We start from the raw sequence: 43,613 nt of genomic DNA on the forward strand, positions 1-43,613 counted from the left end.
ACTTTAGTGTAATGGATATCACGCAAGATTCCGGTTCTTGAAATGGGGGTTCGATTCCCTCAAGTTGGATGGGATAGAAAAAAGGCACTGTTGTGCCCTTTTTTATTTGTCTTTCTTTTCTTTTTCGTCTTCTTTATCTTCTTTTAATCCAGATTGCTCTTTTGAAACTAGACCATCTTGATTAAAAAACATTTCAACAGTAGCTACACCATCTGATTTTAATCCGCTTATCCAAATGGCTTGAATATCACGACCATCTGAAGAAGAAACTTCTGATAAGACATCTGGTTCTCCAAAAACTTGTTTAACTTCAAGATAAGACGTACCCTCAGCAATCTCATTGTATGTTTCTTTTGAAATGCTTGCTTTACGGATAAAACTAAAATTTGAGATTGATCTGACAACCGTACTGTTTTCATATAATTTTACTGTGACTTCAACATTATCAAACTGCCACTTATAAACATCAAGACTAACTTCACCAGCTGGTTCTTGTTCTACAGCAGTTGGCTCACCAAAAAGAGTTTTTAATTCTTCAATTGTTGTGCCACCTTTAAATTCATCTTGTAAGAGAGCAATATGAACATCGTTAAATTTTAAACGAATATCTTGGTGTTCAGCAATTTCTGATGGTTTTTGATTTAAGGCTGATTCTTCTTCTGTTGTTATTTCAGTTTCTTTTTTTTCACTGTTACTTGAGCAGGAAATTAAAAAAAAGGCTGATAGCATAACAGCTAAAAATAAGAGGATTTTTTTCATTTTTTCTCACATTCTTTTATATCGTAAATATTTTAAAAATAAATGGAGCCGGTGGGAGTCGAACCCACGTCCAAACACCTGCTAACATATTTGTCTACAACCATAGGCTATGTCTTTTTTTAACTGATTAATGACACATAGCTCAAGCCACTAATCAGCGAGTCTATCAGTCTCTTTGTAATTAGCTAGACAATAATTACACGTAGCTTACTATTTTAAGACTTTTAATGAAACGTAAGCAATTTCATAAAAGTCACGAGAGCTGGTTTTTAGGCAGCTACTGCGTAAGTTGTGTTATTTTTTGCAGTTATATTTAACTGGCATTTTACATCTGCCGATGGGTTGCAAAATATGCCTCATAATGCCTGTCGAATCCGTAACGACCCCTAAAAAGTTATAACACCCTATTAGTATATCAAAAAAAACAATCTTTAGCAAAGTTGAAAAATAATAAAAACTCACTAAAAATCAGTGAGTTTTTCGTTATCATTATAATTCAATGTCACCGAATAAATCAGCCATTGAGAATCCAGTTTGAGTTTCTGGTAAATCATAGTCACGTTTTTCTTGACGTTTTGGACGACGAGGTTTAGATTGACGTTTTTCTTCAGAATTCTCTTCTTGAGCTGGACGTTCTTCTAATGATTTAATTGAAAGAGAAACACGTTCGTCTGCTGCATTAACTTCAAGAACCTTAACAGTCACATCTTGACCAACTGATAAAACATCTTTAGGATTTTCAACACGTTTGTGAGAAATTTGTGAGATGTGAACTAATCCGTCAATACCTGGAAGGACTTCAACGAAAGCACCAAAATCAGTAAGACGTTTTACTTTTCCTTCAATCACATCACCAGCAGCAAGTTTTTGTTCAACACCATCCCATGGTCCAGGTGTTGTAGCTTTAAGTGATAATGAAACACGACCTGCTTCTTCATCAATTGAAAGTACTTTAACCTCAACTTCTTCACCAACAGAAACAACTGATTTAGGTGAAACATTTCTCTCATGAGATAACTCAGTGACATGGATAAGACCATCAACACCACCAAGATCAACAAAAGCACCAAAGCTAGTTAAACGAGCAACTTTTCCAGTAACAACTGAACCTTCAGTCAATGTTGAGAAAATTTCTTTACGTGCTTCTGCGGCTGCTTCTTCAACAACTTCACGACGTGAAAGGATGAAACGATTTTCTGAAGCATCAACTTCTTTAATACGAGCATCAACTTCTTGACCAACAAATTTTTCAGTGTTGCGAACAAAGCGTGTGTCAATCATTGAAGCAGGAATGAAACCACGTAGGCCTTCAAATTCAATAGCCAATCCACCTTTTACAGCGCGAGTTACTTTAACAGTGATAACATCACCTTCGCGACCAATCAATTTATCCCAAGCTTTGCGAGCTTCTAAGCGTTTTTTAGACACTAGGAAAGTCACTGTGTCAGTATCTTTTCCGACTACTTGACGAAGAACAAGTACTTCAAGTGTTTCCCCTGGTTTTACTAAATCATTAATGTCAGCATTACGATCATTAGTTAACTCACGAAGTGTTAATACACCTTCAACACCAGTACCACTGATAACAACGTTAGCTTGATCGTTATCAACTGTCAATACTTCTGCGGTAACAACGTCACCAGCATTCACTTCGCTAACACTATTTAGCAAATCTTCAAATTCATTCATTCTAAACAATCCTCCAACAGAAAATCAGTTTTCTAATTTTCTGATAACAATATATTTTCTCAAGGTAACCCGCAAATGACAACAAAATTTATCTTTGACGGTCTTAGGTAAAACCTAATACCATGACTGGGGTAGCTGGATTCGAACCAACGCATGAGGGAGTCAAAGTCCCTTGCCTTACCGCTTGGCTATACCCCATGAAATGGAAAGAGAGGGATTCGAACCCCCGAACCCGAAGGAGCGGATTTACAGTCCGCCGCGTTTAGCCTCTTCGCTATCTTTCCACAACAAGAACAATTTTAACATAAATTCTTATTGTAATCAAGCCTTTTTAAGGATTTTTAGTGATTTAAATTATAATTTTCTATGATATTGGTTACTGCCAAATCCATTGTTTTGTGAAAGCTTGATACATCATTATTTTGGACGACAGCAAACTTGTCATCGATTTCCGTAATAGACCCAATAATTTTTCGACCAATCTTCAACTGAAAACCATCTACTTCACTGTTTGATAGATTGACTTTTCCTTCTACAATTTCGACCGTAATTTTTTTATCTTTTTTACTCATAGTTCACCTCTTGCTATAAATTTTACACAAAAAAGCAGGAGCTTGCAAGAGCAAACTCTGCTACTTTTTATTTTCTCACTAATCTGACACTCAATACTTCCTGCTCAGAAATAGTATCCGATATAAAACTACCGTTACTTGTTCTTTCAGACTGAGGAAGAGTGGCTAAATTAACACTAAGTTTTTCTTGCGTTTGCGATGTCACTTCTAATAATTCTTTTTCTTCTGAGGTTTCAGTTGAAAATAAATCAATTAAATCGTCTTTTGCAGTGATAATTCCCGAAGCAAAAACACGATGTGGCTTAGCTTTTAGTTCACGAATGACTTGAAGACCTCGATTGGCTCTACTTGTTTTTGGAATAAGATTAACTGCCATTTTCTTTAGGCTTCCACGTTGTGTTAAAATAAACATATTCTCACTAGTGACTTTAAAAGCACTCACCACAAAATCATCTTTTTTAAGATTAATGGCCTTAACACCAGCTGCTTTATTACCTACAACGGGAACATCTTCAACACCAAATCTCAAAGCATAACCTTTATGAGTAACTAACATAAGATCTTCTAACATAATTGGAGAGACAGTTATTATTTGATCAGCATCTCCTTTTATTTTGGCATATTTAATTGCTTTTGTTTTATAGGTTCGCCATGGTGTTAAATCTTTTCGTTCAAAACGTTTAATTTGTCCTTTTTGAGTCACTGAGAAATAAGTCATTGGTTGTTTGTCAAAATCATCAATGATTTCAGCATAAATGATATTTTCTTGCGTTGAAAACGTTGTGATGGACTGACTGAGGTGTTCTCCAACATCTTTCCACTTAATATCAGACAATTCATAAATAGGACGGTAAATAACATTACCAAAATTGGTAAACAGTAATAAATGTTGTGTTGTTTTTGCTTGTTCTAAGAAAATCAATTCATCGTCTTCACGTTTACCAACTTCTTCAACTTCAGATGCAGAAAAAGAACGTGGACTAGTACGTTTTAGATAACCTGCTTTTGTGACGCTGACGTAGGTATCTTCTTCGACAATTAAACTAGCTGTATCAATTTCAATACTTTGTGTTTTAGCTTGTAGTTCAGTGCGACGAGGATTAGCAAATGTCTTTTTGACCTCTCGTAATTCTTTTTTCATCACATTGAATAAGGTTTTTTCATCACCAATAATGGCTGAAAGAGTTGCAATTTTCTCGCGTAAACTAGCTTCTTCTTCTTCAAGTGTGACGATATCGGTATTGGTCAAACGATAAAGTTGCAAGGTCACAATCGCTTCAGCTTGTTCTTCTGAAAAGTCATAACTTATTTTTAAGTTTTCTTTAGCATCAGACTTGTTATCGCTTGATCTAATCAAAGCAATAATCTCATCTAAAATAGAGATAACTTTGATTAAACCTTCAACAATATGAAGGCGTTTTTCAGCCTTGTTTTTATCGAATTGAGAACGTGCTAAGATTACTTCTTGGCGATGTGTAACATAACTCTTTAAGATTTTTTTCAGACCGACTTGACGAGGCGTAAAGTTATCGATTGCCACCATATTAAAATTATAATTAATTTGTAAATCGGTGTATTTAAAAAGATAATTTAAGACAGTTTCTTCGTCTGCTTCTTTTTTCAATTCTATGGCAATGCGTAACCCAGTTCTATCAGACTCATCACGGACTTCAGCAATCCCAGGCACCTTATTATTGACTCTGACATCATCAATTTTTTTAACAAGAGTAGCCTTATTGATTTCATAAGGGATTTCCTTAACAATAATCTGTTTCTTACCACCTTTTAGCGTTTCTATGCTGGTTAAACTACGAACAACTATTCTTCCTTTACCAGTCTCATAGGCTTTTTTAATCTCATCAGCACCTTGAATAATAGCTCCTGTTGGAAAATCTGGTCCAGGTAAGAAGGTCATCAGTTTTTCAAGCGTTGCTGTTGGATGGTCAATCATATAAATGACTGCATCAATCACCTCTGAAAGATTATGAGGCGGGATATCTGTGGCATAACCTGCTGAGATACCAGAAGAGCCATTCACCAATAAATTAGGAAAAGCTGATGGTAAAACGGTTGGTTCTTTTTCTGTATCATCAAAATTCCAGGCAAAAGGAACTGTTTGTTTTTCAATATCCGTTAAAAGATAGGAAGCCATTTCTGATAAACGCGCTTCTGTGTAACGCATAGCTGCCGGTGGGTCACCATCCATGGAACCATTGTTCCCGTGCATTTCTACCAAAATCTCGCGATTTTTCCAATCCTGACTCATACGTACCATGGCATCATAAATAGATGAATCACCGTGAGGATGGAAATTCCCCATAATATTTCCGACTGATTTAGCTGATTTACGGTAGCTTTTATCAAAAGTATTACCGTCTTTGTTCATAGAGTATAAAATACGACGCTGAACAGGCTTTAAACCATCCCGGATATCAGGCAAAGCACGCTCTTGGATGATATATTTCGAATAGCGACCAAAACGCTCACCCATGATGTCTTCTAAAGACATGTTTTGAACATTAGACATGATTGCCTCCTTTCTTATAACAGTATGTTGTTTGTTTCTTCAAGTGTAAATTTGACATTGTCTTCAATCCACTGACGACGTGGTTCAACCTTGTCTCCCATTAAGACAGACACGCGTCTTTCTGCTCGAGCCAAATCATCAATCGTTACACGAATCAAGGTTCTTGTTTCTGGATCCATGGTTGTTTCCCAAAGCTGAGTGGCATTCATTTCACCCAGTCCTTTGTAACGTTGAAGTGTTGCATTTTTACCGTATTCTTGACGCAATTCTTCTAATTCACCATCTGTCCAGGCATAGTCAATTTTTTCATTCTTACCTTTGCCTTTAGACATTTTGTAAAGAGGTGGTAAGGCAATATAAACATGACCAGCTTCTATAAGTGGTCGCATATAACGATAGAAAAATGTTAGAAGAAGGGTTTGGATGTGAGCACCATCTGTATCGGCATCGGTCATGATGATGATTTTATCATAGTTGATATCTTCTAAATTAAAGTCTGCTCCAACACCAGCACCAATAGTATAAATCATGGTGTTAATTTCTTCATTTTTCAGAATATCTGCCATTTTAGCTTTGGCAGTGTTGATGACCTTTCCTCTTAGAGGAAGAATGGCTTGGAATTTACGGTCACGCCCTTGTTTAGCAGATCCACCGGCAGAATCACCCTCAACAAGATAGAGTTCATTTTTCTTTGGATTTTTAGATTGTGCTGGCGTTAATTTCCCCGATAAAAGACCCTTATCTTTTTTATTTTTCTTGCCATTTCGTGATTCATCACGCGCTTTTCTAGCAGCTTCACGGGCTGCCCTAGCCTTAATCGCTTTTCTGACTAAGCTTGAAGCGATTTCACCATTTTCCATGAGGAAATAACTTAACTTTTCAGAAACAACACCATCAACAAAAGGACGAGCAAGTGGACTACCTAATTTGTCCTTGGTTTGACCTTCAAACTGAAGATGTTCTTCTGGCACTAAAATGGATAAGACAGCAGAGAGGCCTTCACGGTAATCAGAACCATCAAGATTTTTTTCTTTTTCTTTTAAAAGAGTTGTTTTTCTGGCGTAATCATTCAAAGCTTTAGTGATAGCTGATTTTAAACCAGTCTCATGAGTACCACCATCTTTTGTTCTGACATTGTTAACAAAAGAAAGGATATTATCTGAAAAGCCATCATTATACTGCATGGCAACTTCTACTTGAAAACCGTCTTCTTCACCATCAAAATAAATAACAGGTGTTAGAGTGTCTTTATCCTCATTTAAGTACGAGACAAAGTCTTGAACCCCATTTTCATAGTGAAAATCTTTCTTGTCATCTGTTCTTTTATCGATTAAAGAAAGTGTTACATTTTTTAATAAAAAGGCTGACTCATTTAAACGTTCAGCAATGGTATTAAACTTGAAATCAGTTGTTGAAAAAATACTACTATCAGGCATAAAGGTAACGGTTGTTCCTGATTTTGATTTTGGAGCTGTTCCTACTTTTTTAAGTGTTGTGACAGGTTTTCCACCATTTTCAAACCGTTGACGATAGATATGCCCATCACGAACAATCTCAACTTCTAACCATTGTGACAGAGCATTAACAACTGATGACCCAACACCATGTAAGCCACCTGATGTTTTATAGCCACCTTGACCAAACTTACCACCTGCATGTAATACGGTAAAAATAACTTCAACAGTTGGAATCCCTTTAGCATGCATTCCTGTAGGCATACCTCGCCCTCTATCTGAAACGCTTAAAGAACCATCTTTATAGATGGTGACTTCAATTTTATCACCAAAACCTGAGAGTGCTTCATCAACAGCATTGTCTACTAATTCCCAAACCAAATGATGTAGACCAGTCCCATCAGTTGAACCAATATACATTCCAGGTCTTTTTCGAACAGCATCAAGCCCTTCTAATACCTGAATGGCATCATCATTATAATTACTTAAATTAATTTCCTTTTTAGGCATCTATAACCTCCACCTTTTCTCATCCTTTTAATATTACAAGTTTTTTTGCTATTTTGCAAAAAAAATCTTAATTTTAACTTTTTTTGCCAAATATTGTGATTTTTCCAGTCATTTTAACTATTTTTTTATCAATCACTTATGATATAATGACAGTATGAAACCATTATTATTTATTTTGATTGCTTATCTTCTTGGCTCAATTCAAACAGGTCTGTGGATCGGACAATTTATCTATCATAAAAACATTCGCCTTCTTGGCAGTGGTAACACTGGTACCACTAATACTTTTAGGATTTTAGGCGTTAAAGCAGGTATTGTTACTTTATTAGTAGATTTACTAAAAGGAACGCTTGCAACTCTTCTTCCTATTTGGTTTGGAGTAACTGGTGTGTCTGCTTTGTTTATTGGTTTTTTTGCTATAGTTGGTCATACTTTTCCAATTTATGCAAAATTTAAAGGTGGTAAAGCTGTTGCTACTAGTGCTGGTGTTCTTCTTGCTTATTCACTACCTTTTTTCACCTATCTTTTAGTTATTTTTCTAATCTGTTTATATTTGTCAAGCATGATTTCTTTTTCAAGTATGACAGTTGCACTTATAGCTTGTTTAAGTGTGATAATTTTGCCTGCCTTTCAGTTTTTACTACCACAGTATGATGTTTGGCTTATATTAATGATTTTTGCTATGGCAACTATTGTTATTGTTAGACATAAAGACAATATAAAACGGATTAAAAATAAAACAGAAAGTACTTTACCAATTGGTTTAAATATAACCAAACAAAAAAGACCAACCAAATAGGGTTGATCTAGACTCTAAGTTCATCTTAGGGTCTTTTTTATATGTTAAATCGATGGTGTTTGATAGACGATTTCACCATTTGCAATAGTGTACTTGATGTCGCCAATTAAGTCTTTTCCGACAAAAGGTGAATTAGCAGACTTAGAAGCAAAGGAAGTTTCAATGGTTTTAGTGATTTTATCATCAAAAATAACAATATCAGCTGGTCCATTTTCAGCCAAGTAACCCGCATCAAAATTGTATAGGGCAGCAGGATTGACAGTCATTTTTTCCAGTAACGTCATCAAGGAAAGATAGCCTGGTTCAACTAGATAAGTCAACCCTAGTGACAATGATGTTTCAAGTCCAATCATTCCTGAAGGTGCTTTTGTGATATCATCAACATTTTTTTCATCACGGTGATGTGGGGCGTGGTCAGTTGCAATCACTGAGATAGTGTTGTTTTGTAAGCCCTCAATCACCGCTAAGCGATCTGATTCTAAACGTAGAGGCGGATTCATTTTAGCGGCACTGCCTTTTTCTAACAATAAGTTTTCAGTCCCTGAAAAATGTTGTGGCGAGGCTTCTGCAGTTACTTTTGCACCTAAAGACTGTGCAAAAGCGACAATTTTAACACTTTCAGCTTTTGAAAGATGTTGAATGTGAAGACGTGCATTTGTATCATAGGCAATCATCACATCTCTAGCAATCATGCTATACTCTGCAACACCAGTAGCACCACAAAAACCAAAATGTTTACTTGCAATATTCTCATTAAAGCCCAAAATACCATTGAGATTAGGATCTTCCTCATGAAGACTGATGAGAGCATTATTCTCTTTTGCTTTAAGAAGTGCTTCTTTGACAACACCAGCATCTGTTAGAGGAATACCATCATCAGAAAAACCAACCGCTCCAGCTTCTAACAAATCTTTAAAGGGTGTTAACTGTTTCCCATCAAAATTGTTAGTCACAGTTGCAACAGATTTAACGGTAATGGCTTCTTTTTGTGCTGAGGTTAGCACTTCTTTTAATGTGGTCACATCAGAAATGGTTGGTGAAGTATTTGCCATCATAACAACTGTGGTAAAACCACCTTTAGCTGCAGCTAAAGCGCCCGTGTGGATGTCTTCTTTGTGCGTCTGACCTGGTTCACGAAAATGGACATGAATATCAATTAGACCAGGTGCAACAATGAAACCATTGGCATCAATTATCTTTGCGTCGGGGGAGATAATATTTTTAGACATTTTAATGATTTTTCCTTTGTCGACTAAAACATCACAAATAGCATCAAATTGTGTTTTGGGATCAATCACACGACCACCTTTGATTAATAACATGATAATACCTCCTTTAGTTTAACCAATCTATCATTGGTAAGTGATGGGCGTTTAAAAAAGCATTTGTTTTTGAAAATGGTCGACTACCAAAAAAGCCACGGTAAGCTGATAAGGGGCTTGGATGTGCACTTTCAATAATCAGGTGAATAGGATTAGTGATAAGAGACTTCTTCTTACGAGCAAAACCACCCCACAAAAGAAAAACGACTGGTGTTTCCTTTTGGTTGACTAGTTTAATAATGGCATCAGTAAAAGGCTCCCAAATGCCATTAGCGTGTGCGTTAGGGGCGTGTTCAGGAACTGTCAAAGACGCATTTAGTAAGAGAACGCCTTGCTTAGCCCAACTTGATAAGTCATGAGTGGGGCGTTGTCCCACGTCTTCTTTTAGTTCTTTTAAAATATTTTGTAAAGAAGGAGGTGCACTAATCTCATCAGGAACTGAAAAAGAAAGCCCTTGCGCTTGTTTGGGCCCATGATAGGGATCTTGTCCTAAAATAACCACTTTAACATCTTTTAAGCTGGTTTCTTGAATCGCTTTAAAAACTTTTTCGCGTGGGGGATAAATGACTCCCTTACTATAAACATCATTTAAAAAATGATTGATTTTACTGTAGTAACCTTCTGGTAATTCATTTTTAATAAGATTATGCCAATCAGAGTGTTCCATTTTTTCTCCAATCATCAAATAACTTGTAATCCTTTGGTATCAACATCCAGTATGACAGTCTCACCGTTTAACCCTAAATCATCAATAGCTTGTTTCATTCTTTTTGCATTTTTGTCATCAAGAACTGTCATAATTGTTGGACCCGCACCAGAAAGGTAGGTAGTGTAAACACTATAGTGTTTAGCAACTTCTTTTATCTTTTCAAATTCTGGTACAAGTTTTTGGCGATAAGGCTCATGAAAAAGGTCAGACGACATAGCTTTTCCTGCTGTGACTAAATCACCTTTCATAAGAGCAGATACAGCAACATTTGCAATCGCGCTGGCTGCTACTGCTTGAGAATACTTGAATGTTTCAGGAAGACTATTTCGACTATCACTTGTCTTTAGCTCATAGTTTGGAATAAAGGCCAGTAAACGACAAGGTGGAAAAGACGATACAGTGTATCCCGAAAAATAATCGTTGGCACTGGCAACAACAAGATTCCCAAAAATGGCAGGAGCAACATTATCAGGATGACCTTCAAAAAGAGTGGCTAGTCTTAATTTTTCTTCTGAAGAAAGTGACATAGCACCCAGTTGGTTGGCCAACTCGATTCCAGCAACAATCACAGAACTAGAAGAACCAAGACCTCTAGCTAGTGGAATATCAGTCACCATTTTAATACGGTGAGGTTTTAGTTTCTCATTGACTTTTAGTGCAATTTGAATGAGTAGATTAGTCTCATCAGTTGGAATATCAGTCAAATCATGTAACACTTCCCAATTTTCAGACGGTTCAATAACTGTAATGTTAAGATATTTAGTGACAGCAAGACCAATCGAATCAAATCCTGGACCAAGATTGGCACTCGTTGCAGGAACAATAATTTTCATATCAATCTCCTATAATTCTAAAAGCATTACGCAGTTGAAATGCAGTTGACGTCTGAAGTTTTTGTTCAACTTGTTCCAATTTATTTTTAGTTATCACATTTGTTTTAATCATTGCTAGGTTTTTGCCACTAGATGATTTTTCAAGATCAAATGCTTTAGGTGTTATGCCTTCATTTTTAAGAAACTCAGCTAATTCAGCTTTACTGCCATTTGATAAAGCAATTGAGAAATAGTAAGCTGATTGATTATCTTCTAAGTCGGCTATTTTTGAAGGTCTATTAAAGTTGTTGAATAATTTAGCCTTGTCATTTGATGCCACTTCATTACTGAGTGTCATTAAATCTGCTACAACCGAAGTGGCTGTTGGTTTTTGTCCCGCACCAGGTCCATAATACATTGACTCTCCAACACCAATCGATTCAATATAAACAGCATTCATCACATCATTAACTCTTGCTAGGGGATGTTTTTCTGGTAATAATGATGGAGACACTTCAACAGCTAAACCACTTTTTGTTTCTTCGATAGAACCGACCAATTTAATCACATAGCCATGATTTTGGGCAAAGTTAACATCTTCTGGTGTAATCGTTGTAATGCCTTTGTGTGTGACATCTCTATAATCAATAGTCATCCCAAAAGCAAATTGAGAGAGGATAACTAGTTTATAAGCAGCATCAATACCTTCAACATCATTGGTTGGATCACTTTCTGCATAACCCAACTCTTGTGCTGTTTGTAAGGCTTTATCATAAGTCCAGCCTTCTTCAACCATCTTGGTAAGCATGAAATTAGAAGTCCCATTTAAAACACCCAACAATTTGGTTATTTTATCAGCAACTAAGGATGTGGCAAGTGTTCTTAGAATGGGAATACCACCTGCAACCGCCGCTTCATAATAAAAGGAAACATTATTTCTAGTAGCAATTTCAAGCAATTCTTTTCCATGTAGGGCAATTAAGTCTTTATTAGCAGAAACAACATGTTTTTTGCTTTCTAGCGCTTTTGTTATAAAAGTTTTAGCTGGTTCGATTCGTCCCATCAACTCAACCACAACTGAAATATCATCATCAGATAAAATCTCATCAATATCAGTAACAAAATGATAATCATGTCCTTGCTCTTTTAAGCGTTTTTTTTCAGAGGCGTCTCTCACTAATATTTTTGAGATGGTCATCGGTTTTTGCACTAATTGGCTTATTTTTTCACTATTTTGTTCAAGAATAATTGGAACACCACTAGCCACTGTTCCAAAACCTAGTAAAGCAATCTTTATTGTCATATTTTTCTCCTAGCAAATGATTTGTCTTATTATATCAAAAAAACCATTAGAATTCATTGTAAATCCTTCTTATTTTTATGTTATAATTCTAATAATAATGTTTTAAGGAGAATAAAATGCAATCAAGACGTGCTAGAAAAAGAATTAAAAGAAAAAAACCATTTTTACCTATTGTCTTACTAATGCTGACAGTAAGCCTTCTAGCTGGTCTCTTCTTTTTATTTCAACAAAGTCGAAAAGATGAGAAAGCTTTTCAAAAACAAGAAGAGACACAACTTGTTTCTAAAGAAAATACTTCACAAAACAAAGAGACAACAACGCCTCAATCAAATACAGAAAAAAACAATGAAGAACCAACTTGGAAAAAACAAGAAACACCTGTCACTTTTCCAATTTTGATGTATCATGCCGTTCATGTGATGGATCCATCTGAAGCAGCTAGTGCCAATTTGATTGTCGATCCAGAAGTTTTTGAAAGTCATATTAAACGCTTAGTTGATGAAGGTTATTACTTTTTAACACCTGAGGAAGCTTACCGTGCTCTTAGTGATAATGAATTACCAAATGAGAAGGTTATCTGGCTAACTTTTGATGATAGCATGGTTGATTTTTATAACATCGCTTATCCTATTTTAAAAAAATACAATGCCAAGGCAACCAATAATGTCATCACTGGTTTTACAGAGGAAGGTCGTGTGTCTAACCTGTCAGTGGAACAAATGCTTGAGATGAAAAAAGATGGTATGTCTTTTGAGGGACACACGGTTACTCATCCTGATTTAGAAATGAGTGATCAAGCCACACAATCTTATCAAATGACAGAAAGTAAGAAATTCTTAGATGAACAACTCCATCAAGAAACAATGACCATTGCTTATCCTGCTGGTCGCTATAGCGATATAACCATAGAATTAGCAAAAGAATCTTACCAACTAGGCCTAACTACAAATGAAGGTTTGGCAAGTGCTAGTAACGGTCTTTTAACACTTAACCGTGTTAGAATTTTACCATCAACATCAGCTGATATTTTGATAGCAACTATTAACCCATAAAAAAAGGAATCCTAGGATTCCTTTTTTTATGTTATTTAACTTCTGTTCCAGCCTTATCACCTGAATGTAAGTTGAAAATACGCTCAATATGAATCACACCTACTGCTTTAGGCTCACCCATGCGACCTTTCGCCCACTCTTTTGCAGCTTCATATAATTCACCAGAGTCTTGGATTTCAGCTTTACCAACAAAACGATAACCCATAAGTCTTTCACGATCAACAAAAGCAACAGCTACCTTACCATTATTTTTAATGTTTTCTTGAGTTTGACCACCAGTATTTTCATTATAGATTAATGTTTTATCATCATATAAACGCATTGAACGTTTAGGACCAATATCTGGATTTCCTTCAGCATCTACTGTTGCAACCATTGCTAGTTGTGCGTTAATAATTTCTTTCATTTCTTCTGTTATGTTCATTTTTTCTCCTTTTTTCTTCTTTATACTATTATGGGTTTAATACCCTATTACTATGACACTATCAAATGTTAGACAAAAATTGCTACAATTGCCACTTCCTTTCATCCATCTCAAGGACGCCTATTTTTGTGAACACAAAAAGCCATTTCCTCTATTCATTTTTAGGTGAGGAAAACTCTTTATCTTCATTTTATTTTAGATGATAACATCTACTGTTTTGTAAAGTAATGTCTTACTTTTTTAACCTGATTTTACGCATCTTATAAAAGAATAAGATTGGTATCTTTAAAAGTATATTATCAAATTAAGTAGAATTTTTCAAGTTATTAAACCATAAATTGAACGTTATTTTATAAAAACACTAATAAATATAAAAACAGCAAGCCAATCACCTGCTGTTTTTAAAGAATTTTTAAAAGAATGCAATTTTAGTTTTAGATTATAACTAATTAAAAAATCCTAAGCACCTAATTTTAGACATTTTCTAGAGCATTATAATTATCTTCATCAACTCCTGTTAATCTAACCAACCAATTGTCTTCATTTCTTTCAGAATTTAACAATTCTGGAGTTGCTATTGCAGCTTCATTTCGATCAACGATTTTTCCTGCAAGTGGTGAAGAAATACCCATAACAGTTTTTGAGGCTTCCAAATTTAAAATGATATCATCAATTTCTAAACTGTCATCTTCAGTAAAATCAATAAAGCCAATTGTTCCAATATCATCTTGTAATTGGGGCGTCATTCTAATAGTATAAATGTTGTTATCTTTTTCAATAAAAAGATTATTTGCTATTTTTTTCATTCTCTACTCCTTATGTTTTACATTATAAAATTTTCTTATCAAAAATGCTACGATTTTTTAGAAAAAACATTCTTGGTAAAATATTATCTATTCTAAGATTTACAGAATCCACAATATAATTATTATATTTAAGATAATTTAGTTTTGATTGTTTTTCGTTAATTTCTCATAATGAAGATGAAATTGCTCTCTTTGTCTCTCATTAGGTTGCCAATCTTTAATGGAAAAACCAATTTGCCTTAATGTCAATTTTAATCTCTCGATAACTTCATCAACTGTAAAAGAAACATCAAACAAATCAGAAAGATTAGCCATAGATGAGGGATCAACATTTGGATAAGTTACCTTAGTTGTTTGATCTGCCAATCCTTTTTGATAGAAGTCAGCAATCATCTGTCCTCTTTGTTCTTGATTACCAGAGACGCTTAGATAAATAGAAACAACAATCCCTTTTTTTATGCGTCTTTGAGCAATACCAGCAAACTTTTTGCCATCAATACTAAGATCATAAGTCCCCGGACAATAAGATTGTTCAATCTCAAAATAATCAATTCTTTTGTGAAGGTCAGAAAACACCATTTTGATAAAATCAACCATGACAAAATAACCGTCAGTAATAGAAATAGCTTCTCTAAAGGTATCTGGAATGATAAAAGAAAAGTTTAATATCCCCTCATCAGCGACAACTGCTAAGCCACCTATATTTCTAACGACTGGTTTATAGCCATAACTTTCAATCACTTCTTTGGCATCTTCTAAATTAGGAAGTAATTTGTCTAGCATCCCTAAAATGACCGTTTTTTCCATAGGCCAAATATGAAGTAATAAAGCATCTGGTTCTTGATTAATGAGTTTTAAAAACGTTTCTGTCCAAGCAAACGGGGCAATGGCATGCTGATTATCAGCAATAGCTTCTTCAAAAATATTAACGGGCAAAATCGTCAAATCTCTTATTTCAATCACAATACCGCCCCACTTTCAATAATAATTATACACTACTATTGTAGTCCAATTTATGGCATTTGTCTATTAAATGAAATCTTATCAGAAAGTGACATTAAGCCTTTATAAATCAGTCCTTTACTCAATTTTAGCTACCTCATTAATAGCATTAAAACAGCAAAAAGAGCTGCCTTAATTCTTGATAAAGAACAAAAGCAGCCTTTTTTTACCAATTGATCCTAAAAATCTCATGGTAAGAAGGTCATATAAAAATTTTAGGAGCTCATTTAGATATTATAAATGTCGTTAAATCGATAACAATTAGTGATGCTGATGACGAAAATGATAGTAAGCACCAAGCATACCTGCATTATTTTCATGATGTGCAAAAACAAGTTTTGTTTTTTCTAGGAGGCTTTCTACAAGATAGGTAGCTAAAGCTTTTTCAATTTTTTCTTTTAAAAAATTTTTTTGAGCCATAATACCTCCACCTAGAACAACTGTTTGAGGATTTGCAACATAACAGATATTAGCAATCCCCTGTGCCAGATAATTAACCATCCTATCGATTGCTATAATGCAATTGGGATGTCCTTTTTTTGCTTCTTCAAAAATACGGTAGCCAGACCAATCACTTTCAGAATCATTTTCTAGAGTAGCCACATATTTCACTAGGGCACTTGTTGATGCTAAATCTTGAAAAGCACCATCTGGCAGATGAATATAGCCGACTTCACAGGCTGAATTACTATACCCGTGAAAAACATTATTATCGATGACTAAACAGCCACCAATTCCTGTGCCAATGGTTAAGCAAAGACTAATCTCACTATCTCTAGCATTACCAGAAATACTTTCAGCTAAACCAGCACAGTTAACGTCATTTTCAACAGAACAAGAAATACCAAACTCACTTTCAATAGTATGTTTGAAATTGGTTCCAGCATAGTTAGGAATTTGAGGTCCGGCATAAAAAACTTCTCCTTTATCAGGATCAACCATACCAGCAGTAGAAATGCAAACACCTGATAGATCATATTTTTCGCTATACCATTTCACTAAATCTTTGACTACTTGAAGAATATGGGGCCCACCTTGATGAGCATTAGTTGCCATTTTTTCTTGTTCAATTAAATTTTCATTTTCTCCAAGAATACCATATTTTATAAAAGTTCCACCAATATCTATGACTAGATAATATGTCATTAGCATCTCCTTAAATTTGTCTAATCATGGCCACTTAACTTAAGAAAAGATTTTAATTGTTTCTTTTATTAAAGAAGCGACTTCTTTTGCAATCTCTTTATCAGCATCTATTAGACCCGTTAAAGGTGGGCGAACAGAACCCAAATCAATACCTTCATTAAGTCTAATCACTTCTTTTATCATGGCGTACATGTGACCATGTCCTGACACTAATTTGCCAATAATGTCATTAATAGCATATTGAAGTTTTTTTGCCTTGTCTAAGTCTTTTTCTTCAATCAACTGATTGAGACGTAAAAAGAGTTCAGACATGGCACCATAAGTGCCTCCAATACCCCCTTTTGCACCCATTAAACGACCAGCTAAAAACTGTTCATCTGGTCCATTAAAGACAAGATAATCTTCTCCTGATATAGACATAAAGGTTTGAATGTCTTGAACAGGCATAGACGAGTTTTTAACACCAATCACACGTGGATTTTTAATCATTTCCTGATACAGACTTGGTGTTAGAGAAACACCAGCTAATTGTGGAATATTATAGATGATAAAATCGGTGTTAGGTGCTGAAGCACTAATGGTATTCCAATAATCAGAAATAGCATATTCTGGTAGTCGGAAATAAATTGGTGGAATGGCTGCAATAGCGTCCACACCTAAACTTTCTGCATGTTTTGCAAGAACTTCACTGTCTTTAGTGTTATTACAAGCTACATGAGCAATTATTGTTAATTTGCCTTTTGCGACTGACATGACATTTTCTAATATTAGTTTGCGGTCTTCTACACTTTGATAAATACATTCCCCTGACGAGCCATTGACATACAATCCCTTAACACCTTTATCAATAAAATAGTGTGTTAATTCTTTAACTCTTTGAGGACTAACATTTCCTTTTTCATCATAACAAGCATAAAAAGCAGGTATAATGCCGTGATATTTTTTTAAATCCTTCATTCGTTCACCTTTTTAAATAGTTTTCTATTATTTCATCACTTCAGATAATTTTACTTTACGGTCTTCATTGATAGAAAGTGTGCAAGCATCTGCTGTAGCAATAGCCTCTAAGGCTGCTTCACCAGTCAATAATTTATCAAATTCTGCACTGGCTGTCTTGCCCTCCATAATTTCATGAAGAAATCTCATTTCTTTATCAATAACAGAAGATAACCATAGAGGTGTCCGTTTACCAGGTTTACCATAGGCAATGGCACCATCCATTTCTGTACTATGGTAGATACGTGTTCTGTCATCGTCTTCTTCTTGAGTTTCATGCACTAAAAAGTGAGTTTCTTTACCATTCACTTTTAAAGTGCCACCACAATCGTACATATCAATCTTAATGGCACCTTTAGTTCCTTGAATTAAAACATAGTGTTCTCCCCATCGATAAGCAGAACCCCATTCACAAATCGCAAAACGATTATTTGAGAATTCCATGTTGACAAAAATCATGTCATCCTCATCACCAAATCCTTCACCTTGATGAGCAACATTTCCACCAGTCATAGTAACTGTTTCTGGTGTTCCACCCATGATGAATTGAACACAATCCAATTCATGAATATGGTGATAGAGGTGGCCACCTGATTTTTCACGAATTTTTTTCCAAGAAACTGATGGTTGAACTTCTTCCCAGCCATTACGAGCTGTGTGACAATATAAGACATCACCAATAACACCGTTATTAATTAATTCTTTGGCGTGATGAACACCATTAAAGAAATTCATAATATGTCCCGCCATAAAGGTGACATTGTTTTCCTTACAAGCATCAACCATTTCTCTACAATCTTCATAAGAAAGTGCTATTGGTTTTTCACAAAAAACATGTTTTTTATGTTGAGCTGCTTTAATAACTGGTTCTTTATGAAGATAATTTGGTGTGGCAACAATAACACAATCAACTTCAGGACTTGAAACCAAGTCATCTAATGAATCAGCTACTCTTGCACCAAGTTCTTTTGCTACTTCAACAGCATTTTCGGGATCATAAACAGTAGTGATTTCAGCACCATCATTTTTCTTTAAATAACGAGCCAACTCTGCACCAAAATACCCTGTTCCAACGACACCATATTTAATCATTCTGTTCTCCTTTTTGTATTAATCTTTCTTTATTTAAAATTATTTTTATTGTTTTGATTGAGATTACAAACAAACAACAATAATCCTTTATTTATTTATGAGAAAGCACCTAAAAAGGTGCTTTTCTTTTATCACATAATGTGTATTCATCTTATTTCACAGAACCTTCAGACAAGCCACTTGCTATCTTGTTTTGAATGATTGAGAAAAAGATAATTGATGGTAACACAACAATAACCGAAGCCGCCATCATGTCTCCCCAATCTAAGATTTCAGAGCCATTTAAAGAACGAAGTGCTACAGCTACTGTCATTTTGCTTGTGTCATTGATTAGAATAAGAGCATATAAGAACTCATTCCAAGCATTGATAAAGGTATAGATGGCAGTTGCTACAATACCTGGCGCAACAATTGGTAACACGACTTTGTAAAAAGTAGTAAATTTATTAGCACCATCAATACGTGCAGCTTCTTCAATTCCAATTGGTACGGTTTGGAAAAAGCCGACCAATATCCATACAGCATAAGGTACACTAAATGAAAGATAAATGACCATCAAGCCAAACAAGCTATTTGCCAAACCAACCTTAGCCATAGCTAATGAATAAGGAATAGCTAATAAAATTGGTGGAAAAATGTAGGTGGTTACCAGCATTTTAGACATAATCGCTCCCAATTTAGGGAAGAATCGAACAATACCATAAGCTGCCATAGCAGAGATAATAGTGGCAATGACAGTGGCAGAAAATGCGACCAACAAACTATTTTTTATATTTGTGATAAAGTTTAAATCATTAATGACATGATTAAAATAATCAAAAGTAAATGTTTCAGGCCAAAATCTAGTTGGAAATTGTGTCAACTCACCTTTTCCTTTAATGGAGGAGATAATAATCCAAACCAATGGGAAAATAGCAATGATGGTTGCTACTATTAAGACAAGATGAGACACAAAATCAAGATACCATTGTGATTTCTTTTTCATCATCTACCCTCCTTTTCCCATTTATTGATAATTTTGAAATAGATGAAACAAATGGTCATTAAGAAGAGAAATAGTAGGACTGTAACTGCTGAAGCTCTACCAATTAATTTTGTTCCCCAACCTAGATTATAGGCAAAAATTGGAACCGTCATGGTGGCATTTGAAGGACCACCACCTGTGATGAGATAGATAATATCAAAGTTGTTAAATATCCATACTGTACGTAAGACAACTAATAATCCTACCACTACTCTAATGTGTGGCAAAGTGATGTATCTAAAGACTTGCCAACTTGAGGCACCATCAATCTTTGCGGCCTCAAATTGTTCTTGAGACACCGTTTGTAAGGCTGATAGAATATTAACCATTATCATAGGAGCACCAAACCAAACATTGATAAATACCAAGCAAATAAAGGCCCAAGTGCTATCGGTTAAAAATGCTGGTGCTACATCCATCAATCCTAATTTCACAATCATATTGGGTAAATAGCCATAAACACCATTTAAAATCCACTGCCAAGAAAAGGCTATAACAATTGTTGGAAAAGCCCAAGGAACTATCAGTAAGGTTCTATATAATTTTTTAAAATGTCGTACACGATGTAAGGCTAAAGCAAGAACAAAACCGACTAATACTTGACCAACTAATGAGAATATTGTCCACTTCAAAGAATTGAAGAAGGCAGTGAAGAAATTAGGGTCTGACAAAACGTTGATATAATTATCAAAGCCAACAAACCGATAATTTGGCATGATTAAATGTTTGTTTGTAAAACTATAAAATATACTTGAGAAAAATGGATAAACAAAGAGTAGTCCTACGATGATCATAGCTGGTAAAACAAATATCCAGCGCGTTAAGTTACGATTTCTGATCATTTTTACTCCCTTCTTAGAAATCTTTCTGTTATTTTTTTTCTGTTATTCAACTGACACAGAAACTGTTTCAAACAAATCATTTAATTGTTTTTCAGCTTCTTTAGCAGCTTCCATTGGATCTTTTCCATTACTAATAATATCTTGGAACATTTGTTCGATAATATGTTGATTAACCATTAAACCAGCTTGAACACTAGGCTCGTTTTCAAAACCAATGGCTGTACCATTTTTAACAGCTTCTAAAATAACACCTTCAGCATGAGCAAATTTTTGGCGTGTTTCATTTTCTTGGTAAGCAGGTAAATCTGTAATACCACTGATAGCTGGCAACATTCCAACAGGGGTAGCATCTAAAAATTCAAGATAGTTATCTTCTTCATAAAGATATTCTAAGAAAGCTTTAGCGACTTCAGGATTTTTTGAATTTTTCCACACAACCATTGGGATATTTGATGTTTCAATACCGTAATCCTTGTCATCTGCGTTAATTTTTGGCATTGGATAAGCATCAATTGAATCTAACAATTGAGGACTGTTGGCTTCTACCCCACCAATATGGAAACCTGAGTTAAAGTCAAAAGCAGTTTTTCCTTGATAGAAAAGAGTCGCTTGTTGAAGGACATTAAAGTTTAGTGAATCTTTTGGCGAGATTTCTTTATACATTTTAACCCAGTATTTAATACCATCTTGAGCTAAATCACTTGTTAAATCAGCTTTCAAGTCTTTAGTGAGTAAGCTACCACCACCACTACGAACATAGAAGTTTAAGAAACGAGTCGCCATAAAGTCATTAGTTCCAAGTGGTACTGACAATCCATAAACACCATCAGCAGTTAATTTTTTACTAGCTTCATATAATTCATCCCAAGTTTTTGGCACTTCAATATTATTTTGTTCTAGAAGGTCTGTACGTACCCACATAACCTGCGCATGTGAATATAGAGGAACAGAATAATAATCATCACCTACTTTTGCTTCATCTAAAGCAGCTTCATTAAATCGATCACTACCAATTGTGTCAATAGTGTCATTTAAAGGAATAATGGCATCAGAGTTAATCATTTCCATCACTTGGTTAGGTAGAGCAGTACTTATATCTGGCACATTACCATTTGCTAGACCAGTTGTCCATTTAGTATAAAAGTCATTCCATGAGAAAGTTTCAATTTTGATATTAACACCAGGGTGTTGTTCCATAAATTCATCAGCAGATTTTTGAATACTTTCAAGACGTGGCCCTTGAGTAAAAGAATGCCACATGACAATATCACCTGATAATTCCCCAGAAGAATCCTTTGATGAATTATCTTGTCCAGATGAACAGCCCACCACAATGAAGGCAAGTAACACGGCACTAATAAAACCTAATACTCTATAAAATGTTTTCATGTTCTTTTCTCCTTATTAATTAATTGAAATTTTAAAAACAACTTTTTTAACAGGTAAATCATTAACCCTAACCTTGGGTTGATGTAAATCTTCTGGTAAGGTAATTAAGCAAATTCCTGGTGTTAGACGAACAATTTGTTCATAATCACCAGCATAAAAAGCAATATCTTTTTCTTCATCGTAGGCTTTTGTGAGTTGAGTACTTTTTGTTGTTGAAACAGCCATATTTTCAGTATTTTCAAGAACCATATGAACATCTAAATATTTACAATGTGTTTCAAAAAAATCACCAGCAGTCCCATCAGCAAGATAAGTGAAACAATTACCAAAAACCTTATCATCAAAGATCGCAATGCTTCCTTCTTCAATATCTTTTAATGAAACGGTATTAAAATAGTCAATCAGATACTTTAAATTTGGAATAGCTCCAACATAAGATGATAAGTGATCGACATGGCTAATAATCATTTCTCTCCTCCTTTTATCTTGATTCGCTTACCTGTATCAGCATCAAAGAAATGTCCTTTTGTTACTTTAAAGGCAAGTTTTATTTTTTCACCTGCAGCAAGATAGTTATGTGCAGCTACTCTGGCTGAAAATTCTTGTTCCCCAACTCTACAATAAAGAATAGAGTCGCTTCCCAATAATTCAGACACAACTACCTCTGCTTCAACTATTGCATTAGGAAAGGTATCTTGGACAATTGGATCTGCTGAAATGTCTTCTGGTCGAATACCAAATATAACTTTTTTATTGGTGTAACCTTCTGTTTCTAATACTTTTTTAAATCCTAATGGCAATTCCAGATGAAGATTATTTTGGTCTTTGATACTATCTTGACCAACAGTAACTGTAAAGAAATTCATTGCAGGACTACCAATGAAACCAGCAACAAACATATTTTCTGGTTCATTGTAGAGTTCTTGAGGAGTTCCAACCTGCTCAATTCTTCCGATCGTCCCAGTACCAGCTTCATTTTTAGTAGCACTCATAATAACAATTCTATCAGCTAGAGTCATGGCTTCTGTTTGGTCATGAGTGACATAAATGGTTGTTGCTCCAATACGTCTATGGATTTTTGCAATTTCAGCACGCATGGAAACGCGAAGTTTCGCATCTAAGTTTGAAAGTGGTTCATCCATTAAAAAGACTTTGGCATCACGAACAATGGCACGTCCCATAGCAACACGTTGTCTTTGACCACCTGATAAATCTGCAGGTTTTCTTTTTAGAAATTCTGTCAATCCTAAAATAGTTGCCGCTTCATTGACTCTCTTATCAATATCATCTTTAGGATATTTTCGAAGTTTTAAGCCAAAAGCCATGTTTTCATAGACAGTCATATGAGGATAAAGTGCATAGTTTTGAAAAACCATGGCAATATCACGATCTTTTGGTGCGACATTATTAACTAATTTATCACCAATATAAAGCTCACCCTCAGTGATATCTTCAAGTCCTGCAATCATTCTTAGAGTGGTAGACTTTCCACAACCAGATGGACCAACAAAGACAATGAATTCTCGATCTTTAATCTCTAAATTAAAATTTTCAACGGAATAAAAATCGCTATTGGAATATTTTTTATAAAGGTTTTTCAAATTTAATTCCGTCATCATTAAGCTCCTTTTAATCTTTTATTCTTTTTAATGGCGTTAATAAATCGCTCAGCAATTTCTTTTGGACGCGTGATGGCACCACCAATAACAATTCCAGTTGGGTCTAACTCTTTTACAGCAATTAAATCCTCTACACTATGAATTTTACCCTCAGCAATAACATCAATACCTTCTTGACATAATTTTTTAATTAAGGCTAAGTCAGGTCCTTTTGTTTGTCGACTATAAGAAGTATAACCCGAAAGAGTTGTGCCAACAAAATCAACTCCAGCCCTGTAAGCTTCAAGACCTTCTTCAAAAGTACTGATATCTCCCATCAATAATTGGTTGGGATATTTCTCTTTTACCTTTTTAATAAATTCAGAAATGCTTAACCCATCATGGCGCTTTCGTTTGGTACAATCAAAAGCAACAACATCCACACCTATTGCTACTAAATCATCTATTTCAGACATTGTAGCGGTGATATAAGGCTCTTCTGGAGGATAATCCTTTTTAATAATCCCTATAATTGGTAAATGGGTGATTTCCTTGATTTCTGTAATATCTCGAACAGAATTGGCTCTAATGCCTACAGCACCAGCTTGTTCTGCAGCCAAAGCTAACCTTGGAATGATACCTCCCTCTTCAACGTAGAGAGGTTCACCTGGTAAGGCCTGACAAGAAACAATAATGCCATCTTTAATCAGGTTTTTAAAAGCTTCTTTTGTTAATCTTCCTGTCATTTATTTTCTACCTCCGAATTGGTAACGCTTACAAATTGATTATAAAACTTTTTGTATGCGCTTTCAATATATTGGTCGTAATTAAATTTTACTTGCAAAAAAAGACATCATTCTTTTCTACTTTGAAAGTACATTCACTCAAAACAAAAAGCAATAACTTTGTTGTTATTGCTTGTCTTTTATCATTTAAATTCATTTTTTATCATCAGGTGGAACAATAGTCTGATTGAAAAGTGTTAACTTTTCTTCTTTATTAATGGATAGGAAATAAGCATAAATAAAATCAATCATAAATAGTAAAGGCAATTGAGGTGAAATTCTTGTTCCTTGTTCCAAATTTCTAATAGAAGCCACTTCAACCACTTCATCAACATGGTCATTTCCTTGAGTTTGGGTTGTTAATAAAATACTTTTTGCACCTATTTTAGCAGCATTACGAAGAGCATTAACAACAATTTTAGTTTTTCCAGAAAGAGAAAAACCAATTACCAAACAAGAGTCATCAATAATACCACTCGTCCAAAGTAAATTATCTAAATCATGGATAGCTTCTGTTACTAATCCTAATCTGACAAATCTTATTTTGACTTCTTTAGCGACTAAACCTGAAAAACCTGTCCCATAAAGGTAGATACGTGAGGCTTCACTAAGCATTTTTGATATTCTTTCAAGTTGATCTTCATCAATGAGTGATTTTGTTTTTTCAATAATATCTTCGTAATCAAAGTAAATATTTGGTGTTAGATTATTTTTAAAATCTTTTAAATGTTCATTAAGGTATTTTTGACTATTACGATATTCAAAAATAAACTCACGGTACCCTTGATAACCCAATTTTTTTGAAAAACGTGTTAGCGCAGATTGAGTCGCATGAATTTTTCGAGAAATGTTTGTGGCTGACAAATCTTCTTCCTTTAATCCTTCATTCATAAAGAACAAGCCAACTGTTTTTTCAATATCAGTCATTGTTGAAAGTTTAGATTCGATGTAGCTAAGAATATTTTGATTATGATTCATACCAACCTCCCACTTGCTTGGCATCTTCTGCTACTATTATACCATAGGAAAAACTTTTTTATTTCTATAAGTTGAGAATGGTTAAGCAAACTCAAAACTATAATTCTTAGTATTGGTTCTTATAAATTCTATTGTTTTAAGATTAATCGAAAATTTGATAAAACAAAAAAGGTGATAGAAAACACTATCACCTTTTACTAACTTATTAAAACATTAAATTTTTGTTTTTGCATCATCCTTAGAAAGTAATTTTCCTTCTAAACCACCAAATGGATGTAAATCCCCAAATACTTCAATACGTCCAGTGTCTTTGACGCCACCAACTAAAACAACATCCCAGCCAGCTTTTTCAATGATTTCGGCAACTTTCTCACCAGCTTTTGCATCATCTGTGGCATAGAATAAAGTTACTTTCTTACCATCTTGCGTTTCAGTTGTATCCAATTGATCAGCTGGAAGAGTTCCAAATGCTTTGACGTAGTGACTTCCAGTAGGAACAACTTCAGCAATTTGTTGACCTGATGAAAGATTTTCTGGATTAAGACTTTTTACATTTCCTTCGTCATCAAATGCAATATTATTTGAAGGGTCAATGATGATTTTTCCTTCTAATTGTGCTTCATGTTCTTTGATAAAGTCTTTAAGGCCATCGAACCATAAAGCAATAACAACAGCATCTGCTGCTTTTAATGCTTCATTAACATCTTGAAAGGCTTCAACATTTTCTTTAAGGTCATTTACCAAGGCAAGTGATTTATCATAATCACTTCCAATGACAATAGTATCAATCCCATGATTAGAAAAACGTTTAATTAAACGTGAACCAATATTTCCTGTACCAACAACTGCGATTTTCATAATAAATATCTCCTTTTTTCTATTAGGCTACGTCCTCGCTTGAGTGGCTAACTGAGTAACTAAGAGACAATCAGTCATTAAGTGGTTCCGTACCGATGGTTTCATTCTACTGCTAAAAAAAGATAGTGTCAAAGAATATGTTTCGAAATTGAAACTTCTAATTATTATTTTCAAAGTCAGTTGAAATAACATTTCAGAATATAAGATAAAAACTTTTATTGGTAGCAAAATAGCAAAAGAGATAACTTCTGTTATCTCTTACTATTTAAATCTTATGATTACTTTTATTTAAGACAAAAGAATAAACTATCGGAGCGATTAAAATAATAATCGTTAAAGCAATAAACAACTCATTTGAAAGAGAGAAAAGAGAGATTGTTAGTAATAATATACCACCTATTACCCACATTTTAGCACTAAAGTCGTGAGTTTTTATCCAATTATTATCATTTGCTAAAGTCCAAGGCAGACGGATACCCAAACTATTATTACGTTTTGTCTTTGGTAGATAGTTTCCGATAATAATAATGAGAAGAGAAAGAGAAATTCTTAGTATAACTAGAACATTAAAACAACTATTTAAAGCATAAGAAATCATCATAATAATTAATATTAAAGACAATAAAGGCATAAACAGCAGAAGAAAAATAGCTAATTTCTTATTTTGATAGTTTTGTCTGGGATCTTTTGATAGAACAAAATAAGAAAATAATTCTATCATAAAAATAAAGCCAATAGAAACAAATAAAGCCATAAATTTATCAGTAAAATTATCTGGCTGATCAGCCACATTATAATGAATGGCAATTTTACTTGGTAATTGAGGATAATAATAGAGTGAAACAGCTAACGGTACAAGATATAACCATAAACTAAGTTTAAACCATTTCTTTATAGTATTCATAACGTCTCCTTATTTTTTAAAAAACATAATAAATCTTAAAACATCTTCAAAGACTGAAGCGTTCAGACTATAGTAACGGTAATTTTTCTCTTTTTCTAAAAAAATTAAATCTGCCTTTAATAAAACTGATAAATGGTGGGAAATGGTAGCATCTGAAACATCAAAATGTTGATGAATATCAGTAGCACTCATTCTACCCTTTTTCAGTAATGTTAAAATCTCTCTTCTTTTTTCATCGTTTAATGCTTTCAAGGTTTGATCAATTCCCATAGCAACTCCTTTGCTATTTAGATATATTTCTAATTAGGTTATTTATATTTTATATCTTTACCAATCTTTTGTCAAGACTATTTAGAAAGTTTTCTAAATAGAAAAGAAAAAAATCGTTGTTCTAAAGAACAACGATTCATTTTATTATTTAATGAAATGACTCTATTATTTAAGAGTTACTGAAGCACCAGCTTCTTCAAGTTTAGCTTTCATTTCTTCAGCTTCTGCAGCTGGAACACCTTCTTTGATGATGCCAGGAGCGCCATCTACAAGACCTTTAGCTTCTTTAAGACCAAGACCTGTGATTTCACGAACAGCCTTGATAACGCCAACTTTCTTGTCGCCTGCTGCTGTTAATTCAACGTCAAATGAATCTTTAGCAGCTTCTTCAGAACCGCCACCAGCTGCTGCTACAGCTACAGGAGCTGCTGCAGTTACACCAAATTCTTCTTCGATAGCTTTCACAAGATCGTTAAGTTCAAGGATTGAAGCTTCTTTAATTTCAGCAATAATGTTTTCAATGTTTAATGCCATTGTATTTTTCCTCCAAATTATGTTTTTAATAAATAGTAATGGTAGCCATTTAAGCTACAGTTAAACTGCTTAGGCAGCATCTTCTTTGTTTTCTGCAACTGCTTTGACAGCATAAGCAACATTTCGAACTGGTGCTTGAAGAACAGAAAGAAGCATAGAAAGAAGACCTTCTCTGTTTGGCAATTTAGCAAGTGCGATAATATCTTCTTTAGAAGATACTTCACCTTCAATTGCACCACCTTTGATTTCAAGTGCTTTAGCAGTTTGTGAAAAATCATTGATGATTTTAGCTGGTGCAATCACATCTTCATTTGAAAATGCAATAGCTGTTGGACCAACAAAAACATCTTCAAGATTGTTAAGACCTGCTTTTTCAGCAGCACGACGTAAGATAGCGTTTTTAACCACTTTAAATTCGATGTCGCTTTCACGCAAGTTACGACGAAGAACAGTATCTTGTTCAACAGTAAGACCACGTGAATCTACAATAACAATACTTGCAGCTGCTTTCATTTTTTCAGCATAAAAATCAACAAGTTCTGCTTTTTTTGCAATATTTGCTTGACTCATTAGTGTTTTACCTCCGTTATTATTTTTGGCTAGACACAAAAAAATCGCATCTAAACCCAGACACGAAAGTACAATCCGTTTATTAACGTTTTGTGCCTCGGTAGGAATATTATGAGCGAACTCCCCTACTGTCTTAGGTCAGTTTATTTAAAACCTTTGTTATTGTAACACTTTATATGTCGTCTGTCAATCTTTTTCTCCTAAAATAAACAAAACATTTTTCTAACCTTTTTATGAAAACTAAAAACTCTACAATCATAACAGTTAAACTTTAGATTGTAGAGTTTTAGTGTGCTAATTTTTAGCTTGTATCTGTATGAACATTGCTAATTACAGTTCATTGTCACGTCTTTTTCTGCCATAGCCATATAAAGCGAGTGACGATAAAGCTACGATTGTTCCTAGAATTGTTGAGCTTGAATCATCACCAGTGTTTGGTAGACTCTTAGCTTGTGCTGTTGAAGAAGCTTGGTCAGCTTTCTTCTCAGCCTGCTTACCATCTTTACTCATTGGCGCTAATTTACCATCAAAGGCTAGTAACTCATAGCTTGGCGCGTCTGATGGTACCTTACTTTCTAATGTTCCTTCAAAGACTGGCTTATCTTGCGCTTTTGGCGCCACTTTTGGTACAGATGTTTCTGGAACAAAATCTGATTCCGGCAGCTCATAGTTTGGTGCGTCTGATGGTACCTTACTTTCTAGTGTTCCTTCAAAGACTGGTTTATCTTGCGCTCTTGGTGCGTCCGATGGCACTCTTGTTTCTCTCACTTGATAAACAATTCCATACTCACTAAAGTGTTTCGCCACAAAGACAACCCCTCGACGAGTCACACCATTACTGTCCTCAAAGCTTGTCATCGTAAAGTCAAGCTCTTCTTCTTGGTCAGTATTTGGGAGGTATACTACTTTAGCCACTGTTTTGCCGTCATCAATTGGCATGATAACAAGTGTATCTTTGAGTGGACTAATAGCTTCACCTTTAGCATCTACTAGTGAGATGTCAAAGAGGTCATAGTCTTGATCTTTAAGAACATTTGGTGTGTTTGGATCTTTGGTTTCTTTATGACCAACACTAATTCCTTCGATTGCTGCGATTTCACCAACTTCTAGCTGAACTGAAACACCTGATGCATCATCTTTTAATTCACGTTTTTCTGTTGAAAAGGCTAGTTCTGGTAAGTCATTGACGACGCCACTACCATTGCTAAATTCAATTGATGGTTTATCTTCAGCTGTTAGTGGTTTAGCCAATGCTATTTCTGCAACAACTTCTTTATCACTAGCATCAGTAGGGTTAACTGCTACTAAACGTTTGTAATTAAAGGTTTCAGTCTTTTCTTCTTCAAGATTTAGACTATTTAAGTATGAAACAACAGTTTCTAAGATTCCACTAGTCATGACATTATTTTCAACAGCACGATCAGCAACGCTAACAGCCTTGTCAATGAGAGTTCTAAATGAATCAAATTGAGCATCTGCTACACGCTCTTTAGCTTCTGTTAATGGTTGAATGTCTAGAGTAGTTTCTGCCACCACAGGACGTAAGAATTGTAATTCAGCAGCTGAAAGGAATCTATTTCCTCCCCCACCGTGAGAAGCAGTTCCTGTCAAGATAATCTTCTTAGCATTGATTGTTTTACCAAAATCAATCACCTTAGCTTTAGAATCAGAAGCCCAGTTGCTTGCTGTAAAGGTTTCTTCTTGACCATCAGCATTAGTAACCACTAGTGTTAAGTCACGAATAATACCATTTGGACCTGATTGACGAGGGACATATCTAAATCCAGTAATTTCTTTTGGTGTATTAAGAATCATTGTTGCTGGTTGACCCACATGACCACCACTCCAAGGAGTATGCCATAAGGTTGACAGGTTACCATCAAATGCTTTAGCGAGTTCTTCGCCCGGTTGACTTGGCGCTTCTAACGATTCAAAGTCAGACGCAACTAAAGCAATTTGTTTTAAGGTTAAGCCTTTTTTAGCTTCCTCAACCCTGTTAATTAATTGACGGGCTTCCTCAACACTAATAGCATCATCTGCTGCAAGTAGTGGGAAGAGGCTTTCTTTGACACGATTTAATGAATCTTGTGTATACATTGTTTGTGATACAATTGGAAGACTATTTTTAAGGTGCTCTTCAACTAATATCTTACCGGTAACAATCACTTCTTCAATTTGAAGTCTATCCATGATAAAGTCATTGTATCCTCTAAAGTTAGCATTTCCGCCAGCATCACCCTTAGTATCGCTTGGATTAGCAGTTGAATAGATTCCAATCCATGTTTGACCTGATTCATCACCTGTTACAAGATAACTAATTCTCTTAGCACTGTCAGAATTTTCCCAGCTGTTTGGCAGTTCATGCATTGTGACATTGCTCATGTCTCTAGTCCAACGACCGTTAGCTAATCTTGCTGCTTCTCCTTTACCAATTGCAAAGGCATAGGTGTTGTTAGAACCAGCTTCATAGTCAAAGGTAATACGGTAAGTTTTACCTGCTTCAAAACGGAAGTTTTGAGGAACAGTTTGGTAAAGAAGGGCTTGTCTTGTAACAAGACCGTTAGTCTTAAGTGACCAATCTCCTTCGATAACATCAGATACTTTTTTACCATTCCATCCTCGTTGGGTGTAAGGCTCATGTTTTTCTGATAAGTGGGTACGGTTATCTTCAACGTTTTCAACATCACCAATAACAAATGGGAAGATTCCTTGTCCAACATTTTCAAAGTCTTGTTTGAAAATACCGATAGCAGTATCATGGCCATCACCATACATTGACGATTCATTTTCAAAGATTCTGATTTCATCAAAGTAGCTAGCTTCTGTACCTGCATCACGACTAAGTGTTAAAGTTACCTTAGACGCGTCACTTCCTGTAGTGAAGAAGACATACATGTTTTGGAAGTAACTTGTATTGTTAATGGTTGCATTTTGATTATTAGTATTGTGCGCATAAGCTTTAACATAGTTTTTAGCAATTGATTTATTAGTGAAATTGGTAATTTCTTTTTCACCAGTATTCACAGTAATACTTGCTTTGGCATCACTTCTGTTATCAATACCAACATAAACCGCATATTTAGTATTTGGTTTCAAATCAGTTAAAGTTTGCGTTAAACTAATTTTTTCCGTATTGTTCTCAATACGGAGCATATCATTAGCACCTTGAGATTTAACAATTTGAGCTTTGGTTTGATCACCTTCAATTTTCCAGTGAGCTAGAGTACCGCTATTAAAGCCTTGGTCATAGATATGCATACCATCACTCCAAGACATTTCTTTGTTGGTTTGAGGTGTACGGTATAAAACATAAGGTTGTGCTGAATCTAAATCAAGTGTAATAGTACCATTGACAACAGCAATCTCTTGCTCTTCAACTTTACCAAGGTCAGTCAGTTTGTAGAGGTAAACTTTGTCACCTGACCAAGTATCTGGTAAAGTCCATGTTGTTGCACCAGTATCAGTATTAAAGTAATACATTTTCTCTTGGTCTGTAGCAAGTGCATTACCATTAGCATCCCAGTTCCAAGGTGCTAAGTAAGCTGAACCGTCTTGGATAACACGACCATTTAAGGTGACTTTACGTTGACGATAAAGTGGACTTGTCACATCATTAGATTTACGTTCTAAGACAAGAAGATTACCTTTATCATCTTTTAATTTAATTTCCATTTCTGGTGTCCAGCTGTAAGTTTGCCCGTTGTCAGACATTGTAACAGGTGTACCATTCTTCCAGCTAATTACTTTAAAGTGTTGGATATATTTTGTCATGACATCGTGTTCAAAGAGGTTTGTGACATAACCATTATAATCACTACGTCCTTGCCAACCTTCAAAGTCTTTCATGCTATATCCACCAAGAAGTGGGTAGTTTGCTGCACCACCATATCTTGGATAATCACCAACCCATGAATCCTTTTGGTGGTTACGGATAAAGCGAACAATATTACTGTTAATTCCTTTATTGGTGTAGCCACCATAAGTTAAGTCAGCTGCCCAGTGTTGGAAGGTAGAGTCGTATTCACCACCATGACCCCATTCAATAGCAAAACGCCAGCCTTGTCTGATAATTTCCTCAGCAAGTACCCTAGTTGCCCAAGCACCATTATCACCTGATTGGCCATTACCCCAAACGTCAACATAAATGAAGTCAAGACCTTCACCAAGTTCTTTCTTCAGGTCTTCCCAACGTTTTAAACGACCATGTGCCAAGTCATAAGCTGCGTCAATATTGATACCTTGGTCAATCCAGTTCCAACCATAGCTATAGCTACCATCGGCATTTTTTCTAAGAATATCTTCACTAAAGTATTTAGATTCTGGATAAGTTTCTGAAGCATTAACGTGAATACCAAGTTTAGCACCGTATTCTTGTGCTTTGGCAATCAAAGTCTTGAAGTCTTCAGTACCACCAATACGCTTACCAATATCAGCATAGTTTAAATGACCTGAATCATGTCCTTCACTACCATAACCTTTAAGAAGAACACCTTGACCTAAACCATCAGTATGAAGAGCAATTTTCTTAATACCATCTAAAGTCATTAAAAATGGATTTTGCGCTTGAGAACCAAAGTTCATCGCAATACGATAAGCAGTGATGTCTTTAACTTTTTCCCAACCTTGAGGGTTATTCATGATGTTGCGATATTCAATTGCACTATCTTGCCAATCGACAACACCATCATCGTTAGCGTCTTCAGTAAGGACAACTTTAGCACTAGGTAACATTAAAGTGTATTCTGGGTAAACTAAACCTTTATATGCTTTTTGCCAGTCCCATGGAGAGCTCTTAATACCAACATAGTTAGCATTTCCTACAGTTTGTTTTTCAGCAGTTAAACGGGTAAAGTCCCCTTGACCACCACCAAAGCTGTATTGAGAGTTACTCCAAACTCCGGCAGCTAGTTTATTGCTTGAAACAAATCCATACATGTAACCTTGTCTATTAAGATTGTTCATTGGATTTGTAACATTTTGATGAACATCACCAACAACATGAGTGTTGTTTGACATGAATGAACCGTCAAATTTTGCCCCTTCTTCTTGACTAGAAACAGATACTAGAGTATTTCCAAGGAAATCAATAGAAGATAAGAGTTTTCTAGTGTCATCAATTTGCTGACCAGCTGTTACTTCATTATGGTTTGTAATATTAGTCACATCAAAGTGAAGTTGATTATCAACAACCTTCAAGCGAACAGTCATATCAGCATTGATAAGATGCTCTTCACTACGTAGTTGTAGAGTATATTCTACGGTGCTATTATCAATTTTTTGATAAGTTACAGTAGGTGTAAGAGTATGACCATTAACAGCCACTTGATTAATGGATTGTACTTGTCCAGTCAATTTGTGACCATTAAGAGTATATTCTTTTACTCTTGGAAAGGCAGTATCAATAAGGGCATCTAAACGTCCAGAACTAATGGTTTCATAAACCACATTTTGGTCGTTGACATCACTACCAGTATCTGGAGCATCAGGTGTATCTTGACCAACACCAGATTGGTTGTCAGATTTAATCAAGACTTTGGTTAGTTGTGTGTTATAAGTACCAGCTTTAAGTAAAATTTTCTTACTATTTAAAGCTTCCATAACAGATTGTTGTAAGGTTAATGTATCAAATAATTTTTCACCATTATTGGTTGCATTTAATTGTCCATCTGATTTTAAGGTAACAACTAAATCATTGATGCTGTCATGTGATGGCGCTGCTACACGATTTTTAAGATAGTCTCCACGACCATTCACTTTATATTCCCAGAACCAACCTTGTGCATCATAACCAACAAAAATATGGTTGTTGGCATCTTGGTGTTTCAAATAAACACCAAAGCGGCCTTCATTTGTTTGTGATTTTTCTTTAAAGTTAATAGAAACCGAGGCATTGCCAGCTTCATCAACACTTAAACCATTCTTTTCAAATAAAGCGGCGTTTGCAGCATTATTATTGTTATTTGTTGAAGCCAATTCATTGTAACGAACACCAGCTTCTTCAACAACTTTTACAGTTCCTTGGTTAGCAGCTGTATCAACAGTTTTCCACTCAGCAACAACTTCTTCTTGTTCATTTGAAGGTGTTGTGTCTGATGAATTACTACCAGTATTATTGCTACCTTCAATTTCTTCTTGGGTTGCAGCTCTAACACCTACTAATACCTTAGTCAATTCATTGTTATATGTGCCAGCTTTTAAAACAATACGTTTTTCATCTTTCAAGTTTTCTTTAACTGGTTCAGGAAGTGTTAAGGCAGAAAATAGTTCTTGTTTTGCAGCTGTTTCAGCATTTGTCAATTCAGCTGTTAAAACACCAGCAGAAGTAAGGTTAACTTTTAGTTGATGATAACTATTCTTTTGAGGCGCTGCTACTCTTTGTCCTTGATACCAAAGACTACTACCAGGGCTTTTATATTCCCAGAACCATCCTGCTTTATCATAACCAACAAAGATATTATTGTTTGCATCTTTGTGTTTTAAAAAGACACCAAAACGTCCTTCATTTGGTTCAGACTCTTCTTTGATAAGAAGAGTTACTTGAGCTGTTCCATCTTGTGCTACTGAAAGACCTTCTTGTTCAAACAAAGCTACTTTGTCACCATTGTTATTTGCTGTTGTGGATGAAAGACGGTTAAAAAGAACGCCATGTTCAACAACTTTTTCAACGGTTCCATGATTAGCTGTTGCTTCTACTGTCTTCCATTCTTTATTTTCATTAGTTGCTTCTTCAGTAGGTGCATCGGTTTCTTCTGCTGCTGTTGCTTGATCATCAGCCTCACTTGTTTCAGTTTCAACCTCTTCTTTTTCATTAGCTACTGGTGATTCCTCTACAGGTGTATTAGCTTCCGTTGCTTCAGCTTCTGATGTTGGAGAGGCTTCATCAGATGTAGCTTCTAACGGTACAACTTCTCCAGGACTTTCCTCAGTATTTGTTACTATAGCAGAAGTTTCAACTTCATTACCCTCAACAGTATCAGCAGAAACATTTGCAACACCTAAAAAAGAAAGCCCAATCATTACTGAGAATGCACCCAAAGAAAACTTACGAATTCCATATTTACACTTTTTTTCAAAAATGTGCTTTTTCATCAAATCCTCCTTATAAATTACACAAAGTAAGCGATTACATTTTAAAGATAAAAATAAACATTGTCAAATGAAATGTTAACTAAATTATTGATACTTTTCCCCCTTAATAGAATTTAATATATTAATTGCTACTAGTATATCAATTTCAAAAAGAATAATCAACCTTTAAAACGATTTAATTCGAATTAATTCCCATAAATTAGCGACAATAAGTAACTTTTTTACATAGAAAAAACCCTTACAATAATGTAAAGGTTTCTGTTATTAATAAGCAACACTTAGTAAGATAAAACTAGCTATAAATAAGAAAGAATCTTGTCCCAAGAGAGATCAAAACCTGTTTTATCAACGGAAGAAAAGATAATAAAATCATCTGAAGCATCAAAATCCAAGGCTTTTTTTATCATTGATTCGTGTTTGTTCCATCTACCACGTGACACTTTGTCAGCTTTTGTAGCAACGATAATGACAGGAATTTCATAGTATTTCAAAAACTCATACATCTGAATATCATCAACTGATGGCTCATGTCTAAAATCTACTAAACTGACAACAACTTTTAAATTTTCTCTCGTCACAAGATATTCTTCAATCATTTTACCCCATTTGGCTCGCTGAGATTTTGAAACCTTAGCATAACCGTACCCAGGAACATCAACAAAACGTAATTGATTATCTATATTGTAGAAGTTTAATAATTGTGTTTTACCGGGTTTGCTAGAGGTTCTAGCTAAATTTTTTCGGCTTAAAAGTGTGTTGATGAAACTGGATTTTCCAACATTGGAACGACCAGCCAAGGCAACTTCAGGAAGATTGTCCTTTGGATAATGTTCCTTAGAAGCTGCACTTAGTAAAATAGAAGCATTGTGAGTATTAATTTCTGACATTATTTTCTCCCTAAGATGCCGTTTCTAAAATAGGTTCTTCAAGTCCTTCCACAGCACCTTTAGTAATGCGAATGGTTGCAATATCTTCTTGACTAGGAACTTCAAACATGATATCAAGCATGATTTCCTCAATAATTGACCTTAACCCACGCGCACCAGTCTTTCTTTGAATCGCCTTTTTGGCAATTTCTTGTAAAGCTTCTTTTTCAAATTCAAGAGAAACTCCGTCATATGATAACAAGGTTTGGTACTGTTTAACCAAGGCATTTTTCGGTTCTGTTAAAATCAAAACTAAGTCCTCAACAGTTAACTGCTCAAGTGCAGCTGTTACTGGAAGACGACCAATTAACTCAGGTATTAAGCCAAATTTTTGAATGTCTTCTGAAACAATTTCTTGCATATATGAAGAAAAATCATCAATTTTCTTGTTGTTTTGACCAAAGCCAATAATTTTTTCACCCAGTCTTTGTTTGACTATTTCTTCAATACCATCAAAAGCCCCACCAACAATAAATAGAATATTCTTAGTGTTGATTTGAATCATTTCTTGTTGTGGGTGTTTACGTCCACCTTGAGGAGGCACACTCGCAACCGTTCCTTCAATAATTTTTAAAAGCGCTTGTTGAACACCTTCACCTGAAACATCTCTGGTTATTGAGACATTTTCACTTTTCTTAGCAATCTTATCAATCTCATCGACATAGATAATGCCACGCTCAGCTCGTTCAACATTATAGTCTGCTGCTTGAATAAGTTTCAATAAGATGTTTTCAACATCTTCACCGACATAACCAGCCTCAGTTAAAGCAGTTGCATCAGCAATAGCAAAAGGAACATTGAGACTCTTTGCTAGTGTTTGTGCTAAGAATGTCTTACCAGAACCTGTTGGTCCAATCATTAAAATATTAGATTTTTGTAATTCAACATCTTCAATATCTTGTGTTTGAGCAAAGCTAATTCGCTTGTAATGATTATAAACGGCTACTGCCAAAGCTCTTTTAGCTCTTTCTTGACCGATAACATATTGATTTAGAACGTCTAACAGATCTTTTGGTTTTGGAATATCGGAAAGATCTGCCAAAATTTCCTCTGCCATCTCTTCTCTAATGATTTCTTGTGATAATGCGACACATTCGTTACAAATAAAAACACCATTCCCAGCTATTATTTTCTTAACTTGTTCTTGATTTTTTCCACAAAAAGAACAATATACTTTAATGTCACTTGTTGTTTTGTCAGCCATGTTTCCCTCAATCTTTAATTTTTCATTTTTTAAAATAATTTCCCATTAAAAGCTTGTATGGTTGCTACTAGATTTGATAAGGCATTTAACAAAAATAAAATCAGTAGACCATAACGCTTCTTTTTATAAACAATCCCTGCACAAATAAGACAGATAACTAATAAGGAGGCGGTGAAAACTCCAAATATACTATTTAACATCTAGTCATTACTCTCCTTTTTAGGCATTTTTCAAAAATATCAACTGTAAAACTGTAGTTATTTTTATCATCCTTGGGATAAAATTGTGTTGATTTTAATTGAAATTCTACAAACTCTAAAGTCGGAAAATAGGCATCTCCTTCAAACTTTCCATGGATTGTTGTTCTTATTAATTGATGATAAAGTCCATCAAATGCTTTATAAATGGTTTCGCCACCAACAATAAATAAGTCATCGTCTTGATTTTCAAACCATTCTAAAACATCAGAAACACTAGATAAAATGGTGACTCCATCAGCCTTATAAGTATCATCACGACTTAAAATAATGGTTTGCCTCCCTGGTAGAACACGCTTATTCATCCCTTCAAAAGTCACGCGTCCCATCAAAATGGTATGCCCAAAGGTAACTTCTTTAAAATGATTTAATTCTTTGGGTAAAAACCATGGTAGTTTACCATTTTTCCCAATTAAATGATTTTCATCTTCTGCCCAGATAGCAATTATTTTTTTTGTCATGTAATAGATACCTTTTCATGTTAGTATCTATCATTCTATCAAATTTTTCTAAAAATTGCATAGAAAAAACGACTAGCCTTAGATGGCTAAGTCGAATTTTAATTGTGGTTGTGTCGGATGATAATCAACTAATTCAAAATCTTCTGGTTTAATGTCAAAGAAATTGGTTTTATCTGGCACATTTAGTATCAAACGCGGTTTGATGTCAGAACCTTCTCGATTTAGTAATTCTTTGGCTTGTTCGAATTGATTATCATAAATGTGAAGGTTATTGACGAAATAGAAAAATTTACCCACTTGCCAACCAAAATGTTTGGCAATCATCATTTGAAGGGCAACATATTGCATGGCATTGATGTGATGAGCAACAAGCATATCATTACTTCTTTGTGTCAGAGTAGCATCTAAATAAATGGTTTCTCCAACCCGTCTCACATCAAACATGGTTTGAAAGGCACAAGGCAGTAAGCCACCTGATTGATCAAAAGCCTCATAGTCCCACAATGATATAACATTTCGTCTATTCCAGGGATTATCAGCTAATTGCTTTAGTATTTTATTGATCATATCATGTTTTTTAACAATGGCACCGTAACGCTCACCAATGGTACCGCTATTGTCAACTTCCCAATCATTCCAATATTTAACACCGTATTTTTCATTTAAAACTTCTAAATCATTGGTCTGATCTTGATAAATCCAAAAAACTTCCTTGATGGCTGATTTAATTGGAATTGGTCTTAGAGTAGTTATTGGAAACTCTCCTTTGGAGAGGTCATATTCAGCAAAACTACCTGTAATATATTTAGAGTTAGCTGTTTTACCATCCTTATATTTAGGACGTGCCTTTTCACTCCAAGCACCTTCACCAAGTATTTTTTTAATATTTTCCTTAAAAATAGTATCTGCTTTAATCATCATATTATCCTAAACGACGTGTTGTAAATTTTTCTTGACGAGATCTCAAAATACCAAAAACGGTTGACCCAAAACCAAGCACAGAAAAAAGATAAATCATTCCTAAATTAGTCCAGTAGATAGAAGAATCGATATAACCTTCTGCGACTAAATCATTAACTTCAGGAAAAATTTCAAAAAAGCTTACTTCATAATACCTTGCAATTGATAGAGCAATATCAGCCTGATTGGCCACATAAACCATAACTAGCATGATAATGACACTAATGGCAATGCCTTTTTTAGTGAGTCGTTTTCCAAGAAGTTCATATCCTGAAATGGTACTGACACCCATAATAACACCAGAAATAATGGAAACATAACCTAGTTGACCAATAATAACAATGGCAGCAACTCCAATCAAAGAACCAAGTAGAGCTCCAATAATTCCAGCTATCACATTCTCAGATTTTTGTGCTTCTTTTTGAATATCAATATTAAGTTCTGCAGTCATTTTAGCATAACTTTCTGGACTTAAGAAATTGACAACCCCACTAACAAGATAAATATCACTGTGATCAGATATTCCAGTCATTTCATCAACGTCGTCATACTGTTTGCTCTTAAAAAAAGAAACTGTTTCTTCAAGGGCTTGCTGAATGTTTTCAGCTGTTTTAGTCTTCGTTAATCCTGTTTTAATATCAAAAATAATTTTATAGTTCATTGGTGTAAAGCGCTTAATAACTTTTGAGCTTGCTTTTAATTCTCTATAGTCATCATCAACTACAGGTTGATTATTTTTCGCAAGAGAGAATAATAATTGATAAATTTTATTATCACCAGTTGGTATCACAGCAAAATGAAATCCATCTTTAACACCGTATAAAGTACCTGTTTCCTTATCTAACTGAAAACCTGTTGCATTTTTAACATTTTCTAAAACTGACATAAGTTCTCCTATTTCCTATATTAAACATTTTATTAACCTTTTATGACTATTTTATCAGAAAAAAAGCAAATGGACAACAAAGCTAAATGGCTTATTAAAAAGATTTGATACTTCAATGTTTCTTATCATCAATTTATTCTAAAATATGATAAAATGGACTTATGATTATTCCTAAGTCTAAAAAACGAGGAGATGACTTTTAATGATAACCATTGGAATTGATAAGATTGGTTTTGCTACCAGTCAATATATGTTAGAAATGAAGGAATTAGCTGTTGCTAGAAATGAAGACCCAGCTAAATTTAAAGAAGGACTTTTATTAGATGCACTTAGCATCTCACCAATCACAGAAGATATTGTGACACTAGCAAGCTCTGCTGCTAGTGATATTTTAACAGAAGATGACAAACAAACCATTGATATGATCATTTTGGCAACTGAGTCAAGCATTGATCAAAGTAAAGCCGCTAGTGTTTATGTTCATAGTTTATTAAACATCCAACCCTTTGTCAGAAGTATTGAAATGAAAGAAGCCTGCTATAGTGCCACTGCTGCACTTGATTATGCTAGACTTCACATTGAAAACCATCCAGACTCAAAAGTTCTAGTCCTAGCAAGTGATATCGCTAAATACGGAGTAAATACTTCAGGAGAACCTACCCAAGGAGCGGGTAGTATTGCTTTATTAATTAGTAAAGACCCACATATTTTGGCACTTCATAATAAAAGTGTTGCTCATACTCGAGATATAATGGATTTTTGGCGCCCTAATTATCGTGATACGCCATATGTTGATGGTATGTATTCTACCAAACAATATCTTGACACACTTAAAATCACTTGGCAAGAATACCAAAAACGTTTTGATGCTGAATTATCAGACTATGCAGCCTTTTGTTTCCACCTACCATTTCCAAAGTTAGCCCTTAAAGGACTAAATAAGCTCTTTACCAAAGAAACCAGCAAAGAAGTTAAGGAACGTTTGACTGATAATTTTTACCATTCTATCACTTATAGTAAAGTTGTTGGTAATATCTATACTGGTTCACTCTATCTTGGATTATTATCACTGTTAGAAAATAGTCCAACCCTAAAAGCTGACGACAAAATTATTCTCTTTAGTTATGGGAGTGGTGCTGTGACTGAAATCTTCAGTGGCCATCTTGTAGAAGGTTATAAAAATCATCTACAAGCTAATCGAATGACCCAATTACAAGCAAGAATAGCATTAAGTGTTAAAGAATATGAAGAAATGTTTTTTGAAGAACCAAAAATGGATGAAGAAGGTAATGCAAACTTTAAATCCTATAAAACTGGACCTTTTGCCCTTTCAGGTATTCAAAATCATCAAAGACAATATATTAGAGTAGATGAAAATGACAAAAATTAACTGGGCAGGATTTGCCAAAAAAAATCCAAAAGAACGTCTTTCTCAAATCAAACCATTACTTTCAAAAGAAAGTCACCATATTTTAGAAAATCATGTTTTATTAAAGCAAGAGATTGCTTCACAGATGGTTGAAAACACACTTGGAACATTTGCTCTTCCTTTTTCTGTTGTCCCTGAAATAGAAGTTAATCACAAAGATTATACTGTTCCTTTTGTCACCGAAGAACCTTCTGTTGTAGCAGCTTGTTCGTTTGCAAGTCAAATCATAAAACGTTCAGGTGGCTTTAAAGCTATCGTCCATAATCGTCAAATGATCGGGCAGATTGCATTATATGACATCAAAGACACTCATAGCGCCACAAAAGCTATTGAAAAGCAAAAGAAAGAGCTCTTAGACATTGCAAATAGTGCTCACCCTTCCATCGTTAAAAGAGGTGGTGGAGCATCTGATATCAAAATAAACCTTATTGAAGATGAAACACCTCTATTAGTGGTTCATATTTTGATTGATACCAAAGAAGCTATGGGGGCAAACATCGTTAATACCATGACTGAAGCTTTAAAACCTTATTTGGAAGCATTGACAAAGGGTAAAAGTTTGATGGCCATTCTTTCAAATTATGCCACTGAAGCTCTGGTAACAGCAAATTGTGCTATAGACTATCGTTTTTTAAATCGTGATAAGATAAAAGCAAAAGAATTGGCTGAAAAAATGGTGCTTGCGAGCAACTTTGCTAAAAAAGATCCTTATCGTGCTAGTACACATAATAAAGGGATTTTTAATGGTGTTGATGCTGTCTGTATCGCTACAGGAAATGACTGGCGTGCTATTGAAGCAGGTGCCCATGCTTATGCTTCTAGAAATGGACATTACGAGGGATTAACCACATGGCGATTAGATGAGGCTAATGAACAATTATTAGGAGAAATAACACTGCCACTTCCTCTTGCAACCAAAGGAGGCTCCATTGGTTTAAACCCAAGTGTTTTAGTAGCTTTTGATGTGTTAGGTAATCCTGATGCTAAAACGCTAGCAAGCATTGTTGCCTCAGTTGGTTTGGCACAAAATTTTGCAGCTTTAAGGGCTTTGGTTACAGAAGGAATTCAAGAAGGTCATATGAAACTTCATGCCAGATCTCTAGCTCTTCTTGCTGGAAGTCTTCCTGATGAAGTGGTCTTTGTTGTAGAATCATTATTAAAAGAAAAACACATGAATCTTTCTACTGCTAAAAAAATTCTTGAAAAATATCGTAACAATACTTTAGAATAAAAAAATTCTTGAAAAATATCGTAACAATACTTTAGAATAAAAAAATGGCTCTTTGTCAACTGTAGTGGGTGACTAGTCATCAAGATCGGGAGAGAATCACATTGATTCTCTCCCTTTTAATGTTCAAAGCGATGAGAATTTTTGTTTTAAAGTTGTTAAAGTTTCTAAAACCAAAGGCTTGTCTTTTGATATCTTTGATTAATTTATTAGTCGCTTCTAGTTTGGCGTTCGAATAAGGAAGTTCAAGTGCATTTGCGATAGATGCCTTATATTTTTTAAATGTTCTAAAAACCGTTTTAAAGGCTTTATTAACTAATTGGTAGTTATCGTCTATCAATGCCATAAACTGATGGGTATTCTTCTGTTGGAAATGAAAGAGTAAGAGTTGATAGAGATTGTAGTAATAGCGAAGTTCATCAGAGAACTGCAATGTTTTTCTCACGA

General features: G+C 34.8%; 38 protein-coding genes, 3 tRNA genes, 1 other RNA gene and 1 other annotated feature (1 of these 43 cut by a window edge). Of the genes, 5 read left to right on the forward strand and 37 right to left on the reverse strand.

What is annotated here, in order from left to right:
• Positions 1 to 69 (forward strand) — tRNA-Arg (locus tag N7659_RS02130) (it extends 3 nt beyond the left edge of the window).
• Between the two features lie 33 nt (positions 70 to 102).
• Here the strand turns inward: N7659_RS02130 and N7659_RS02135 are convergent.
• The 8 genes from N7659_RS02135 to parE all read right to left on the reverse strand — a co-directional run bounded on the left by N7659_RS02135 (position 103) and on the right by parE (position 7,511).
• Complete coding sequence (locus N7659_RS02135) at positions 103 to 759, reverse strand: DUF3862 domain-containing protein (RefSeq protein ID WP_263275590.1); 657 nt, start codon at positions 757 to 759, stop codon at positions 103 to 105.
• Positions 760 to 799: 40 nt separating this feature from the next.
• Positions 800 to 1,146: a transfer-messenger RNA gene (gene ssrA, locus N7659_RS02140) on the reverse strand.
• Between the two features lie 102 nt (positions 1,147 to 1,248).
• Positions 1,249 to 2,448 (reverse strand): 30S ribosomal protein S1, encoded by a 1,200-nt coding sequence (rpsA, locus tag N7659_RS02145; protein ID WP_263275591.1) that lies wholly within the window; start codon positions 2,446 to 2,448, stop codon positions 1,249 to 1,251.
• Between the two features lie 126 nt (positions 2,449 to 2,574).
• Positions 2,575 to 2,646, reverse strand: a tRNA-Gln gene (locus tag N7659_RS02150).
• Between the two features lie 5 nt (positions 2,647 to 2,651).
• A tRNA-Tyr gene (locus N7659_RS02155) sits at positions 2,652 to 2,732 on the reverse strand.
• A 57-nt stretch (positions 2,733 to 2,789) separates the two neighbouring features.
• Entirely contained in the window at positions 2,790 to 3,020 is a 231-nt protein-coding gene (locus N7659_RS02160) for a DUF2969 domain-containing protein (protein WP_263275592.1), read from the reverse strand.
• A gap of 67 nt (positions 3,021 to 3,087) precedes the next feature.
• Entirely contained in the window at positions 3,088 to 5,547 is a 2,460-nt protein-coding gene (gene parC / locus N7659_RS02165; RefSeq protein ID WP_263275593.1) for a DNA topoisomerase IV subunit A, read from the reverse strand.
• Positions 5,548 to 5,561: 14 nt separating this feature from the next.
• The gene (gene parE, locus N7659_RS02170; protein ID WP_263275594.1) at positions 5,562 to 7,511 is read right to left on the reverse strand and encodes a DNA topoisomerase IV subunit B; all 1,950 of its coding nucleotides are present in this window, start codon (positions 7,509 to 7,511) and stop codon (positions 5,562 to 5,564) included.
• A gap of 154 nt (positions 7,512 to 7,665) precedes the next feature.
• Here parE and plsY point away from each other — a divergent pair, with 154 nt between their 5' ends.
• Entirely contained in the window at positions 7,666 to 8,310 is a 645-nt protein-coding gene (plsY, locus tag N7659_RS02175; protein WP_263275595.1) for a glycerol-3-phosphate 1-O-acyltransferase PlsY, read from the forward strand.
• A gap of 44 nt (positions 8,311 to 8,354) precedes the next feature.
• Here plsY and N7659_RS02180 read toward each other — a convergent pair whose 3' ends face one another.
• From N7659_RS02180 to N7659_RS02195, 4 genes are read right to left on the reverse strand one after another with little or no spacing between them, the layout of a single operon-like run.
• Positions 8,355 to 9,632, reverse strand: a complete 1,278-nt coding sequence (locus tag N7659_RS02180) for a dihydroorotase (protein WP_263275596.1) — start codon at positions 9,630 to 9,632, stop codon at positions 8,355 to 8,357.
• Positions 9,633 to 9,645: 13 nt separating this feature from the next.
• On the reverse strand, positions 9,646 to 10,299 hold the full coding sequence (locus N7659_RS02185) for a uracil-DNA glycosylase (RefSeq protein WP_263275597.1): 654 nt from the start codon (positions 10,297 to 10,299) through the stop codon (positions 9,646 to 9,648).
• Between the two features lie 14 nt (positions 10,300 to 10,313).
• Entirely contained in the window at positions 10,314 to 11,174 is an 861-nt protein-coding gene (gene thrB, locus N7659_RS02190; protein WP_263275598.1) for a homoserine kinase, read from the reverse strand.
• A 1-nt stretch (position 11,175) separates the two neighbouring features.
• A complete protein-coding gene (locus N7659_RS02195; RefSeq protein ID WP_263275599.1) occupies positions 11,176 to 12,456 on the reverse strand; it encodes a homoserine dehydrogenase in 1,281 nt (426 codons plus the stop codon).
• A 116-nt stretch (positions 12,457 to 12,572) separates the two neighbouring features.
• Here N7659_RS02195 and N7659_RS02200 point away from each other — a divergent pair, with 116 nt between their 5' ends.
• A complete protein-coding gene (locus N7659_RS02200) occupies positions 12,573 to 13,508 on the forward strand; it encodes a polysaccharide deacetylase family protein (RefSeq protein ID WP_263275600.1) in 936 nt (311 codons plus the stop codon).
• 31 nt (positions 13,509 to 13,539) lie between these two features.
• Here the strand turns inward: N7659_RS02200 and N7659_RS02205 are convergent, their stop codons facing one another.
• The 24 genes from N7659_RS02205 to N7659_RS02320 form a co-directional block, all read right to left on the reverse strand.
• Positions 13,540 to 13,932 (reverse strand): pyridoxamine 5'-phosphate oxidase family protein, encoded by a 393-nt coding sequence (locus N7659_RS02205; RefSeq protein ID WP_263275601.1) that lies wholly within the window; start codon positions 13,930 to 13,932, stop codon positions 13,540 to 13,542.
• A gap of 473 nt (positions 13,933 to 14,405) precedes the next feature.
• Positions 14,406 to 14,738: a glycine cleavage system protein H gene (locus N7659_RS02210; protein ID WP_263275602.1), complete on the reverse strand. Its 333-nt coding sequence runs from the start codon at positions 14,736 to 14,738 to the stop codon at positions 14,406 to 14,408.
• Between the two features lie 138 nt (positions 14,739 to 14,876).
• Positions 14,877 to 15,698, reverse strand: coding sequence for a lipoate--protein ligase family protein (locus N7659_RS02215; protein ID WP_317629557.1), 822 nt, complete (start codon positions 15,696 to 15,698; stop codon positions 14,877 to 14,879).
• A gap of 303 nt (positions 15,699 to 16,001) precedes the next feature.
• Positions 16,002 to 16,886, reverse strand: a complete 885-nt coding sequence (locus N7659_RS02220; RefSeq protein WP_263275604.1) for an ROK family protein — start codon at positions 16,884 to 16,886, stop codon at positions 16,002 to 16,004.
• Positions 16,887 to 16,925: 39 nt separating this feature from the next.
• A complete protein-coding gene (locus tag N7659_RS02225; protein WP_263275605.1) occupies positions 16,926 to 17,843 on the reverse strand; it encodes a dihydrodipicolinate synthase family protein in 918 nt (305 codons plus the stop codon).
• A gap of 27 nt (positions 17,844 to 17,870) precedes the next feature.
• Complete coding sequence (locus N7659_RS02230; RefSeq protein WP_263275606.1) at positions 17,871 to 18,974, reverse strand: Gfo/Idh/MocA family protein; 1,104 nt, start codon at positions 18,972 to 18,974, stop codon at positions 17,871 to 17,873.
• A 151-nt stretch (positions 18,975 to 19,125) separates the two neighbouring features.
• Complete coding sequence (locus tag N7659_RS02235; RefSeq protein ID WP_263275631.1) at positions 19,126 to 19,959, reverse strand: carbohydrate ABC transporter permease; 834 nt, start codon at positions 19,957 to 19,959, stop codon at positions 19,126 to 19,128.
• Positions 19,959 to 20,840, reverse strand: coding sequence for a carbohydrate ABC transporter permease (locus N7659_RS02240; RefSeq protein WP_263275607.1), 882 nt, complete (start codon positions 20,838 to 20,840; stop codon positions 19,959 to 19,961). Before N7659_RS02240 ends, N7659_RS02235 begins: the two co-directional genes overlap by 1 nt.
• Positions 20,841 to 20,882: 42 nt before the next feature.
• Positions 20,883 to 22,229 carry an ABC transporter substrate-binding protein gene (locus tag N7659_RS02245; protein WP_263275608.1) on the reverse strand — a complete coding sequence of 449 codons (1,347 nt, stop codon included), beginning with the start codon at positions 22,227 to 22,229 and terminating at the stop codon, positions 20,883 to 20,885.
• A 15-nt stretch (positions 22,230 to 22,244) separates the two neighbouring features.
• Positions 22,245 to 22,697, reverse strand: coding sequence for a YhcH/YjgK/YiaL family protein (locus tag N7659_RS02250; RefSeq protein WP_263275609.1), 453 nt, complete (start codon positions 22,695 to 22,697; stop codon positions 22,245 to 22,247).
• A complete protein-coding gene (locus N7659_RS02255; protein ID WP_263275610.1) occupies positions 22,694 to 23,845 on the reverse strand; it encodes an ABC transporter ATP-binding protein in 1,152 nt (383 codons plus the stop codon). Before N7659_RS02255 ends, N7659_RS02250 begins: the two co-directional genes overlap by 4 nt.
• A gap of 2 nt (positions 23,846 to 23,847) precedes the next feature.
• Positions 23,848 to 24,573, reverse strand: a complete 726-nt coding sequence (locus tag N7659_RS02260; RefSeq protein WP_263275611.1) for an N-acetylmannosamine-6-phosphate 2-epimerase — start codon at positions 24,571 to 24,573, stop codon at positions 23,848 to 23,850.
• Positions 24,574 to 24,765: 192 nt separating this feature from the next.
• A complete protein-coding gene (locus tag N7659_RS02265) occupies positions 24,766 to 25,590 on the reverse strand; it encodes a MurR/RpiR family transcriptional regulator (RefSeq protein ID WP_263275612.1) in 825 nt (274 codons plus the stop codon).
• A 213-nt stretch (positions 25,591 to 25,803) separates the two neighbouring features.
• Entirely contained in the window at positions 25,804 to 26,457 is a 654-nt protein-coding gene (locus N7659_RS02270) for an NADPH-dependent F420 reductase (protein ID WP_317629558.1), read from the reverse strand.
• A gap of 256 nt (positions 26,458 to 26,713) precedes the next feature.
• A complete protein-coding gene (locus N7659_RS02275; protein ID WP_263275613.1) occupies positions 26,714 to 27,352 on the reverse strand; it encodes an SdpI family protein in 639 nt (212 codons plus the stop codon).
• Between the two features lie 9 nt (positions 27,353 to 27,361).
• Positions 27,362 to 27,622, reverse strand: a complete 261-nt coding sequence (locus N7659_RS02280; protein WP_199567479.1) for an autorepressor SdpR family transcription factor — start codon at positions 27,620 to 27,622, stop codon at positions 27,362 to 27,364.
• Between the two features lie 165 nt (positions 27,623 to 27,787).
• On the reverse strand, positions 27,788 to 28,156 hold the full coding sequence (gene rplL / locus N7659_RS02285; RefSeq protein WP_263275614.1) for a 50S ribosomal protein L7/L12: 369 nt from the start codon (positions 28,154 to 28,156) through the stop codon (positions 27,788 to 27,790).
• Between the two features lie 69 nt (positions 28,157 to 28,225).
• Positions 28,226 to 28,726, reverse strand: a complete 501-nt coding sequence (gene rplJ / locus N7659_RS02290) for a 50S ribosomal protein L10 (RefSeq protein WP_263275615.1) — start codon at positions 28,724 to 28,726, stop codon at positions 28,226 to 28,228.
• A 29-nt stretch (positions 28,727 to 28,755) separates the two neighbouring features.
• Positions 28,756 to 28,882 (reverse strand) — a sequence feature (ribosomal protein L10 leader region).
• Positions 28,883 to 29,056: 174 nt separating this feature from the next.
• Positions 29,057 to 35,815, reverse strand: coding sequence for an endo-alpha-N-acetylgalactosaminidase family protein (locus N7659_RS02295; protein WP_263275616.1), 6,759 nt, complete (start codon positions 35,813 to 35,815; stop codon positions 29,057 to 29,059).
• A gap of 296 nt (positions 35,816 to 36,111) precedes the next feature.
• Positions 36,112 to 36,702, reverse strand: a complete 591-nt coding sequence (yihA, locus tag N7659_RS02300; protein WP_263275617.1) for a ribosome biogenesis GTP-binding protein YihA/YsxC — start codon at positions 36,700 to 36,702, stop codon at positions 36,112 to 36,114.
• 10 nt (positions 36,703 to 36,712) lie between these two features.
• Positions 36,713 to 37,945, reverse strand: coding sequence for an ATP-dependent Clp protease ATP-binding subunit ClpX (gene clpX / locus N7659_RS02305; RefSeq protein ID WP_263275618.1), 1,233 nt, complete (start codon positions 37,943 to 37,945; stop codon positions 36,713 to 36,715).
• Between the two features lie 193 nt (positions 37,946 to 38,138).
• Positions 38,139 to 38,663: a dihydrofolate reductase gene (locus N7659_RS02310; RefSeq protein WP_263275620.1), complete on the reverse strand. Its 525-nt coding sequence runs from the start codon at positions 38,661 to 38,663 to the stop codon at positions 38,139 to 38,141.
• A gap of 78 nt (positions 38,664 to 38,741) precedes the next feature.
• A complete protein-coding gene (locus N7659_RS02315; protein WP_263275622.1) occupies positions 38,742 to 39,581 on the reverse strand; it encodes a thymidylate synthase in 840 nt (279 codons plus the stop codon).
• Between the two features lie 4 nt (positions 39,582 to 39,585).
• Entirely contained in the window at positions 39,586 to 40,509 is a 924-nt protein-coding gene (locus N7659_RS02320) for a hypothetical protein (protein WP_263275623.1), read from the reverse strand.
• A gap of 205 nt (positions 40,510 to 40,714) precedes the next feature.
• Between N7659_RS02320 and N7659_RS02325 the strand changes: the two genes are divergently transcribed.
• Both N7659_RS02325 and N7659_RS02330 read left to right on the forward strand, forming a co-directional pair.
• Complete coding sequence (locus tag N7659_RS02325) at positions 40,715 to 41,899, forward strand: hydroxymethylglutaryl-CoA synthase (protein WP_263275633.1); 1,185 nt, start codon at positions 40,715 to 40,717, stop codon at positions 41,897 to 41,899.
• Complete coding sequence (locus tag N7659_RS02330) at positions 41,886 to 43,169, forward strand: hydroxymethylglutaryl-CoA reductase, degradative (protein WP_263275624.1); 1,284 nt, start codon at positions 41,886 to 41,888, stop codon at positions 43,167 to 43,169. Before N7659_RS02325 ends, N7659_RS02330 begins: the two co-directional genes overlap by 14 nt.
• 79 nt (positions 43,170 to 43,248) lie before the next feature.
• On the opposite strand, the gene N7659_RS02335 is transcribed toward N7659_RS02330, so the two are convergent.
• Positions 43,249 to 43,613: transposase (locus N7659_RS02335; protein WP_263275625.1), on the reverse strand; the 365-nt coding region annotated here is incomplete at its 5' end.

It is taken from the genome of Streptococcus sp. CSL10205-OR2 (assembly GCF_025660655.1).
Lineage (GTDB): Bacteria > Bacillota > Bacilli > Lactobacillales > Streptococcaceae > Streptococcus.

What these genes read in the sequence shown, in the direction of transcription:
- N7659_RS02135 (WP_263275590.1), bottom strand. Translation starts at nt 759, where the DNA reads ATGAAAAAAATCCTCTTATTTTTAGCTGTTATGCTATCAGCCTTTTTT.
- rpsA (WP_263275591.1), bottom strand. Translation starts at nt 2,448, where the DNA reads ATGAATGAATTTGAAGATTTGCTAAATAGTGTTAGCGAAGTGAATGCT.
- N7659_RS02160 (WP_263275592.1), bottom strand. Translation starts at nt 3,020, where the DNA reads ATGAGTAAAAAAGATAAAAAAATTACGGTCGAAATTGTAGAAGGAAAA.
- parC (WP_263275593.1), bottom strand. Translation starts at nt 5,547, where the DNA reads ATGTCTAATGTTCAAAACATGTCTTTAGAAGACATCATGGGTGAGCGT.
- parE (WP_263275594.1), bottom strand. Translation starts at nt 7,511, where the DNA reads ATGCCTAAAAAGGAAATTAATTTAAGTAATTATAATGATGATGCCATT.
- plsY (WP_263275595.1), top strand. Translation starts at nt 7,666, where the DNA reads ATGAAACCATTATTATTTATTTTGATTGCTTATCTTCTTGGCTCAATT.
- N7659_RS02180 (WP_263275596.1), bottom strand. Translation starts at nt 9,632, where the DNA reads ATGTTATTAATCAAAGGTGGTCGTGTGATTGATCCCAAAACACAATTT.
- N7659_RS02185 (WP_263275597.1), bottom strand. Translation starts at nt 10,299, where the DNA reads ATGGAACACTCTGATTGGCATAATCTTATTAAAAATGAATTACCAGAA.
- thrB (WP_263275598.1), bottom strand. Translation starts at nt 11,174, where the DNA reads ATGAAAATTATTGTTCCTGCAACGAGTGCCAATCTTGGTCCAGGATTT.
- N7659_RS02195 (WP_263275599.1), bottom strand. Translation starts at nt 12,456, where the DNA reads ATGACAATAAAGATTGCTTTACTAGGTTTTGGAACAGTGGCTAGTGGT.
- N7659_RS02200 (WP_263275600.1), top strand. Translation starts at nt 12,573, where the DNA reads ATGCAATCAAGACGTGCTAGAAAAAGAATTAAAAGAAAAAAACCATTT.
- N7659_RS02205 (WP_263275601.1), bottom strand. Translation starts at nt 13,932, where the DNA reads ATGAACATAACAGAAGAAATGAAAGAAATTATTAACGCACAACTAGCA.
- N7659_RS02210 (WP_263275602.1), bottom strand. Translation starts at nt 14,738, where the DNA reads ATGAAAAAAATAGCAAATAATCTTTTTATTGAAAAAGATAACAACATT.
- N7659_RS02220 (WP_263275604.1), bottom strand. Translation starts at nt 16,886, where the DNA reads ATGACATATTATCTAGTCATAGATATTGGTGGAACTTTTATAAAATAT.
- N7659_RS02225 (WP_263275605.1), bottom strand. Translation starts at nt 17,843, where the DNA reads ATGAAGGATTTAAAAAAATATCACGGCATTATACCTGCTTTTTATGCT.
- N7659_RS02230 (WP_263275606.1), bottom strand. Translation starts at nt 18,974, where the DNA reads ATGATTAAATATGGTGTCGTTGGAACAGGGTATTTTGGTGCAGAGTTG.
- N7659_RS02235 (WP_263275631.1), bottom strand. Translation starts at nt 19,959, where the DNA reads ATGAAAAAGAAATCACAATGGTATCTTGATTTTGTGTCTCATCTTGTC.
- N7659_RS02240 (WP_263275607.1), bottom strand. Translation starts at nt 20,840, where the DNA reads ATGATCAGAAATCGTAACTTAACGCGCTGGATATTTGTTTTACCAGCT.
- N7659_RS02245 (WP_263275608.1), bottom strand. Translation starts at nt 22,229, where the DNA reads ATGAAAACATTTTATAGAGTATTAGGTTTTATTAGTGCCGTGTTACTT.
- N7659_RS02250 (WP_263275609.1), bottom strand. Translation starts at nt 22,697, where the DNA reads ATGATTATTAGCCATGTCGATCACTTATCATCTTATGTTGGAGCTATT.
- N7659_RS02255 (WP_263275610.1), bottom strand. Translation starts at nt 23,845, where the DNA reads ATGACGGAATTAAATTTGAAAAACCTTTATAAAAAATATTCCAATAGC.
- N7659_RS02260 (WP_263275611.1), bottom strand. Translation starts at nt 24,573, where the DNA reads ATGACAGGAAGATTAACAAAAGAAGCTTTTAAAAACCTGATTAAAGAT.
- N7659_RS02265 (WP_263275612.1), bottom strand. Translation starts at nt 25,590, where the DNA reads ATGAATCATAATCAAAATATTCTTAGCTACATCGAATCTAAACTTTCA.
- N7659_RS02275 (WP_263275613.1), bottom strand. Translation starts at nt 27,352, where the DNA reads ATGAATACTATAAAGAAATGGTTTAAACTTAGTTTATGGTTATATCTT.
- N7659_RS02280 (WP_199567479.1), bottom strand. Translation starts at nt 27,622, where the DNA reads ATGGGAATTGATCAAACCTTGAAAGCATTAAACGATGAAAAAAGAAGA.
- rplL (WP_263275614.1), bottom strand. Translation starts at nt 28,156, where the DNA reads ATGGCATTAAACATTGAAAACATTATTGCTGAAATTAAAGAAGCTTCA.
- rplJ (WP_263275615.1), bottom strand. Translation starts at nt 28,726, where the DNA reads ATGAGTCAAGCAAATATTGCAAAAAAAGCAGAACTTGTTGATTTTTAT.
- N7659_RS02295 (WP_263275616.1), bottom strand. Translation starts at nt 35,815, where the DNA reads ATGAAAAAGCACATTTTTGAAAAAAAGTGTAAATATGGAATTCGTAAG.
- yihA (WP_263275617.1), bottom strand. Translation starts at nt 36,702, where the DNA reads ATGTCAGAAATTAATACTCACAATGCTTCTATTTTACTAAGTGCAGCT.
- clpX (WP_263275618.1), bottom strand. Translation starts at nt 37,945, where the DNA reads ATGGCTGACAAAACAACAAGTGACATTAAAGTATATTGTTCTTTTTGT.
- N7659_RS02310 (WP_263275620.1), bottom strand. Translation starts at nt 38,663, where the DNA reads ATGACAAAAAAAATAATTGCTATCTGGGCAGAAGATGAAAATCATTTA.
- N7659_RS02315 (WP_263275622.1), bottom strand. Translation starts at nt 39,581, where the DNA reads ATGATTAAAGCAGATACTATTTTTAAGGAAAATATTAAAAAAATACTT.
- N7659_RS02320 (WP_263275623.1), bottom strand. Translation starts at nt 40,509, where the DNA reads ATGTCAGTTTTAGAAAATGTTAAAAATGCAACAGGTTTTCAGTTAGAT.
- N7659_RS02330 (WP_263275624.1), top strand. Translation starts at nt 41,886, where the DNA reads ATGACAAAAATTAACTGGGCAGGATTTGCCAAAAAAAATCCAAAAGAA.